At 35.7% G+C, this 57,671-nt stretch carries 52 protein-coding genes, 1 other RNA gene and 1 riboswitch (1 of these 54 running past the window's edge); of the genes, 12 read left to right on the top strand and 41 right to left on the bottom strand.

All coding sequences use genetic code 11. The features are described 5' to 3' along the window. Window positions 1-676 carry the 3' portion of an aminopeptidase gene (locus AZF04_RS20055; protein WP_061950330.1) on the top strand. 578 nt of this gene lie to the left of the window's left edge, so the window shows 676 of its 1,254 coding nt (coding positions 579-1,254); the start codon falls outside the window, past its left edge; its stop codon occupies window positions 674-676. Between the two features lie 103 nt (window positions 677-779). Here the strand turns inward: AZF04_RS20055 and tlp are convergent, their stop codons facing one another. From tlp to AZF04_RS19935, 24 genes are all read right to left on the bottom strand, one after another. After that, window positions 780-1,013, bottom strand: coding sequence for a small acid-soluble spore protein Tlp (tlp, locus tag AZF04_RS20050; protein ID WP_061950329.1), 234 nt, complete (start codon window positions 1,011-1,013; stop codon window positions 780-782). Between the two features lie 364 nt (window positions 1,014-1,377). Continuing rightward, window positions 1,378-2,172 carry an ABC transporter ATP-binding protein gene (locus tag AZF04_RS20045; protein ID WP_061950328.1) on the bottom strand — a complete coding sequence of 265 codons (795 nt, stop codon included), beginning with the start codon at window positions 2,170-2,172 and terminating at the stop codon, window positions 1,378-1,380. Further along, entirely contained in the window at window positions 2,165-3,154 is a 990-nt protein-coding gene (locus AZF04_RS20040) for an ABC transporter permease (RefSeq protein ID WP_045488067.1), read from the bottom strand. The genes AZF04_RS20045 and AZF04_RS20040 overlap by 8 nt, the downstream gene beginning before the upstream one ends. Window positions 3,155-3,229: 75 nt before the next feature. Then, complete coding sequence (locus tag AZF04_RS20035; protein WP_061950327.1) at window positions 3,230-4,207, bottom strand: ABC transporter substrate-binding protein; 978 nt, start codon at window positions 4,205-4,207, stop codon at window positions 3,230-3,232. A gap of 247 nt (window positions 4,208-4,454) precedes the next feature. Then, window positions 4,455-4,844, bottom strand: an RNA gene (gene rnpB, locus AZF04_RS20030) — RNase P RNA component class B. Window positions 4,845-4,950: 106 nt separating this feature from the next. Further along, window positions 4,951-5,340, bottom strand: coding sequence for a reverse transcriptase-like protein (locus AZF04_RS20025; protein ID WP_045488073.1), 390 nt, complete (start codon window positions 5,338-5,340; stop codon window positions 4,951-4,953). A gap of 32 nt (window positions 5,341-5,372) precedes the next feature. After that, entirely contained in the window at window positions 5,373-5,684 is a 312-nt protein-coding gene (gene gpsB / locus AZF04_RS20020; RefSeq protein WP_061950326.1) for a cell division regulator GpsB, read from the bottom strand. A 136-nt stretch (window positions 5,685-5,820) separates the two neighbouring features. Next, the gene (locus AZF04_RS20015) at window positions 5,821-6,375 is read right to left on the bottom strand and encodes an SLOG family protein (RefSeq protein WP_061950325.1); all 555 of its coding nucleotides are present in this window, start codon (window positions 6,373-6,375) and stop codon (window positions 5,821-5,823) included. An 81-nt stretch (window positions 6,376-6,456) separates the two neighbouring features. Continuing rightward, window positions 6,457-6,855, bottom strand: coding sequence for a spore coat protein (locus tag AZF04_RS20010; RefSeq protein WP_235600039.1), 399 nt, complete (start codon window positions 6,853-6,855; stop codon window positions 6,457-6,459). A 244-nt stretch (window positions 6,856-7,099) separates the two neighbouring features. After that, the gene (locus AZF04_RS20005) at window positions 7,100-8,365 is read right to left on the bottom strand and encodes a ribonuclease H-like domain-containing protein (protein ID WP_061950324.1); all 1,266 of its coding nucleotides are present in this window, start codon (window positions 8,363-8,365) and stop codon (window positions 7,100-7,102) included. Beyond that, complete coding sequence (locus AZF04_RS20000; RefSeq protein ID WP_061950323.1) at window positions 8,352-10,649, bottom strand: DEAD/DEAH box helicase; 2,298 nt, start codon at window positions 10,647-10,649, stop codon at window positions 8,352-8,354. The genes AZF04_RS20005 and AZF04_RS20000 overlap by 14 nt, the downstream gene beginning before the upstream one ends. A 521-nt stretch (window positions 10,650-11,170) precedes the next feature. Next, window positions 11,171-11,809, bottom strand: a complete 639-nt coding sequence (locus tag AZF04_RS19995) for a pyridoxamine 5'-phosphate oxidase family protein (RefSeq protein WP_061950322.1) — start codon at window positions 11,807-11,809, stop codon at window positions 11,171-11,173. A 350-nt stretch (window positions 11,810-12,159) separates the two neighbouring features. Continuing rightward, on the bottom strand, window positions 12,160-13,437 hold the full coding sequence (locus AZF04_RS19990; RefSeq protein ID WP_061950321.1) for an aminotransferase class I/II-fold pyridoxal phosphate-dependent enzyme: 1,278 nt from the start codon (window positions 13,435-13,437) through the stop codon (window positions 12,160-12,162). A gap of 118 nt (window positions 13,438-13,555) precedes the next feature. Beyond that, complete coding sequence (locus tag AZF04_RS19985; RefSeq protein WP_061950320.1) at window positions 13,556-13,993, bottom strand: hypothetical protein; 438 nt, start codon at window positions 13,991-13,993, stop codon at window positions 13,556-13,558. A gap of 253 nt (window positions 13,994-14,246) precedes the next feature. After that, on the bottom strand, window positions 14,247-17,123 hold the full coding sequence (locus tag AZF04_RS19980; RefSeq protein WP_061950319.1) for a VWA domain-containing protein: 2,877 nt from the start codon (window positions 17,121-17,123) through the stop codon (window positions 14,247-14,249). Then, a complete protein-coding gene (locus AZF04_RS19975; RefSeq protein WP_235600043.1) occupies window positions 17,113-18,906 on the bottom strand; it encodes a vWA domain-containing protein in 1,794 nt (597 codons plus the stop codon). The genes AZF04_RS19980 and AZF04_RS19975 overlap by 11 nt, the downstream gene beginning before the upstream one ends. A 34-nt stretch (window positions 18,907-18,940) precedes the next feature. Then, window positions 18,941-19,810: a DUF58 domain-containing protein gene (locus AZF04_RS19970; protein WP_061950317.1), complete on the bottom strand. Its 870-nt coding sequence runs from the start codon at window positions 19,808-19,810 to the stop codon at window positions 18,941-18,943. Continuing rightward, the gene (locus AZF04_RS19965) at window positions 19,810-20,802 is read right to left on the bottom strand and encodes an AAA family ATPase (RefSeq protein ID WP_061950316.1); all 993 of its coding nucleotides are present in this window, start codon (window positions 20,800-20,802) and stop codon (window positions 19,810-19,812) included. Before AZF04_RS19965 ends, AZF04_RS19970 begins: the two co-directional genes overlap by 1 nt. 15 nt (window positions 20,803-20,817) lie before the next feature. Further along, on the bottom strand, window positions 20,818-22,398 hold the full coding sequence (locus AZF04_RS19960; protein ID WP_061950315.1) for a hypothetical protein: 1,581 nt from the start codon (window positions 22,396-22,398) through the stop codon (window positions 20,818-20,820). A 37-nt stretch (window positions 22,399-22,435) separates the two neighbouring features. Next, entirely contained in the window at window positions 22,436-23,284 is an 849-nt protein-coding gene (locus AZF04_RS19955) for an ABC transporter permease (RefSeq protein WP_061950314.1), read from the bottom strand. Next, window positions 23,281-24,213 carry an ABC transporter ATP-binding protein gene (locus AZF04_RS19950; RefSeq protein WP_061950313.1) on the bottom strand — a complete coding sequence of 311 codons (933 nt, stop codon included), beginning with the start codon at window positions 24,211-24,213 and terminating at the stop codon, window positions 23,281-23,283. Before AZF04_RS19950 ends, AZF04_RS19955 begins: the two co-directional genes overlap by 4 nt. Next, a complete protein-coding gene (locus AZF04_RS19945) occupies window positions 24,206-26,566 on the bottom strand; it encodes a DUF7408 domain-containing protein (RefSeq protein ID WP_061950312.1) in 2,361 nt (786 codons plus the stop codon). The genes AZF04_RS19950 and AZF04_RS19945 overlap by 8 nt, the downstream gene beginning before the upstream one ends. Window positions 26,567-26,751: 185 nt before the next feature. Next, window positions 26,752-28,764 carry a peptidoglycan D,D-transpeptidase FtsI family protein gene (locus AZF04_RS19940; RefSeq protein WP_061950311.1) on the bottom strand — a complete coding sequence of 671 codons (2,013 nt, stop codon included), beginning with the start codon at window positions 28,762-28,764 and terminating at the stop codon, window positions 26,752-26,754. A 773-nt stretch (window positions 28,765-29,537) separates the two neighbouring features. After that, window positions 29,538-30,134: an alpha/beta hydrolase gene (locus AZF04_RS19935; RefSeq protein ID WP_061950310.1), complete on the bottom strand. Its 597-nt coding sequence runs from the start codon at window positions 30,132-30,134 to the stop codon at window positions 29,538-29,540. A gap of 193 nt (window positions 30,135-30,327) precedes the next feature. On the opposite strand from AZF04_RS19935, the gene AZF04_RS19930 reads away from it, so the two are divergent. Together AZF04_RS19930 and AZF04_RS19925 are read left to right on the top strand one after the other, a co-directional pair. Continuing rightward, complete coding sequence (locus AZF04_RS19930; RefSeq protein ID WP_061950309.1) at window positions 30,328-31,155, top strand: PRC-barrel domain-containing protein; 828 nt, start codon at window positions 30,328-30,330, stop codon at window positions 31,153-31,155. A 193-nt stretch (window positions 31,156-31,348) separates the two neighbouring features. Continuing rightward, window positions 31,349-32,884 carry an AbgT family transporter gene (locus AZF04_RS19925; RefSeq protein WP_061950308.1) on the top strand — a complete coding sequence of 512 codons (1,536 nt, stop codon included), beginning with the start codon at window positions 31,349-31,351 and terminating at the stop codon, window positions 32,882-32,884. A 45-nt stretch (window positions 32,885-32,929) separates the two neighbouring features. Here the strand turns inward: AZF04_RS19925 and AZF04_RS19920 are convergent, their stop codons facing one another. Further along, window positions 32,930-33,130, bottom strand: a complete 201-nt coding sequence (locus AZF04_RS19920) for a cold-shock protein (protein ID WP_045489419.1) — start codon at window positions 33,128-33,130, stop codon at window positions 32,930-32,932. Between the two features lie 207 nt (window positions 33,131-33,337). After that, window positions 33,338-33,481 (bottom strand): hypothetical protein, encoded by a 144-nt coding sequence (locus tag AZF04_RS21345; RefSeq protein ID WP_156479540.1) that lies wholly within the window; start codon window positions 33,479-33,481, stop codon window positions 33,338-33,340. A 115-nt stretch (window positions 33,482-33,596) separates the two neighbouring features. Between AZF04_RS21345 and AZF04_RS19915 the strand changes: the two genes are divergently transcribed. Further along, window positions 33,597-34,154, top strand: coding sequence for a hypothetical protein (locus AZF04_RS19915; protein WP_061950307.1), 558 nt, complete (start codon window positions 33,597-33,599; stop codon window positions 34,152-34,154). 180 nt (window positions 34,155-34,334) lie between these two features. Here AZF04_RS19915 and AZF04_RS19910 read toward each other — a convergent pair whose 3' ends face one another. Further along, window positions 34,335-35,021 carry a YhcN/YlaJ family sporulation lipoprotein gene (locus tag AZF04_RS19910; RefSeq protein ID WP_061950306.1) on the bottom strand — a complete coding sequence of 229 codons (687 nt, stop codon included), beginning with the start codon at window positions 35,019-35,021 and terminating at the stop codon, window positions 34,335-34,337. Window positions 35,022-35,290: 269 nt separating this feature from the next. Here AZF04_RS19910 and AZF04_RS20860 point away from each other — a divergent pair, with 269 nt between their 5' ends. Continuing rightward, window positions 35,291-35,443, top strand: coding sequence for an aspartyl-phosphate phosphatase Spo0E family protein (locus AZF04_RS20860; protein WP_081766784.1), 153 nt, complete (start codon window positions 35,291-35,293; stop codon window positions 35,441-35,443). Between the two features lie 110 nt (window positions 35,444-35,553). After that, a riboswitch (Lysine riboswitch) is annotated at window positions 35,554-35,737 on the top strand. A 134-nt stretch (window positions 35,738-35,871) separates the two neighbouring features. Then, window positions 35,872-36,759 (top strand): 4-hydroxy-tetrahydrodipicolinate synthase, encoded by an 888-nt coding sequence (gene dapA / locus AZF04_RS19905; RefSeq protein WP_061950305.1) that lies wholly within the window; start codon window positions 35,872-35,874, stop codon window positions 36,757-36,759. Window positions 36,760-36,874: 115 nt separating this feature from the next. Here the strand turns inward: dapA and kapB are convergent, their stop codons facing one another. The 6 genes from kapB to gltB all read right to left on the bottom strand — a co-directional run bounded on the left by kapB (window position 36,875) and on the right by gltB (window position 45,094). Beyond that, on the bottom strand, window positions 36,875-37,243 hold the full coding sequence (gene kapB, locus AZF04_RS19900; protein WP_061950304.1) for a sporulation phosphorelay system protein KapB: 369 nt from the start codon (window positions 37,241-37,243) through the stop codon (window positions 36,875-36,877). Window positions 37,244-37,267: 24 nt separating this feature from the next. After that, window positions 37,268-37,519, bottom strand: a complete 252-nt coding sequence (locus AZF04_RS19895; RefSeq protein ID WP_045489403.1) for a hypothetical protein — start codon at window positions 37,517-37,519, stop codon at window positions 37,268-37,270. A 96-nt stretch (window positions 37,520-37,615) separates the two neighbouring features. Next, window positions 37,616-37,966, bottom strand: coding sequence for a hypothetical protein (locus AZF04_RS19890; protein ID WP_061950303.1), 351 nt, complete (start codon window positions 37,964-37,966; stop codon window positions 37,616-37,618). Window positions 37,967-38,176: 210 nt separating this feature from the next. Further along, window positions 38,177-38,821 carry a YpjP family protein gene (locus AZF04_RS19885; protein ID WP_061950302.1) on the bottom strand — a complete coding sequence of 215 codons (645 nt, stop codon included), beginning with the start codon at window positions 38,819-38,821 and terminating at the stop codon, window positions 38,177-38,179. A gap of 106 nt (window positions 38,822-38,927) precedes the next feature. After that, the gene (locus AZF04_RS19880; RefSeq protein ID WP_061950301.1) at window positions 38,928-40,415 is read right to left on the bottom strand and encodes a glutamate synthase subunit beta; all 1,488 of its coding nucleotides are present in this window, start codon (window positions 40,413-40,415) and stop codon (window positions 38,928-38,930) included. A gap of 92 nt (window positions 40,416-40,507) precedes the next feature. Continuing rightward, entirely contained in the window at window positions 40,508-45,094 is a 4,587-nt protein-coding gene (gene gltB / locus AZF04_RS19875; RefSeq protein WP_061950388.1) for a glutamate synthase large subunit, read from the bottom strand. A 581-nt stretch (window positions 45,095-45,675) separates the two neighbouring features. On the opposite strand from gltB, the gene AZF04_RS19870 reads away from it, so the two are divergent. The 3 genes from AZF04_RS19870 (at window position 45,676) to AZF04_RS19860 (ending at window position 48,691) form a co-directional block, all read left to right on the top strand. Further along, window positions 45,676-46,653 carry a toxic anion resistance protein gene (locus tag AZF04_RS19870; RefSeq protein ID WP_412459235.1) on the top strand — a complete coding sequence of 326 codons (978 nt, stop codon included), beginning with the start codon at window positions 45,676-45,678 and terminating at the stop codon, window positions 46,651-46,653. 30 nt (window positions 46,654-46,683) lie between these two features. Further along, window positions 46,684-47,595: a hypothetical protein gene (locus AZF04_RS19865; protein ID WP_061950299.1), complete on the top strand. Its 912-nt coding sequence runs from the start codon at window positions 46,684-46,686 to the stop codon at window positions 47,593-47,595. 118 nt (window positions 47,596-47,713) lie between these two features. Next, complete coding sequence (locus tag AZF04_RS19860; RefSeq protein ID WP_061950298.1) at window positions 47,714-48,691, top strand: DUF2777 family protein; 978 nt, start codon at window positions 47,714-47,716, stop codon at window positions 48,689-48,691. Between the two features lie 282 nt (window positions 48,692-48,973). Here AZF04_RS19860 and AZF04_RS19855 read toward each other — a convergent pair whose 3' ends face one another. Then, complete coding sequence (locus AZF04_RS19855; RefSeq protein WP_061950297.1) at window positions 48,974-49,183, bottom strand: hypothetical protein; 210 nt, start codon at window positions 49,181-49,183, stop codon at window positions 48,974-48,976. 5 nt (window positions 49,184-49,188) lie between these two features. Further along, window positions 49,189-50,337, bottom strand: coding sequence for a conserved virulence factor C family protein (locus AZF04_RS19850; protein WP_061950296.1), 1,149 nt, complete (start codon window positions 50,335-50,337; stop codon window positions 49,189-49,191). A gap of 200 nt (window positions 50,338-50,537) precedes the next feature. Here AZF04_RS19850 and AZF04_RS19845 point away from each other — a divergent pair, with 200 nt between their 5' ends. Beyond that, a complete protein-coding gene (locus AZF04_RS19845; protein ID WP_061950295.1) occupies window positions 50,538-51,260 on the top strand; it encodes a metallophosphoesterase family protein in 723 nt (240 codons plus the stop codon). A gap of 49 nt (window positions 51,261-51,309) precedes the next feature. Here AZF04_RS19845 and AZF04_RS19840 read toward each other — a convergent pair whose 3' ends face one another. From AZF04_RS19840 to rnz, 4 genes are all read right to left on the bottom strand, one after another. Continuing rightward, window positions 51,310-51,744: a BrxA/BrxB family bacilliredoxin gene (locus tag AZF04_RS19840; RefSeq protein ID WP_061950294.1), complete on the bottom strand. Its 435-nt coding sequence runs from the start codon at window positions 51,742-51,744 to the stop codon at window positions 51,310-51,312. A 21-nt stretch (window positions 51,745-51,765) separates the two neighbouring features. After that, window positions 51,766-52,092 (bottom strand): thioredoxin family protein, encoded by a 327-nt coding sequence (locus AZF04_RS19835; protein WP_045483964.1) that lies wholly within the window; start codon window positions 52,090-52,092, stop codon window positions 51,766-51,768. A gap of 957 nt (window positions 52,093-53,049) precedes the next feature. Further along, window positions 53,050-53,325 (bottom strand): DUF2524 family protein, encoded by a 276-nt coding sequence (locus tag AZF04_RS19825; protein WP_061950292.1) that lies wholly within the window; start codon window positions 53,323-53,325, stop codon window positions 53,050-53,052. Between the two features lie 69 nt (window positions 53,326-53,394). Beyond that, entirely contained in the window at window positions 53,395-54,309 is a 915-nt protein-coding gene (gene rnz / locus AZF04_RS19820) for a ribonuclease Z (protein ID WP_061950291.1), read from the bottom strand. Window positions 54,310-54,404: 95 nt separating this feature from the next. Between rnz and AZF04_RS21710 the strand changes: the two genes are divergently transcribed. Next, window positions 54,405-54,545: a hypothetical protein gene (locus AZF04_RS21710; RefSeq protein ID WP_156479557.1), complete on the top strand. Its 141-nt coding sequence runs from the start codon at window positions 54,405-54,407 to the stop codon at window positions 54,543-54,545. 104 nt (window positions 54,546-54,649) lie between these two features. Here the strand turns inward: AZF04_RS21710 and ilvA are convergent, their stop codons facing one another. Beyond that, window positions 54,650-55,897 carry a threonine ammonia-lyase IlvA gene (ilvA, locus tag AZF04_RS19815; RefSeq protein ID WP_174522670.1) on the bottom strand — a complete coding sequence of 416 codons (1,248 nt, stop codon included), beginning with the start codon at window positions 55,895-55,897 and terminating at the stop codon, window positions 54,650-54,652. Window positions 55,898-56,147: 250 nt separating this feature from the next. On the opposite strand from ilvA, the gene AZF04_RS19810 reads away from it, so the two are divergent. Further along, complete coding sequence (locus AZF04_RS19810) at window positions 56,148-56,348, top strand: hypothetical protein (RefSeq protein WP_061950290.1); 201 nt, start codon at window positions 56,148-56,150, stop codon at window positions 56,346-56,348. A 104-nt stretch (window positions 56,349-56,452) separates the two neighbouring features. Here the strand turns inward: AZF04_RS19810 and AZF04_RS19805 are convergent. Next, window positions 56,453-57,606, bottom strand: a protein-coding gene (locus tag AZF04_RS19805) for an IS3 family transposase (protein WP_153017312.1) whose coding sequence is annotated in 2 segments (ribosomal slippage) — window positions 56,453-57,333 and window positions 57,333-57,606 — 1,155 coding nt in all. Because the reading frame shifts where the segments join, the coding sequence is not laid out codon by codon here. Window positions 57,607-57,671: the final 65 nt, after the last annotated feature.

The following is a 57,671-nucleotide window of genomic DNA, read 5'->3' as shown; positions in this document are numbered from 1 at the left end:
CTGGATAAATCATGACAGAGCCTTTGAATCACGGAAAAAATTCCTAAACGATAGCCAATTTAAAGCCTTGCATTTTACGAATAACCAAGGAACTGATTTATTATTCGGTATGCCTAATAATCACCTCTATATCGGCGGCGGAGTTATTGATAAAAAAGGAATCTCGTTCTTTCCGAACATTCCCACTGAAGAAATATTCTCCGCTCCCCTAAAAAATAAGGTAAATGGCAAATTAGTAGCCACCAAACCACTTATCTATGGTGGAAGTGTCATCGATGATTTTTACCTAACCTTTAAAGATGGGCGGATTACTGACTATTACGCCACCACAGGGCAAGAAGCGTTACAAAATATCATCGAAACAGACGAAGGTTCAAATTATTTAGGTGAAATTGCCTTAGTCTCTAACCACTCACCTCTTTCTCAAACAAATACTCTTTTTTATAACACCTTGTTTGATGAAAATACGGCCTGCCATATTGGAATCGGAAACGCCTCCCCTTCTAACCTTCAAAATGGCAGTAACCTTACGGAGGAAGAGTTGAAAGAAGCTGGACTTAATACTTCACTCCTGTTAGTTAATGTGACCTTTGGTAGTGAAGATATGAAAGTAGTAGGTATAAAAGAAGATGAAACTGAAGTCCTGTTAATGAAAGATGGAGATTTCCAATTCTAATTTGGCTTGTACAAGATTAGCTCTGCCCCTAAGGAGCGTCAAAATAAAACGATGAAAACTCCCATAAGGAAGCGTTCATCGTTTTACTATTCATTATTTCACATTACTCATGTTGATCTGCCTGAAAAGATTGTTCATCTTTTAATTCTTCACGTAAAACATTTAAGCTTTCTTCACGCTGTTGTTTTTTCTCATTCAATTTTTTTCTTTCGTCAGAACTTAGCTCACCTTCAAAGCTATTTAGATAATTTTCGGCTTCTTTCATATTTTCCTCTGTGTTTTGAATGATTTTTTCTATTCTTTCGGCGTTATTTGAGCGGTCGTCTTTATTGGCCATATCTCATACCTCCTTTTTGTTTTCATTTTAGTATTTCAAAAAATGTAAAATATATAATAAAATATATATTAAAAACTTAAGTTTACATAATTAATCTTATGTCACCTTATTTAATGCATATAAAATTTTTTTAAATAGCTCATTTAGCCGAAACTTGAAAGGGTGTGTTATGGACGAATAGAACCCTCCTTCTTATCTAAAAGAAGGAGGGTTCTATTTGTAATTAATTGTAGCTTCTTTATAGAAAATGAAATCTGGCGGACATAAGCATGAATACTCCAGTCGATTAGTTCGGAAGCACCTAACATTTGTGCAGTTGCTCTTTCATGCAGATTGTCCTACCCTCTCAAAGCCTAGCTTTTATTTAACCTAAAATCGCTCGATCATTTTCCATTTGTGTTCCGCGAATTCGCTGAAATTCCTGTAATAATTTTTCAATCGTAAGCCCCTTTTTCTCCTCTTCATTAACATCTAATATAATTTGTCCTTTATCCATCATAATGAGGCGGTTTCCTAAATCCAAGGCTTGCTGCATATTATGAGTGACCATTAAGGTTGTTAATTGATGGGCTTCTACAATCTCTTTTGTTAAGTTAGTAATAAGCTCTGCTCTAGAAGGATCTAGTGCAGCTGTGTGTTCATCTAATAAAAGAATTTTAGGCTCAGTAAAGGTTGCCATTAGAAGAGACAATGCTTGTCTTTCCCCACCGGATAGTAATCCTACCTTTGCATATAAACGATTCTCTAATCCTAAATTTAAGGTTTTCAAATGTTCTACAAATAAATCTTTTCTATTCTTTGTAACACCGAATTTTAAGGTTCTTTTTTTATTTCTTGAATAAGCAAGTGCTAAGTTTTCTTCAATCGTCATAGAGGGAGCAGTTCCTGCCATTGGATCCTGAAAAACACGACCAATTAATCTGGCTCTTTTGTATTCTGGCTCAAAGGTAACCTTGTTACCAGCAATTTTCACATCTCCAACATCCGGCATTAGAGATCCTGATATCATATTCATTAAAGTGGATTTGCCTGCTCCATTACTTCCTATTATCGTGACAAACTGTCCTGGTGTTAAAGAAAGGTTGATATTGGCAAGAGCTTTTTTTTCATCTGGTGTACCCTCATTAAAGGTAATCGATAATTGTTCTATATTAAGCATGCCCTTTCACCTCATTTTGTTCTAAACGTTTTTGTCTTTTTCTTTTCTTCTCTCGATGAGTATGAATCATTTTAGGTGTTACTAAAGCTGCAATTACGAGAATAGCTGTTATTAATCGAACATCCCCGGCTTCTAAGAAGTCCACTCTAAGAGCTAATGTTACCACTATACGATAAACAATCGCTCCTCCTATTATCGCAAGGGTTGCTCGGAATATCGTTTTCGTACCAAATAAAGCTTCCCCTATTATAACAGAGGCAAGACCAATAATAATTAAACCTACACCCATTCCTGCATCTGCAAATCCACCGTGCTGAGCAATTAAGGAGCCAGATAGCGCGACTAAACCATTTGATATCCCTAATCCAAAAATAATTAACCAATCTGTATTGGCTGATAAACTGCGAATCATTTTTTGGTTATTTCCAGTCGCTCGTAAAGCTAAGCCAATTTCGGTTTTCAAGAAATAATCCATCGCAAATTTAATTAAGATAATAACAATAATCATAAATATAATAATGGCCCATGTCCTTGGAAGCTGAACCTCACTCAATCCAAATAATCCAAAAAAGGAATATAATGCTTGGTTGATACCTAGTGATTCTACCACTTGACCAAACTGAGCAAAGAGGTTCTCTTGATTACGTAACGGCACATTAGGCTGACCCATTATCCTCAAATTAATCGAGTACAAAGCGATCATCATTAAAATTCCAGATAAAAGAGCATTTATTTTTCCCTTTGTATGAATGATACCTGTGATCATCCCCGCTAAAAAACCGGCTAAAAAACCAAATAAAGAAGCGATTAGAGGGGGAAAACCGGCAATGATTGAGATAGCAGCAATTGCTGCCCCTGTTACAAAACTTCCATCAACCGTTAAGTCTGGAAAATCTAATATTCTAAAAGATAAATATACACCTAAAGCCATAATGGCATAAATAAGTCCTGATTCGATTGCGCTAAAAATTGCATAAGACATAACATAATCCTCCTTAGTGTTTTGGGAACAAATGAAACCGACTTGTCACATAGCTCGGACAGGTCGGTTTCCTTATTATTCTACTAATTCTGCCGATTCATCCCAATCACTATTCCACTCTACTCCTTGAGCTTCTGCGGCTGTTTTATTAATAAATAACTGCATATCCTGAGGATATTCTACGGGGATATCTGAGGTTGTTGATTCACCCTTTAATATTTGTGCAGCCATTTCACCTGAACGATATCCAATTGAAAAATAATCTATTCCAAATGTTGCAAAACCACCTTTTTCTAATGAATCTGGCTCTCCAACAAACAACGGCTTACCTTCATCATCTGCTACTTGAACAACAGAATCTAACGCTGAAACAACCGTATTATCTGTAATGATATAAAAAGCATCGACCTCAGGCGCTAATGAAGTAGCTGCCTGATGAACCTCAGCAGAGGAAGCAACCGACCTTTCTATAATGGATAAGCTAGTACCTTCTACCGCTTCATGAACTAAACCTATTTGTGTGACAGAGTTGGCCTCTCCTGCATTATATATCATTCCAATATTCGAACCCGGAAAATATTCTTCGATAAAATCAACGGTATATTGAATGGTATCTGGATGTAAGTCAACTACACCTGTTATATTTTCACCTGGTTCATCCATTGAGGTCACTAATTCACCTGCTACAGCATCCGTAACCGATGTAAAAACAATTGGAATACTATTTGTCGCTTGAAGAGCACTTTGAGCACTAGGTGTAGAATTGGCAAAGATTAAGTCTACTTGATCAGCAACTAAATTCTCCGCATTGGCCTGTGAATTATTCGGGTCTCCTTGAGCACTATAAAATTTATAGTCGACCTCTAAGTCAGCATCCTTTAATGCTTCTTGAAATCCCTCATAAGCAGCGTCTAAAGATGGATGCTCCACTATTTGTGTTGCTCCTACCGTGAAATCACTATCTCCTTCTGATGAATTTTCAGAATTACCACAGGCAGTTAAAGCTAATCCTAAGATGGCGATTGCAGATATTTTTTTCCAAGTTCTGTTCATTCTTTTACGGGCCCCTTTAGTTTTAATTTTCTAATAGTTATGTATTATCTTAAAACAATAATCTTAGAATGTAAATAAAAAAATTTATTCCTTTAAAGCGTTTTTGTATTGATATTTATTGATAAATAGCCATTTTCATTTTATTAATATTATAGAGGAATATAAATTTTAGTCGCTCACCTAGTTAAAAACAAAAAAAACCCCTTAAAAGGGATTTCCTCAGTCACTTTATTTCATCTCGAAAGCATTTGATAAGCCATGTTCTGTTCCTTTGTACTGCAAACGGTGATGAACCTCGTACTCCGGTGGTAACCATCTATCTACAAGAGAGTCAACTCTTGTTCTTCTGATTCGTTCATTTCCGAAAGAGAAGATGCCCCTACCATGTTTTGGGTTTCTCGCTCGAGGGGTTTACCGCGTTCCACTCTAATTGTTTCCAATCAGACTACGTCACTGTGGCACTTTCAAAGACTTCACACCATATCGGATGACTTAGGTGCTTATCTTGCCGTTAGCACAGGCTATGAACCCAAGCTACCCTAGCTTATGACTTCGCTAGGCACGAACACTACAGACATCGCAGTCTGTGCGAGCATGGACTTTCCTCTACACAAATGTGCAGCGATTACCTAAATACTTTATTGGTTAAAGCGACCTCACTCATTATACAGTGTATACTCACTTATTGCAACCTAGTTTCCAAGCTATCTACATATAAAAGAAAGGATTCCAAGAAGGAAATCCTATCTTTTTATGGCATTCTTGGCTAATTGATCGGCCTTTTTATTTGATTGACTAGGAATCCATTTGATAAAAAACAAATCGAACTGATCAATCATAATGAGTGCTTCATTTAAATATTTTTGAAACTGACGATTTTTTACATATCTTCGCTCAATAGCCTGTTCAATCAATTGAGAATCCGTTCGAAAAGAAGCCATCTTGATTTCTTTTTGTAAACATAGGTTTAGAGCAAAAAGTAAGGCTTCATATTCCGCTTCATGGTTTGACATGATAGAAAGTGATTTTGAAAACTCTTCAACTTTTCCATTTTTAAAATTAATCAGTACGCCTGCACCTGAAGGTCCTGGATTCCCTGCACTTGCTCCGTCAATATAAACCTCTACTACCATCTTATCTCCTTGTTAAAACACTCATAATCGCCCTATTCATAGAGCTTACTTCCAAAAACCTCTTTTTCTAAATTAGATAGTCTTTGTAAAATATCATAGTTTGTACTACCAACAGTCGGAGCTGCTACTTGTTTTTGTGGACGCTCATTTGCTTTTTTTAATTCTCTTTGTAATTGAGCGTTTTCTTTTTCAAGCTTTGCAATGGTTGTCTTAAATGCTTCATAATCTTGAATAATAGCATCTAAAAATTTATCCACCTCATCTTGATTATAGCCTCTCATACTTGACTTAAATTCTTTATTTAAAATTTCATCTGCCGTAAATCGCACTTCATTTTTATTCAAATCAATCACCCCTGTACCGAAAACGTTAGTATTCTTATTTTTTCAAAACTTATCTCGCTTGTCAATTTCAATTGTGCATTTTTCACGATATTCCAATGATTTTCTTTAATCAGCAAAGGAATTCCGTTATTCAACATTATTCTTGATAATATTCATCCTCTACTATCATATTAATATCATCTGGCGTTATTAGCAATAATTCAAAATTTCTTTCTTTTTTCTGTATGTTAGCTTCATTTATATAATAAATGGGCGTTCCTTCTTTTTCCTCATCATATAAGGCAATTAATCCGTCTACTTTCGATAATATAAATTGATTTTTTAACTTTAACTGATTAGGGTTTTCGTAGGGTCTTTTTGTAATACTATCGATAAAATCAGCTTGGTTGACTATTTCTTGATAATATCTCTTCGTTTCTTCCTTCCACTGCTCTTCTTGCTGTAAAAAAGGAGTTAATACAGCTAATTTCAAATGAGGAAAGCGTGTTTTTTTCCATTGTAATATTAATTCTCCAACCCAAAGTTCAACACCAAGCTGACCACTAATAATGACCCATTCTAACCCGTCATCGATTAGCGGGATTAGTTTTCTTTCAAATGCTTTTTGTATATATGTAATCCCTTCATGCTTACGATTAAAAATCCCAAGCTCATGAGGCTTGTACCCAGTAATAGCGACCGTTTTTAACATGAAATACTGTTCTCCTTTAACTTCGTTTTATTTGCTTCCTATTGAAAAGGAAGCGAGTTCTATACTCACTTCCTTCACCTATTATTTTTTACAGTTACAATTTCCTCCACCCATATTCCAAGGCATTTGAGCTTGAGCACCGTAGCCCGGTGCCATCATTTGGCCACCATACATAGGGGGACGTGGCGGCATCATTGCACCAGCAACTGGTCCTGGTCCTGGTCCACTTGCAAATTGCTGATTTGAAATCGTTTGTTGATTAGAAGTCGTGTGTGGGAAACTATGAACATGCTTATAAACATGATTCGTTACATTAGTGGTATGAGTTGGATGTATTTCTGGAACAATGTACTCACACGTTTTCTCTACAATATTTTGTTTAGTTGGATGAACAACTGCAGGCATTACTTTCGTTGTTGTAGGCTTTTGACACATATTGACTGGTTGTTGACAGTGATGCATAGGTTTATGACAATGCATAGGGTATTTCCTCCTTTTTATTTGAGTCACTATTAACCTATGATTAAAGCCTGCCAGTTGTACTAGTTGTTTCGTCCATTTACATCAAAAAACTCAGCTTTTTGTTCAAATTAAAACCATTTATATTTGACATTTTTTTCGAGAAAGAAACATCATACGACAAATTGTTAGAGATTGCTCTGTAGTTTTTTCGCAAACAACCTCATTTTATGCGCTTCCCCAGGAAATAGTTCTGTTTCATCATCTATTTCCCATCTAGCTTCACAAACAATCTTTTTTGACGTTTTAAAAGTTCTTCTTTAACCTTTTCTCCCTTTATAGAATAAGAATTATTTTTTATAAGCTTAAGGGCATTCTGACAATGCAGCAAAGCGATATCATAATCCTTTTTTCGCTCCGATAATTTTGCTAGCTCTTCTAAACTTACGATTTGATGCTCTCCAGATAGAGCTAGGATTTGAAAAAGCTCATAAGCCTGATCTAATTGTTTTTTCTTTTTATAAATGAGTGCCAAATGAAGCAGGCTGTTATGTTTGATTAGGAGATCATTAGAGGTTGTTAAAGCTCGGAATCGAAGCAACGCCTCTTCATCATCCTTTAAGTAATAAAACCAGCGTGCTATTTCATATTTTTCTTTTTCAGTCCATTCATCATTTTCATTTGTTAAAATCATCCTACTTATATGAATATATAAAGGAATAAGACTCATCACATCCATTTCATGATGCTTAATAATTCCTTCTAAATACAAAGGTTCCTGCTCATTTAAGTAATCAAAGTAAAGCATGGGTGCGAGATAACCTGGTGTATCTTCTATTCGATCAATCTGTAAAATTTCTTTTTCTACGATTGATAATCGGCAGGAAGGCAATGTGTCTTTCCAAAACCTTCTTGCAGCATGAAGTAAATCATAGTGTCCGATTTTAGGAAGATTCGGTACCTGGTCTCTAACAAATGTGTGCCTTGTTTTTACCTGTGGCCAATCAAACGCTTTTCCATTATACGTTACAAGCTTATGATGAGCCTCTATATCATTCAAAAAATAATAATAAAACGCCGCTTCTGAGGAAGGTCCAGACAATAGGTATTGTCGAACAAGTACTTCATCTCTTTCTATTTTACTATACCCTAATAAAAAAATAGAATGTCCAGCACCTGAGCTTAATCCTGTTGTTTCAATATCAAAAAATAATAATTGCTCAACCGGAACATTTGCTGCTGAAAGGGGATGATTGAAAGTAACAGCTGACCATTTTTTTACGACCTTTTCTAATTCTAAAAAAGCATAGGGCCCGAGAATGGAATCGACTGGATATCGAGTTTCTTTAATGAATGTTACTTCATTTTCAAAATATTTTGGGCTAAAGCCAAGCTTAGACCATTTTTCGTCAAGCTCGACTAGACCGGGCATCACATTTTTTTGAGCCGTTTCAATGGGCTGTGCTTTTTCTTTTTGATTCGGTTTCATACCAAGGTGATTTTTCATTCGATTCAGCTTATTTTTTATCATCTTGATTGCCCTTTCTAACTTCAGCAAACCTCAATAATGTCCGTACCATTTCTTTTGAACCTTCTTTTTCCAATCCCTGTTCTCCAATACAAGCAGGACACCCTTTTACACACCCACAGGAAGAAATTAAATGCTTAACCTGCTCTAATAATGAGGAAAAATGCTTATAAAGCTCTTTTGCTAAACCAATTCCTCCAGGATAACGATCATACATATATATAGTTGGCTGCTCAGAATGATTAGCCTTTAATTGTGGAACTACATGGATATCAGAAGAGTCACACATGACAAAAACAGGTGCTACATGTGAAAGAACATTCGCTAATCCAACTAATGCCCTCTCAATGGATTCCTCTCCATAAACCTTTTCTAAATCCTTTGAAAAGCTAAGCCAAACAGCATTCGTATGTAGTTCTTCCTCAGGAAGATGAATAGGTCCTGAACCAATGTTTTCGAAGGTAGACAAACGAATCTTCTTGAAAATCGTCGCTTTCGCATGGACCATAACATCTCCAAACGATAAACTTGTTTTTGCCGATTGCTGTAACTCATCTTCTTCTAACACTTTTAATTCAACTGCAAGATTCGCATCAGTAAAATATTCAACAGACACTTCTCTTACAAAAGCTTTCTTTTCTTCCCAATCTAGATATTCAACTTGATATTGAATCCCTTGATGCATATAAATGGCCTCATCATGAAGCAAGGTCATGCTACTAAATCGATCCATCTCTCCAATAACGGTTGCTTTTCCTTGCTCACTCTGATCAATAATAACGACATTTTCCTGAGAGGCCGATCGCAAACTAATACCATGAGCTGGAAAGGCATCATTCATCCAATACCATTTATCGCCACTTTGATGTAAAACCTGTTCGTCTGTTAAAAATTCTAAAATGTCTTCCACATCTACCCCATCAAACATTTCACCTTTACGAAATGGAAGCTCATAGGCAGCACATTTTAAATGATCAACCGTAATGATTAAATTATCCGGATTAATTCTCGCTGTTTCTGGTGAGCGTTCAAAAAAATATTCAGGATGCTGAATCACATATTGATCAATTGGATTCGAGCTTGCTACCATAATGACAAGTGATTCTGATTGTCTTCTACCTGCACGCCCTGCCTGCTGCCAAGCAGATGCAATCGCTCCCGGATAGCCGTTCATTATACAAACCTGCAATTGGCCTATATCGACTCCTAACTCTAAGGCATTTGTACTAACAACTCCTAGAATTTCACCAGCTCTGAGACCATGCTCTATTTCTCTTCTTTGCTTTGGCAAATACCCACCTCGATAACCTCGTATCGACTTTGCAGCTAGCTCTTTTCTTGTTAATTGCTGAAGATGACTTAAAATGACTTCTACTCGTACACGACTTTTAGCAAAAACAATCGTCTGTATTTTATTCTTCAAAAAGTATTTAGCTAATTGATTGACTTCAAAGGTTGAGCTTTTTCTTATATTTAAAGATTGATTAACAATAGGAGGATTATAAAATAAAAAGTGTTTTTTTCCTCTTGGAGCCCCGTTATTATCAACCAATTGCATCTTTTCTCCTGTTAACATTTCTCCTAATTCTTTAGGGTTAGCAATCGTTGCTGAAGTACAAATAAACACCGGAGAACTTCCGTAATAAGCGGCGATTCTCTTTAAGCGCCGAATCACATTGGCTACATGACTACCAAACACACCCCTGTACGTATGAAGCTCGTCAATAATGACATATTTTAAATTCTCGAAAAAAGAAACCCACTTTGTATGATGAGGTAAAATCGCTGAATGCAGCATATCTGGATTGGTCATTACCACATGACCCGCTTTCCTTACGGCCTGTCTGATTGTCGGCGAAGTATCTCCATCATAGGTGAAGCATTTTAATGAAACACCCATTTCATCTATCAATTCATTTAATTCACTCTTTTGATCTTGTGCTAATGCTTTAGTTGGGAACAAATAGAGCGCACGACTATTTTCATTCTTTATTATTTGCTGCAATACAGGCAAATTGTAGCATAATGTCTTTCCAGAAGCCGTTGGTGTTACCGCTACAAAATGCTTTTGATTACTCGCATAATGATAGGCTGAAACTTGATGAGTATATAATTGCGAAATACCTCTAAGAATTAAAGCTTCTTGAATATTTTTATGAATATCAGCAGGAAAAGGAAGAGTTTTAGCCTCCACTTCCTTCATTTTGTGCCAGTAGGAAATATGATCGGCAAATTTTTCATCCATTGAAATTTGTTGTATTAATTCTGATAACGTTGTTTTAAACAAAGTATCACCACTTTCTAGTGATTAACCATAGATTACTAACCCCTATTGTAGCGAATGTTTGTTTGTTTTTCTATAGTTCTACCTAAATTTAAGAAATGACATCGACATATTAAAAAAAGTAAAGAGGTCGGGACAAAACTCACGAATATATGATTATACCATTCTAGTTCCCCCCTGTTCGCTCACCCAAGACACTTCGCGTCCGGTGGGGTGGCGCCCGAACTAACTTTTTTTAAAAAGTGGATTTCGGCCTGGCCACTACTTCCCACTGGAGTCTCCGTGTCTTCTGTCCGCTAGCTTACGTCTTTCATAGGGAATTTATTCCGTTCAAAAAACCCTCCTTTTTTGAAAAGGAGGGTTCCTAAGTCGTTATGGATGTTTGTTAACATTACATATTTTTCCTATATTCTCTAATGTGATGTTTTAAATGACGTTTTGTCCCTGCTCTATTTTTGCTTTTGATTATTTTATATATTTTTTAAAACTGAATACGGTACGTGAAATTATGTACTTTTAGTAGATTAATATAATCTTTTCTGATAGCCTTCTTGTAATGAACTCTCGATTCGCGCTTCTGATACGTTTAATTGTTGAGCATGATCTCTTAATATTTTTGCCGCTTTCGGCAAGGATTCCTTGTTTAACCAGGTCGATTCCTTCCATATGTTCGAACGAATCATGGCCTTTGCACAATGAATAAAGCACTTTTCGACCTCAACTGCAATCGCTAACTTAGGTATATGCTGGTTCTCGATAAGCCGCTCCATCCATTCACGGTCTTTTATAATCGTTGCCGTTCCCTTTATGCGTAAAGTTTCACCTAATCCTGGAATAACAAAAATTAAAGAGATAGAGGCGTTTTCGAGCAAGTTCATCAAGGAATCGATTCTTTTATTTCCAGGTCGTTCAGGAATTAAAAGCTGTTTCTCATTTAACACCTTCACAAATCCTCTTTTGTCTCCACGTGGTGAAACATCTGTTTTTCCATTATTATCACTCGTGGCAAGCATAAGAAAAGGAGACTTACTAATGAAATCCAAACAATGCTCATCTAAATGCTCGATAACCTTTCCCTTTGCTAATGCACTCGGTTCACCAATATATTCCCTTAATTCATCTTTTGTTTTCAATATTTCTGAGAATTCTATCAAATCATCCATCGACTCTTCCTTCCTCCTAAAATAAAGATGAGATAATACTCACAAAACAAATGTTAGGTGCCCAGCTGTTCGCTCCCCCAAGATACTTGCGACTGGTGGGGTGACGCTGAACTAACTTTTTTTAAAAAGTGGATTTCGGCATGGCCACTCTATCCCACTGGAGTCTCCGTGTCTTGTGTTCGCTAACCTACTCCTTCTAGCCTTTCAAAAAACCCTCCTTTTTCACAGTAAGGAGGGTTCATAGTTCGTTCTTGATGTTTGCATCCATTACAGATCATTTTAAATTTCTCTCATGTGGTGATTTTAATACAGGCTTTGTCCCAGCCCCTTATTGATGTTATTTAAAAGTATTAAGCTAATAATTTCTCAATACTTACTATTTCAACACAAATACATAACACATCTATTGCAACATGTAGCTCTTCCAAACTCGGATAAGTAGGAGCAATTCGAATATTTTGGTCGAATGGATCATTCCCATATGGATAGGTCGCTCCAGCTCCAGTCAGGATGACACCTGCTTCTTTTGCTAATGATACGACTTTTTTGGCGCATCCTTCTAAAGTATTAAAGCTAATAAAATAGCCGCCCTCTGGCTTTAACCAAGTGGCTATTTCTTTTCCGTGTAGATGAAGCTCCAGCCGTTCAAAAACTTTTTCAAATTTAGGACGGATAATGTCTGCATGCTTTTTCATATGCTCCTCTAGTGAGCCTTCTTTCTCAAAAAAGCGAACATGACGTAATTGATTAATCTTATCTGGTCCAATCGTTTGAAAGGATATTTGCGACTTAATGCTTTCGATATTTTCAGGACTCGATGCGATCGCGGAAAGACCAGCTCCCGGAAATGTCACCTTAGAAGTAGACGCAAATTGCAAAACACGGTTTCCATGACCAGCCTCATGACAAGCTTGATCGATATTCTTCAATTGGTTTGGATGATCTGAGAAATGATGTATTGCATAAGCATTGTCCCAGAAAATCCTAAAATCAGTTGCTTTTGTTTCCATCTGGGCTAATCGATCCACCACTTCATCACTGTATACTTGTCCAGTCGGATTACTATATTTTGGTACACACCAAATTCCTTTAATGCTCTCATCTGATTGAACAAGCTTCTCTACCTCGTCCATATCCGGTCCACCTTCAATTAAGTTAACCGTAATCATCTCAATACCAAACCATTCACATAGAGAAAAATGACGATCATAGCCAGGAGTAGGGCAAATAAATTTGATTTTTTCTTGCTGGGACCAAGGCTTCTCACCATTCACACCGAAAAGCATAGCTCGAGCAATACTATCATGCATTAAAGTTAGGCTTGAGTTTCCACCAATAATGACTTGCTTAGGCTCAACTTCAAAGATTTTTGAAAACAATACCTTTGCTTCTTGAATTCCATCAATTCCGCCATAATTGCCTACATCCATTCCATTTGGCGTTTTTAACTCATCTTCAGAAGTTACTAAATTTAACATTGGTTTTGACAAATCAACTTGTTCAGAGCAAGGCTTCCCTCGAGACATATCTAAAGATAAATTTTTAGCTTGATAGCTCGTATACGTTTCTTGTAAATGTTCTAATTTCGTTTTTAAGTCTTCTTTACTTAATTGACTGATATCTCCCACTACTATCTTCTCCTTATCACATACTCTTTTATTTATCTGATTATTATTATAAGGTTAATTGAAGAAAAGTTCTACTAATCTTAACCTCAAAAAAAATTCTGATTCGAAAATCAGAATTTCAAGGGTTCTCACTTAACCATGTGGAATATTCTTGAACGATTTGCGCTAGTTTCTTTTTAATTTCTTGAATCACTGGCTCATCCGATTGTTTTTGATACCAAAATAACCTTTCAAGCTGTAAATCAATTTCATTCAGTAGCTCCGTTTTATTTTTAAAGGGATGATTAGCCTTCGTTAGTAGTAGTCCATCAGCGCTCTTTAATAAAGCTTTTTCTACGTGAATGCTATTCAGATCCATATCAATAAGCTCTAAAATTCCATGATTTTTCACAAAAATCAGTTTATTGTTAACATGTTTATTATAAATATTAAGAATCATCTTTCCATCATTGAAGCCCCAAAAAATTCGGTAATTATTACTCATTACATCATAAACCATTTCATTTAATTGTTCTTTTGACATGTGTACCGTGAAATCGTTAAAGTTGGTTTCCATCGCTTACACACCCTTTTCTTTTAAATTCTATTCCCATAATTGTAAAAAATAAACCAGCTTAAATGATTCTGCATTGAATACTACCATTATAATGTAAGCCCTTACATAAATCTATGCCAATCTTTCTATTTCATCACTTTTTATTAAATGATCTTCATAAAGCTTTATAGCTTTTTGATTGTTAAGAGCAGACTTGCCATGAGGCAACAAAAATCCGAACAACGCTATAAGCCAAGTTCGGATTTTCGTTCATTTATCTTTCATATCTTCCTCTATTTCTTTTTTTAGCCTCTAATAGACGCTTCATTCTTTCGTCATTTCCAGATTGACTCGACGGATTCACATCTTCTTGACTTGATGCCCCTTGTTCGTTATTTTTTAAACTCTTATTTGATTTTTCCTTTTTCCCTTTAGACGAAGAGGAGCTTAGTTTACTCAATTTTTCTTTCGCTTCTTTTTTGAGCCCGTCTGTTTCAATCGACCCATTCGCTTGATTCATTTTTTTCGATTCTCGTTTTGATAGCTTCTCATTTTTACGGATTGATTTTTTCACCTTTTCAAATACAACTGAATTTTTCGATACTACCTCTTTTTGTTTTTGTCGTTTAAAGAAAGTCAGTGATATTAACCCAAGCCTTCTAATGGTAATTTCTAAAAATAACAGTAAAAAAGCTGCTAAAATAAGAGGAATTGCAATCGATTTTTTTTCTTGAAGTGGACTCATTAACGGACGAAAAGCCTGTGATAATTCCTCTAGAACCTCTCCACTTCCTGCTTGTGCTATTTCAGTCATCATTGCTTCATTGGCTTCCTCTAATGAGAACTCTGCTGAATAAGGAACGGAAACACTACTTTGATAAACAAGCTCGTCGTTCAACGGATTGGTCAGTTGAATGAAATGAATGCCTGGTTCTCCTTCAAAAGAAACTTCGTATTTACCAGGCTCTACCATCTTATACTGACTTTTTATAGATTCTCCTAAAGAATCGACTACCTCTGCCTGTAAAAACTCTGTGGATGCTTCCTCGCTTATAAATTCCACAACGGTTTCAGAGCCTTTTTGATTTTGAGTGACAAAAAATGGTTCATCGTTGATATTTTGTAAAGTCCAACTAATCATTTCATTCCAAAGTGGTGACCAATTTTGCCAATTTACCCATTCTCCAGACCACTCTCCTTTTAGATCGGAGGTCCAAGCAACCGTTTTACCTAACCCATATTGCCACCTAGTTAAAATCGGGTCTTCATTATCACTTTGGAGGATAAGCTCAGCTGTATTCTTATTAGTCGTTGCAATATAAGCATTTAATGAAGGGTATCCGCTCTCAAAAAAAGAATTCCATTCATTTTGGCGCACGACCGTTGGATAAAAGGGTTCATCTACGATATATGTCTTAGTCATTAAAATCGTTTCCCTTGAAACGATACTTGGAATCGTACTTTCATCATAAACAGAGTAAAAATTACCCGAACCCATTTCGGCAATTTGAGATAAAAGAGCATGATTAGCATCCTGTCCGATAGCAACAGTGGATAACGTAATTCCATCTTCCTCTAAACCTGATTCAACGAGAGCTTGATATTGACTTTGAAATGCAGAATCACCGTCTGATAACAAAATGATATGCTTTCTTTGAAGCTCTTGCTCAGCTAGCTGTGGATAGGCCATATCTAATGCTTGAAAAATATCGGTTCCTCCATCAGCTGTGATAGAGGAAATTTGTTCGACCACTTCATCTGGATTTCCAAGTGGACCAGTCTCAACAATTTGCCACGGCTGTTCATCAAAGGCAATAACCCCGACAACATCTTCATTTCTTAATAATTCTACAGATCGAGCTGCCGCTTCCTTAGCAAGTTGGATTCGATTTCCTAGCATACTACCTGAGCGATCAATGACAAAAATAATCCCTAACGATGGAAGCTCTTCTTCACTTTTTATTTCCATTTCAACAGGTAATATTTCTTCTATAGGTGTTTTAAAATAACCCCCTAAACCAAAGCTGCTCTCTCCTCCTGTCATAATAAATCCAACTCCGAACTGCTTCACAGCCGTTTCAAGTAGGTCCATTTGTGCTTGAGAAATATTTGTAGCTGAAACATCTGCAAAAACGATCGATTGATAATTCAAGAAACGATTTAATCGTGTTGGTAATTGTTCTGCTGACAGTAAATCATAAGAAGTACCACTAGCTTCAAGAGCTTTCGTCAGATTACTCGCTGCCTCGTCTTCTCCCTCTACAACTAAAACCTTCGGCTCACCGACAACCTGTGAAAGAGCTGTAAGATGATTATTTTCAGGAATTTCGTCATAGTCTCCCTCAATTTCTACATCAATTATTAATTGACCTGGCTCTTGAGTGACAAAAGAAAAGGGGTAAGTATTCACACCTCTTTTTAAGTCAATTTGCTGATCCACAATTAATTCTTGATTCGCTCTTATACGAATAGCTGCTTGCATATTCTCTGTACTATTTATCTCTGTAGATATAATAATCTCTTCTCCTGCATAAGCTTGTTTGGTTACATTTAATTCTGAGATCGCCACATCCTGCTTTAGTTGGCGATCGACAAAGAAAGTATCTACAGTCATTCCTTGTTGATTCACCATTTCGGTCTGAACCTTACTGTCACCCTTCGTTTCAAGACCATCACTAATTAAAACGATTCTTCCTGTTGACTGAGAGAACAAACTAGCTGCCAGTTGCAAACCTTCCTCTAAATTCGTTTGATTTGAATTTAATTCGGATTGGAGTGAATATTGAGAATGAGTTCCCATTAGCCGATCAACGATTGCCTGTTCACCTACTGAAACGATTGCGAAGGAATCTTCTTCCTTTTTCTTTTCGATTGCTTTCACTAAATTCTGTTCAACCTCAAGCTGTTCTAAACTCATTGATTCTGACCGATCAAAAACAAACACGGTTTCCACTACTTTCGAAGTTAATACAAGCGATGGATCCGTTAAGGCTAGGATTAATAAAGAAAATACGAGCGAACGTAAAATGAGGATTACTGAACGCTGTTTTGACTTTTTCGAATGAATGTTTGATTTTATAAATAGAATGACAACAAATACAGCCGGAACAAATAAGAGTAAATAAAGAGGTGTATGTAGTTCAAAGCTCACGTCTAAACACCTCCCACTCTACCAAAAGAACTAAAAATGCTAGCAAAACAAATATCTTCCAAAACTCATTTTTATAAGTAAAGTGACCTTCTTGTGGCGCTTCACCATTTCCAACCATAAAAGATTCAAAAGCTTTAACAAATTGTTCACTCTCTGGTAGATAAACGGATAAATAAGAGATTTCATTCGTTTCCATATGTCTGAGACGATATAGCCCTGGTTTAGAGGGAGCTACAAAAATACTCTCATCATCTCCTATTTCATCAATAATTTGATTATCCTCATCAATAACTTGATACAAGCCCTTTTCTGGCAAAGGAAGTGGTCTCTGTTCTAAAGGTGCAAAATAACCTAATGAACGCTCATTCCCAGAAAGTTCTTCAACCGCTTGATAGAAAAAGATTGGAAAATCAGAATGTAAGGGCCAATCGGATTGCTCCAGTTCAAAATGCACGGCCAAAACAGGTTGATTTTCTATGTATCCTTTGCTAATAAGTGGGATATCATTGGCTTGAACTAAAACATCCAAGGAATTTTCTTCAACATTCCATGCCTCTAAAATAAATACTTGACTAAAATCTGTAAACTGAAGTAAGGATTCTCCATCGAACTGTACAGGTCTTTCGGTTAATGGAACCTTTTCATTAAATTGAAGTGGAGTTCCTGCATCCTGAGCCATAAATAATGTTGGTTTTTCTGGTATAAAATTCTCATCTGAAAAACTAATAATAATAGAATGGTCCTCCCATTCCGTTATATCTGAATACGTATTAGCAAATATAATTTCCTCACTTATCTGTTCTAGTAGTAGACTTAAGAAGGGGCTACTCTCTCCTATAACGTAAATTACTGGAGATTCAGATGGTTGGGAAAAAGAGGTCGCGATGTTATCCAATTTGTAATCATCGTTTTCTATAAGCTCGATTTGATACGTATCACCTGCAGGTAAATCTTCTAAATATATAAAAGAATGTGGTTCATTATCCAAAACAAAACTGTCTTCCAAAAACACTTCTCCATCAATAGTTAACTGATAATCTACTTGCTGCTCTTCCATTCCTTCTTGATTTAATTGAATAAATGCATGACTTTGTTCATGATTTATAACAAAGCTAGAAATCCCGACATTCATGAAAGGTTGTTCATTCCCAATATTATAAACGTTTGTGACACTAGAAAGGGACTGCTCCACAATTTCTTGTTGTAGTTGGTCACTATATATATGAACAGTTGTCTCTTCTTCAACTGATAAAGCTTCGACCAATGATAGCGCCCTCTCAAAATTAGCTTCTGAATATAGAATCTCTACATCTAAAATTTCTTTTTCTAAAATCGAATAATCATTCTCTTGTGATACTAGTAATTGGGGATTTTCCCCAACAGTCATAATGGATACTCGTTGTGTATTAGATTTTTCCTCTAATAACTGAAGCATTTGTTTTTGCGCTTCCTCAAATCTCGTTATTCCGTCCTCAACCTCAGCTTCCATAGAGGCAGAGGTATCGAGTACCATAATGAGATGCTGTCCTTGTAAGCTCTGTTCACTGTAAAAAAAAGGACGTATTAAGGCGATGATTAAGCTTAATAAAATCATAAATTGTAAAAAAAAGAGCAAATGCTTTTGTAGCTTATGCCACCATTTGGATGCTTGATATTCTTTTAATGCCTCACGCCAAAATAAATGAGATGCGACATAACGCTCTTCATATTGCTTTCTAAACATGTACAGGGCAACGAGTCCTACTAAAAAGATACTCATTGCCCCAAAATAAGGGGCGAGCACTCCCAATTCTCTCACCTTCTTTCTAGACAGAACATTACATTATAAAAAAGCCCTCTTTTTTTATCCGCTTTAAATTCTCCTCTAGCTCTTCATTAGCATCAAGGGAGATATATCTAATTCCTCTTCGTTTACAAAATTCCTTAATCACTGAAAAATGTTCTTCTCGTAAACTTTTATAATGGTCAATCGTTGATTTTTGCAAAGTTACATCTACAAACTCACTTGTTTCTCTGTCAATTAATTTTCTATCTCCTTTTAATGAAGGACTTATCTCCTCACTCGTCGATAGCTGAATAAATATCGTTGTTGCCGAGGTCTGGAATTGATGTAATTTTTCTAAAATAGTAGAGCGTTTTTCATAACCATCCGTTATCAAAATATGAATATTTGTATGCTTTTGACGATACTGAAGTAATGAAGCAAAATATTCGTTGTGAGAGTTCTCTGTTAGTTGCGTCAAATAATGAAATAAAGTATGACTGTACCCGACCCCCTTTTTATGTAAAAAGGGATTTTCAGATAGACCAATTGGAATGACGCTTAGCCGATCACCATTTACTAAAGCAATGTATCCGAGCATCGCTGCGATCTGTTTTAACCTAAACCATTTTAATTTCTCACTCTTCATGGAAGCGGAGCAATCTAAATATACCGTTACCTGAATATCTTTTTCATCGAGAAATCTTTTGATATAGTGTTTATTTGTTCGAGCATACACATTCCAATCGATTTGTCGTAAATCATCACCTAGATGATAGTTTCGGTAATCCGAAAAATCTAGCGTTCTTCCAAAACCAGTCGCTTGACGATTTCCTTGATAGCCATAACTAACACGTTTTGAAGTGGAGAATGAATACTTCTTTAATTTAGCAATCATTGAATTGGATAATAATGCGGTATCCATTAGCTCAGACTCACCTTATTGACATCATTTAACAGATTATGGAGTATGATATCTGTTGTCATTCCTTCTGCTTCTGCTTCAAACGTTAAAAATAATCGATGTCTAAGGACAGGTAAAGCGACTTCTTTCACATCGCCTATTGAAACATGATAGCGTCCCTCTGTAAAAGCTCTTGCTTTAGCTAAACGAATTAGACTTTGAAGTCCACGTGGTCCCGCACCGTAGCGAACATAACTTTTAATTTGCTCAGAGGCGTCCTCTGATTGTGGCTGCGTGCTACTAATCAAAAGGATAGCAAACTCCATAATTTCATCAGCCACTAATATTTCACGACACAGCTTTTGCATTTGTAACAAATCTTCTTCCTGTAATCTGGAGTTCAAAGCAATATCTTCTCTTTGAACAGTTCGTTTAATAATTTCTTTTAATTGTTCTTTGTTAGGATATTCCATGTCAATTTTACATAAGAAACGATCCATCTGCGCTTCAGGCAAAGGATACGTCCCTTCTAAATCAACCGGATTTTGAGTAGCTAATACAAAGAACGGCTTCGGTAATAATTTGGATTCTCCCATAATCGTCACCGTATTCTCCGCCATAGCCTCTAATAATGCACTTTGCGTTTTCGGAGTTGCACGATTGATTTCATCCGCTAATACAATTTGAGAAAATATCGGTCCTTTATGAAAGGTAAAAAGTGAATCTTGACTCTTTTGATTAAGGATCATCGTTCCTGTAATATCAGAGGGCATTAAATCGGGAGTAAATTGAATTCTTGAGAAGCTCAAAGACATGACATCAGCCATCGCTTTTACAAGCATTGTTTTTCCTACACCAGGAAGACCCTCTAATAAAGCATGCCCTCCTGCTAATAGGGACCATAAAACTTGTTTTTTGGCTTTTTCTTGACCTACTATAAATGTCGATATTTCATCCTGAAATTGTTGAATTAAAGATTGTGACTGGCTAAATAATTCCTCTTGTTTCTCCATATCTCATAACCCCTTTTATTTAAGCTCTGAAAAATAACCTTCTATAATCCCTTCCAAGTGAGAAGGTAACTGTTTTCGATCGATATTTTGTCTTAGTAAATTCTCATATTGCCCTAATACCTCTTCGTATGGTCTAATATTACCTTTTAATGCTGGAGATTCTGATTGCTGTATAGTGCTTTCTCCTTCACCAAGCTCCGCATAATCCTCTTCTATATTTGTTTGACCTTCTAACCGTTCTGGTATCGCTAATTCTCTTGAGCCTAAACCTAAACCAGCCCCATTTCCACTTCCGCTACCTGAGCCACTTCCATTTCCTGAACCTGAACCAGTACCGTTTCCTGAGCCGCTATTGGAACTATTTCCAGAGCCTTCTCCATCATTTGAGGATTGGTTCCCATCAGATTGCTCACTATTACTATCAGCATTATTGCTTTTATTATCTTGTGAGCCCGAAGTTGAATTGGAGCCAGAGCTTTGTCCTTGATTAGACCCATTTGATGTGGAAGCTGAGCTTGAATTTGAATTTTGAGAATCATAGGTTAGTGCTTGCTGGCTACTTATCCCTGCCGCAAGCATCGATAGTTGATGATTACTTGCCAACTGCTGGAGCATTTGTTGCATGCTTTTCATCTTTGCCAATTGATCCATGTTTGCAAGCAGCTCATTCATTTCCTCTTGAAAGGCTTCTAAAAGTTCGGCTAACTCCTGTTCACTTAATTGCTCACTTTCTAATTCATTCCATTCCTTCACTAGCTCATTCAAAGCGTTGGCTTCTAATGAATCTAACCAGCTCTCTAAACCTTCTACATCCTGCTGTGAAACAAACTCAAGGGCTTCAGAAAACATATCAGAATCACTCTTCGTCATTTTTTCTTCATATTCATCAACTATTTCCTCTATGTTTCCTGATTCGAGAGCAAGCTCTTTTTCCATACTCATTAAATCTTTAAGGAATTCTTCACTACTTTGATGATCATCTAACTTCATATTTTCTTTCTCAAGAAGTTCCTCTTTTATTTCTTCTAATTCCTCTTCTTCAACCTTTTCCTCAAGTTCCTCTAATGTTTTTTTGTTTAACTCTTTTTGCACATTCATATTTTGAGCGATTAACATCGATTCACTAGGAAATAAGTGAGAAAGAGCGACAATACTTACAAAAATGAACGAAAGAGCAAGCTTTCCTTTATGAACCTTGATTTTTTTTAATTGCATGACCTCAGTGAAATTCTTCTTCATTTTTTGAACGGTTTCTCTTCTTTGGCTAACAGCTATCCAATGCTCGTCTTCTTGATAATTCAATGCTGTCTTGACTCTATCTTCTCCTACTACGTTATCAAAGTGAGCAGCAGCATCTTTTAGAGTAGGATTGTTTTTCCAACGAATGAAAAAAGTGATTCCTATAGTAACTAGGCTTAAAGAAACCAACCAAACGAGAGGAGTCGATATCGTTAGAAAACGTTGAAGTAAGGTAAAAAACAAAATAACCGTTAAACAGCAGAAAAAAGCAAAACCTACTGTTTGAAGGATAAAGTGCTTGAACAGCTTCGTTTTCACCTTTTTTAATAAATCAATGAACGAATTCTCAGTTGACATTACGTTCCTCTCCTTCTATAAACTTTCTTTATTTTACTTATGATGTCTTTTTCGTTTTCATTTTTGGTCTTAATTTTACTACTGCAATGAAAAGAGACAAAACGGTTAGGATACTATAAAAACTATAAAAGATGATCCAAGGTGAAATATTAAAGCCAGATAACTGTTGAAGATCATCTAAAATAGTACTTTCGAATACAGAAAAGAACATCACCGGAATATTTACTGAAGCAAACAAAAACGGCCAAATAAAATCTTGTCCTTGTGATGAAAATTCATAACTAAAACTTGTCAATATAACGGTAAAAACCGCGATGCCTCCTGTTAAGAAAAACGCGATACTATAAGTAGTCACCATAGCCATGATTGTCTTTCTCATCAGAGTCGATACCATCACACCTATTGCTCCTATAACAAACATCGTAAAAATATAAAGAGCAAAGCTGTAGATTATATTTTGCGGTGATATGCCCCCAAATAAGAAAACAATAATGTAAATAGGGATGCTTGAAAAGACAATTAAAAATAAATAGGATATGGATGAAAAAAGCTTACTTAAAACAATCGTTGTTGATGTTTGAGCGGTTGTTAATAAGATTGGCAGAGTTTGTCTTTCTCTTTCACTACTAATGACACCAGCTGTTAATCCCGGAGTTATAAAAATTACTAAGGCAAGCTGGAACATACTTAAATATAAAAACATCATTTGACTTTCTGCTGGTCTAAATACACCTAAATCATCATAGCTCATTTGTAAGCCAATAAAACCAAACGAAATTAAAGCTAAAAAGGCTAAATAACAAGCAACCCCTACATAATTTTTAACCGAACGAAAGCGTAATTTAATTTCTTTATTGAGTACAGGATTAATGAACCAGGATTTCATTCTTCTTCCACTCCTTTCGTAATCTCCATAAAGACATCTTCAATATTTGTCTCTACTAGGTGGAAGCTTAAAAGCGGGATGTTTGCTGCTATAGCCTGCTGTAACAATTGAATTTGTGAGGCATCATCACCAGTAAATATAAATTCAAAATCGGTTTCATTTAATTGATTTAAATTAATAACATGCGATTGATCTTCGAAAAACATCATCGTTTGATCGATATTTTTTTGAACCTTTACTTGAATAAGCTTTTGTTGCTCTAATTGCTTTTGTATATCTGTAACAGAGCCTTTGGCGACAAGCTTCCCCTGGTCGATTACACCAATTTCATCACACATCTCCGCTAGTTCTGGGAGAATATGAGAGGAGATAATAATCGTTTTTCCCATCGCCTTTAATTCTCTTAAAATACCACGCATTTCAATTCTAGCTCTTGGGTCTAATCCAGACGCAGGCTCATCTAATATAAGAACAGAAGGGTCATGAATAAGAGAGCGAGCTAAACACAAACGTTGCTTCATTCCTCGTGATAAAAGGTCCACATAGGAATCACTTTTATGTGAAAGATTAACAAGATCTAGTAGTTGTGGAATGATTTTTTTTCGTTCATCTACAGTCAAACCATAACTTGCTCCATAAAAGTCTAAGTATTCAACGGCTCTAAATTGGTCGTATACGCCAAAAAAGTCAGGCATGTAACCAATTTTTTCCCTCACTTTTGCTGGCTCCTTACAAACATCAATTCCATCAATATAAGCTGTACCATAGGTCGGAGACATTAAAGTAGCTAATATCTGAAAGGTTGTCGATTTACCTGCTCCATTTTGACCGACAAACCCAAACACCGTTCCTTCTTCAATCGTTAAAGTTAATTCATCGAGTGCTGTAAATGAGCCATATTTCTTCGTTAATTGTTCAGTCCTAATCATTTTCAACCACTCCCTTGAAGGTAATTTGAGGGAGTGTCACTCTGTCTGGTGTTTCAGCCTTTGTAATGGCTATTTTTAACATTCCCATTTCATTAATATAATCTGTTGGATTGTTCAATAAAAGCCCATTATCTACAATTTCATACTGATTTTCTGTAAAGTTGTAAATTTCCGTTTCTACTTGAGGTGGTAGCATCGTAAATTCAAATTCTTGAATAGCATTTACAGGAATCGTATCAACGGGTACATAATAATCGATTGAGTATCTTCCTGCTCCCGCATAAAATTCTGGTTGACTTTCATAAATAGGGAACGTATCTAAATATCCATCCCCTTCAAGCATATATACGTGTGGGAGAAGATCTGTCGATTTGAATTCAAAAGTTTCGCCCATGTCAACTTGTATTTTAATAGGCTGTACCATCATATTATAAGTTTTTGTTAAATTGCTTTGACCATTTAATGTCACATCTTCATAGAGTGAATCTTTCGTAATGGCAACTAACGATGGCGATTGAGGATCAAATAGATTGAAATTGTGAGCTGTTTCTTTTGCCTGGTTAAACTTTTGCTCATCTATATCATTAGAATAATTCCAATTATAGCTGTACATAGGAGATAAAAGCAGGGATGAATTCACGTCAAAAGATACGTCCTTACTTTCGTCGACACTCCATGAACCTAATTCAATTTCTTCTTGACCTGTTAACAACAGTAAGCTTTCAATTTCTTTTCCCGTTTCATTTGTAATCGTTCCAGTTACCTTTTGATCAGTCATTGATAACTCATAGCTCAAGCTCATATCACTTTGATTATATAAAGGTCCTGTTACATTTCGAACCGACCAATATTCTACATCCTTAAACAAAACCTTTTGTAGCCCTGATTGTTTATAAACCCCCACATTAGGTGCAACATCATTGCCGTTGATAAAGAGATCATTAAAAGGAATAGCTGAGAAGTGTTGGTTTGGAACGATTAATTCATAATCTCCACCTTTGTTTGATAAAAATGAATAACTTGCTATTCCATGTTGTTCCCCATTCGGCTCTAGTTTAACGACCGATAACTCATTCATTTGCGGATCTACTAGACGGTCTTTCCCTCCATATAAAAACAATCCAACTGAGACGATAATGGAAATCGATGGAATGATCCACCATGCGTGTTCTCGTTTATCGAATCTTTTTAAAAGGAAAAATAATAAAGGGAAAATAACTAAAATATATAAACTAAAAATGAGTAACATCCATCCAAAAGGAATGATTGCAGAATCAAATAAATCATTCACAGTTCGTAGGTTATCCATTTGATCATACATATAAGAGAACTCTTGATATTGTTGAGTTAAGTTGATTATTTTTTCCCAAAGAATAGGATGTCCTTCCCAATCGTTAAAGATAGAGCTGCTTGGCGAAAAGGAAAGCTGACTGATAGTACCTGTTCCATATTTATTGGATGCAACTAAAACCTCTTCATTCTTTAAATCTAAGACAGTAGATGCTCCATCATTTAATTCACCAATATATAAAGGAAAAGTAGCCGCAGGGAATTCTACATTTTCAAATTCATCAATAGATTCAAAATTTTGAGCCGCTACATTAATCGTTGTTATCATAGATGACATTGGGAGTAAATCTCTAAAAGAACCTGCTTTTTGGGCCACACCTGGTTCGCCACCGAAAATAATGGTTCCTCCAAATTTAACCCAATTAGTTAATGCATTCATTTGTGGTTCAGTTAATTCCGTTAAGGCAAATTGATCGACAAGTAAATAATCTAAAACGGTTAAGCCTAGAAAATCATCTGGTATCATATTTGGATCCACATTGACAAATTCTAGCTCAAGTGATCCCTTCGTATTTTTAACAGAATTTAATGTATCAGGATCATTAGAAAGAAGTCCCACGACGGTTTTTTCATAGCCAATATAAGATCCTCTTATCGTCTTGTCTCCTGAAAAAGAAACGCTTCTACCATTTTCATAACCAGATTCAAAGAAAAATAATTGCTGAGCATTCCCACCACTTGAATAATACTGATTCCCAGGAACACTTACCGTAATAGACTTTTCTTCACCTTCTAATAAATCCATTGGTATTAATAGATAACCATTTGAAGAATAGCTGGGCGAAATATGAATCCCAATTTCACCAGAAATATCCTCTCCAAGATTTTTTACACTCAATTGTAGAGGAAAGCCCTTCAATTCATTTATTTTCCCATCAAACCCCGATTTAACTTCTATATGTAATCTTTCTTCTTGGGCATGCGCAAACGTTATAGGTATAAATAATACAAATAAGAAAAACAACACTAAAATACATACTGCCCATTTTGGTTTATTTTGCAACGACAATCCTCTCCTATCCCTTTGTTGGTGATTAACTAAAAGTTAGCCACTAAAAATGAACTCCTTTTTTCTACTCTCATTTATTAGACGTATGAAAATAAAAAAACTCTTCACTTTTTTAAAAAAAATTCAAAAAAAATGAAAAAGAGTCATAAAAAGTTCAGACTCTTTTCAAAATGGTTGGTTTATTCTATTTCAAGCAATAAGTTTCTTACTTTATTCACGACATATTGACTACCACCTTTGTCTTCAATTCCTTCAATCATCATTAAATTAATAACGGAAGGATTTGAGTCTGACATCGCAATAAACCAGCCCGTTTCTTTACCGGATTCTTCTTGAGAACTTTTATGCTCTGCTGTTCCTGTTTTACCTGCTAATCCGATTCCATCTATGCGAGCATTGTGCCCTGTTCCATTAGAGTTTTCAATCACTTCTTTTAAAGATTGCCAAACGGTTTCGGCTGTTTCAGGTGAGATAATCGTTTCATTATAATAGGTATGATCTTCATCATCTAAAGAAAAAGTAGGATTAACCATCGCACCTTCATGAATAAAAACCGTAAACATCGCAGCTAAATGAATAGGGTTGACGAGTAGTTCTCCCTGTCCATATCCAGTATCAGCTAGAAGCACTTCTGTTAACTCTTCATCTGAACTAATTGTCGATTTTCTTAATGGGTAATCAAATGCGAGCGTGTCATTAAAGCCAAAGTCGTTCAATCCTTCAATAAGAGAGGAACTACCTATCTCTAAAGCCATTTTGGCAAAATATATATTATCTGAATACATCATCGCTTCATTCAAATTAAGTGAGGTTAGTGGAATTCCTGATACTCTTGTAATATAGTGATTTCCCCAAGATTCATTCAATTGCCATCGATTGTTTTCTGGAACATTTATCTTTTCTAAATAATCCCAACCATTTTCTAATGCAATAGCTGCTATAATTGGTTTTGTCGTTGAACCCGGCACAAATGTTTGTGAAAACCGATTTAAGAGAGGACGTCCTTCATTTTCCTCTAATTTTTTATATTCATCACCTGTAAAACCTACAATAAAATCATTTGGATCATAAGCTGGTGCGTTTACTAATGCTAAAATTTGTCCATTTGAAGGGTCCATCATAACATTGGTTCCGCTTTCTCCCTCCAATTGTTGAAAAGCCGCACGCTGTAACTCATGGTCAATAGAAATCACCATGTCTTCACCGTCGAGTGGATTTTCTTCAATAAGAATGCCCTTCTCTGTTCCGTCCTGCCCTATGATGATGATCGATCCGCCCGGTTCACCTTTTAGACGACCCTCATAAAGATATTCTAATCCTGTTTTACCAATGTAGGATGATGCTGTGTATCCATCATTTTCGTTTAATTCTTCTTCTGTAATTGGCCCAATATACCCTGTTAGATGTGCAGCTTTTTCTGCGAGAGGATATTCACGTCCTTCAATTAAACGATAGGTTGGTCCAGAATCTCTTGACCCTTCGAGAGCTTCCATTAAAGCAGGGTCTTTTTTCATCGCTTTAATCGGAACGATTTGTGTTGGATCTCTTTTAACCCATTCCTGATTCAGCTTTTCCTCTATGTATTCTTTGCTTACTGAGATTAAATCTGCTAAAAATTCTATTTGCTCTGTTTCTTTTCCTTCCATCCGTTCAGGAACGATTGCCACCTCAAGCAATTCACCATTTATCGCTAAAGGATGCTGGTTACGATCGAAAATCTCTCCTCTTTTCGGGTGTTCTACCCGCAAAACAGCCGACTCACCGTTTTCAATTTGAGGTAATACAAAGGCCGTATCCCAGCTCATTTTCCAATTATTTTCTTCATTTTGTTCTATCTGTTGAAATGAAACTCGAAAACGATTAGAAAGTGTACCTAAAACCGTTTCGATTTCAACATTTGCCTCGTAGTATACCTGATTTTCTTCTGTTTCCTCTTCTTCTATTTGAGTTAATTCTAAGTTTCTTGATAAAATTTGAACAGATTCATCCACATCGTGAAACCACTGTATAAACGATTCTTCAGAATCTACACCAGAATCTTGTTGTTTTAGATAAGTGTAAAAATGATCATAATTCATTTCTTTGTAGGCATTTTCGATTTCTTTTGCTACGCTTTCAGGATCACTTACTTCATTGCAAGCTGTACATAAAAATAAAAGTAGCAAAATAAAAGAAACATAACGTCCTTTCATTTTGACATTCCACTTCCTTCCTTCTGTTGCATTTCAATCCAGTTTATCTCATGCTTATTTTACCATATTTATACTAGATGTTTCTAAAGATTTTTTTTGCAACTATCTTTAAAAGTACCTTAATGTACATAGAAAAAACGAGCCCTTTTTTTGATTGGACTCGTCTATTTTAAAGGAATGTCATTATTCACATTCATGCTAAAAGTTTCAAAGTATTGTATTTTGAAATCTTCCATCAACTGAATAATGCATATCTTATAATGAAAACCAAGCGATTAGGTTTTTGATTTTCACTTTAGGTAGATGCTTTCCCAAGGGCTTGCTTGTCTTCAGCTAACTCCGACGACTCAGAGCGTCGTCAGAGTGGATCTTCAAACGGCGCTCATCCTTTGGGAGTCACTACCTATCGTTACAATCAACAAGTGAATTCGGAAACATTCAAGACATTTTTTATAATGAAAGGTCGGCTTCGTTCACTTAAACCACTTTCATCATTTCTATCTTTTAATGAGAACCGAGCGATTTGGTTTTTTGATTTTCACTTTAGGTAGATGCTTTCCCAAGGGGCTTGTCTTCAGCTAACTCCGACGACTCAGAGCGTCGTCAGAGTGGATCTTCAAACGGCGCTCATCCTTTGGGAGTCACTACCTATCGTTACAATCAACGAGAGAATTCACAAAAATTCAGTTCATTTTTATCATAGATGTTCAGTTTCGTTCACTTATAGAGCAATTATGAAATTCACTTAACTCTTAAAAAGAATGTACGTCTTTTTAAAATTGCTCATACCATTTTTGGGCCGCGTCAACCTCTTCTCTTATTAATTGATGACCACTTGTAGTCCAGAAGGTTTCTATTGTAGCATTTGCCTGCTTTAAATCAGCTAGAAGGATTTCGGTTTCCTTTTTAGGAATCATTGGATCATTCTCGCCTGCACCCATAAAAACGTGATGGTTTTTCAAATTAGGAAGCTCAACATTTTTTAACGGAACCATTGCATGAAAAAGAATAGCTCTTTGAAAACTATCATTATAATGATAAAGAATACTTGCAGCAATATTAGCTCCATTCGAATAACCGATTACGACTGAATTCTCTAATTTGAATTGATAATCAACAGAAGCTTGTTTAATGAATTGATAAAGTTCTTTTGTTCGTATCACTAAATCCTCTTCATCAAATACCCCTTCACTTAAACGTCTAAAAAAGCGTGGCATTCCATTTTCTAATACATTACCCCTGATACCTAATACATTTGCTGAAGGGTCAATCATTTCTGCTATTGGAATTAAATCATGCTCATTCCCTCCCGTTCCATGAAGTGTTATGAGTGTTTTTTGACTATTTCCTTTCTTATATACATGCTTCAAATCTAATTCCCTCTTCCTTTAGATACGATTTAATATTTCATTTATATACCGTTAGTGTAAACATTTCTTATTCCAAAGTAAAGTAAGTGACTTACTTTTTTAATTTCTGTCTTTATTTTAAAAGGTTTTAGAAAAGAAAAAAAAGGTAATAGAATGATTAAGCTTACAAATTATTAATAAGGAGATGATCTTCATGTTTATAGAAGCAAGTACATTAAAGAAATTCTCACTTAGAGCATTAGATGACGAATTAGGAGCTGTTGATGATTTAATTTTTGAAGGTCCAAATTTTAAAATCAGATATATAGAAGCAGATACAAGAAGATGGTTACCAGGTGGTCATGTATTTTTAAGTCCTGCTGCCTTTACTGAATTGAATAGAGAAAATGAAACGATAGGCGTACAATTAACTAAAGAACAAATAAAGGATAGTCCAAAGCCCTCTGAATTCACCTTAACTCGTGAGTTTGAGAAAAGTTTAAATAGCCATTACGGCTGGGACAATTACTGGCTACACCCGCTCGCATTGCCGAGAACTCATGGTCCTACATTTGTAGGTCAAACTCCACAATCACCGATTATTCCACCTATCAGGGAATACGATGAAAAAACGTTACCTGATGAAAGGGATCAAACAACGAAAACTAATCGCCAACAGGTTCCTCAAGATAATGAGACCTTATTACAAAGCTTTAATGACCTATATAAATATGAATTACATGCTAAAAATGGTGAAGTAGGACAAATTGTTGATTGTATCATTGATTATGAAGATCATTTTATACGTTACTTTATTATTGATGTTGGCGGATTTATGTCTAAGGAATTAGTTGTTTTAAGCACGGAATGGATTACAGAAATTTCCCATATAGACAAGACTGTAACGGTTAGTAATATTGATCAGTCATTGATATCTAACGCTCCTGAATATGAACGAGAGACTTTATTCGACCGAGAACAAGAGCAAATTATTTATCAGCATTATCATATGCAACCCTATTGGGAAACTTCGATAAAATAAATGAGAAAAAGAACTCCTATATTCATATTAGGAGTTCTTTTTATTTTCAAATCATTCTTAATTCACAAACTTTATTTTATTTTAAAATAAACAAGAAATTTTACCTTTTTTATAGTAGAATAGAATTCGTGTTTTTTAAAATTGATATCTTAATATAATATAAGTTCTAGTTTAAAAGGAGTGTCACCTAGATATGAAACAGATTAAAAACCCTTCTATGTTTGGAAGATTTTTAAACATTGTTGAATTTATTGGTAATAAACTACCTCACCCTATCACTTTATTTGCTATATTAGCATTAATCGTAATAGGCCTCTCCTCCGTGTTATCTGCTTTTAACATTACTGTAGAAAACCCTGCAGAGCCTGGAGAAACGATAACCATTGTCAATCTTTTATCCTCAGAAGGAATTCATTATTTATTTACAAGTATGGTGGATAATTTCATTAATTTTGCTCCACTTGGGATTGTCTTAGCTACTATGTTAGGAATTGGGATTGCCGAAAGAAGCGGCTTAATTAGTGCAGCTTTACGTGGACTTGTCACATCGGTCCCACAAAAGCTTATTACTGCTGCATTAGTATTTGCTGGAATATTATCAAGCGTGGCCGCGGATGCAGGGTATATTGTGCTTCCTCCTTTAGGAGCCCTTTTATTTATGGCTTTAGGACGACATCCTATTGCTGGTCTTGCTGCTGCTTTTGCAGGTGTTTCTGGAGGGTTTGCTGCTAATCTAATTTTAACATCTTCTGACCCAATGCTCGGGGAATTAACTAGACAAGCCGCTGCAACATTTGACCCTTCCTATGCGGAAAATATTAATATTGCTATGAACCTTTATTTTATGATTGTATCTGTGTTTGTTATTACGTTAGCTGGTACTTTCGTTACCGAGAAGATTGTCGAGCCTCGCTTAGGAAAGTACAAATCAAACAAAGAGCAAAAAGAAAAGATTGAATACTTAACAACCATAGAAAAAAAAGCCTTAAGGTGGGCTGGTATATCTCTAGTTTGTACAACCATTTTAGCCTCATTATTAATAGTACCTGAATGGGGTCCTATGAGAGGAGACGGACCGAACCCTATTGTAAATTCTCCATTTATGAACTCATTGGGTGTTATATTATTATTCTTTTTCTTTATTCCAGGTCTTGTATACGGGATCATCACAAAGTCCATTCGTAATGATAAAGATGTAGCTAATCAAATGACCGATACGATGGCATCGATGGGGATGTTTATTGTTTTAGCTTTTACAGCTGGTCAATTTGTCGCTTATTTTAATGAATCGAACATGGGGATCGTACTTGGAGTTTACGGTGCTGAATTTTTACAAAGTGTCCAGTTAACAGGGATTCCATTAATTCTATTATTTATGTTTATTACAATGGCCATTAATATCTTTATCGGAAGCGCATCAGCAAAATGGGCAATAATGGCACCTGTCTTTGTTCCGATTATGATGCAATTAGGTTATTCACCCGAATTTACCCAGCTCACCTATCGAGTAGCTGATTCTACAACCAATGTCATCTCACCTTTAATGACATACTTTGCTATCATCATCGCATTTGCCCAAAAATATGATAAGAACATGGGAATTGGTACATTAATTTCCGTCATGCTTCCTTATGCGATTATCTTCACAGTTGTTTGGACTATCATGCTCATTATTTGGATGCTGCTAGGGATTGATGTTGGACCCGCATCTCCTATCTACTACAATTAGTGCAAATAAAAACACGATCTCATGAGATCGTGTTTTTTCTATTATTTATAGTTTTACAACATTAGCTGCTTGAGGTCCACGGTCACCATCAACGATTTCAAACTCAACAGATTGACCTTCGTCTAAGCTTTTGAACCCGTCTCCAGTAATTGCACTAAAGTGTACAAAAACGTCGTTTCCTTCTTCTAATTCAATAAAACCAAAACCTTTTTCTGCATTAAACCATTTTACTTTACCTGTTTGCATGAAAATAACTCCATTCTTTTGTGTACTTAATATGTTACTCTCTTTACTAATGTAAATCATCATTTCACATATTATAAAGACTAACATAAAAAATATTAGACCTTTATAATATGTGTAAAGCCTTTATGCAATAGAGAATATAGTTCATTTTACTATAAATTTTATCAATTTGCAATTGAACGAAACGGATTCGTTTTTGAAATCAGGCTATTTTTTGATTAACTTTAGCTCTTCATTAGCTTCTTTTGACGTATATTCTTCTATCCCTTCAACCATACGATTCCCTACCACCATAAATACAAAAAAACCGAAAAAATAGAAAGCCGTTAAAAAAATGAAAAAGTACATCATATCTTTTTCACCACATTTCTTTTTATCCACTTTATGAGTAAACATGGAGAATCATGCATAAAAAGTGAACGATTTTTACATACTAAATCTATTAGTATATGAAGAGGTGTTACTTTTGAAAAAAATGATGTTTGTTCTTGGAATAGGGATCGTTTTACTAGCAGCGTGTCAAATGGATTCGGAAACGCAGATTATTGAGGATTCTCACCATAATGAAGGAGCACTAGGATTTCAAGGCGTACCTGGTGATAAAGATAAGCATCGACAGCTGAAACTTTCTGATCATGAGTTATCTTTTTATGCAGATAAAACAGCTCAATACTTAAGCAATTCCATAACAAGACTAGAACAACAAGCCGATTTCTTTAATCAAAATGATGTAAACATTAGTCATACTATAGAAGAATTTATTGAAGCATTGGCTGATATTAGAGAAGAAACCGTTGAAATCATCAATTTGGATCGTCCAAAACCTTTTAACAGATTTCATGAAGGTCACCTTAATTTTGTAGTTGAGTTAGATGCTCTCGACCGAGTATTATCAGATATGCGCTATCCTATTGATGATTCTCAATATGATGATGCTAGAATGCATTATGAGAATGCCATTATATCTCATAAAATGTTAGAAAGAGAATGGCTACAAATTGCTGAGGACTACGGCATTTTTTAAAGGTATTCATAATGGTAATCATTTCACTAAACTTTTAGGCTATGTATTAATACCTATTGGTTTTGGATTTATATAATATGTAAACAGAGACATATTTAATCAAAAAAAGTGAAATGGACGGCATTCCATTTCACTTTTTGATTATAATAAATAATCATTTCCATAGATTGCCAGCAACCTTTAATCTTGAGAGCGAATGAATTCATTGAACTCCCCCATCATACCTCCGAAGGATTGAAAAGGTTGTGGGACATTAATATTATTTTCTAATGCTTCCATCCGATTAATAATAGAACGTTTTGTCGTAAATGAAACCTTCTTAGAAATATCTAACTGCTCAATTTCCATTTGGACTGAGCGTTCTAATTTTCTCATTGATGTTTCATTGGATTCTATTCCAATTAATAGTTCATTGTCCGTTTCTATTACATGAACATCTTTAATATTTTCAAGTGAAAGAAGCCGACCCTTAATCATACTTTTATGATCTTCTTGAACATTCGTTGTACTATAATTTTTAGAATGGTGCTCCCTATTTAAATAATAACTTTGGAATGGTGGGTAATCATCCTTGATCAAGCCTGGCTGGTTATTCATCATGCCATGTTGTTGAGAGTTTTCATACATGCCTAGATTTCTTTTATTGGAGCCGTCATATGCTTCGGGATTCTTGCCTTTAGTTAAGCCCATGATCGACTCATCAGGAACAAGCATGTCAGTTAGTGGACCTTGCCATTTCTCTGCCTTTTTTATTCCTAAATTACTAAAGGTTTGTTGTTCAGATTTTGCGCCTAACGGCTGTTGCTGCTCTAAAATGCAGCCAGATAAAATAAAAAGACTTAAAGTCACCATCATAATCTGTTTCATTTTGCACCTCCTTGATCAATAGTTTGTACAAATTTCTATAAAATTGTTGAGGTAAATTTAACTATCGACAAGTTATGCCTGCATTTTGTCGAGATTGATCTTTTTTTAATTGATTATGACTTATTTACGCAAAAGCCTTTTCATTCCCTAAAAATAGCCTATAATATAGTTTGTGAAAAAAATTAATAATGCTCATTGATTCATTTTTACATCAGGATGATTCATTTTTCGTGAAGTATTTACAATAACTGATTTGGAGTGGAAGGATTATGATTAGGTTCAAAATTGAATCAAAAAGAAATCAAATGTTATTATTTGCTGAAAAATATGGAATAAACTCAGAGAAAACGGTCCGATGTAGTCAGGAATTAGATCAATTGTTAAACCTTATTCAACTCCCACAAATAAGACAGAAAATATAAATGAATGAAACAATATTTAATAAAAGTGACATGAAATTATTGCAATGAGTGAAATCTTTTGATAAGGTATAATCACAAGTAGTGATATAAATCTTTACTTCAAAGTTTGAAGTGAGGGTAGAGGCGCAAACTTCAAGAGTAAGTATGTTAAAAAGGATGAGCTTTTATGATGCATACTAAAAGGGGATTTTGCCGAAGCTAAATTAAAACACTCATCTTTTGTTTAGCTGGGACTGTATTGAATAAGTACAGTACTGTCATATAGCATTGGCTATATGGAGGGCTATCTCACGCATTGGAATGATTGTGTGTACACAGTATTGCCATTGCAGCAATGAGTACCTTCATTGTTGCTTTTTGTGTTTCAATCATAAATTTATTGTATAGCCCAGTTTATATTAGATAATCAAACATAGAGGGTGAGTTAAATGAATTTTGGACGGGTCGTTACAGCGATGGTAACTCCATTTAATGAACAAAATCAAATTGATGAAAATGCAACAAAAGCTCTTATTGAACATCTTATTGCAAATGGTACAGATGCACTTGTAGTGGGTGGAACAACTGGTGAATCACCTACTTTATCAACAGATGAAAAAATAAAACTGTATCAGCTCGTAGTCGATACAGTGAAACATCGAATACCTGTCATTGCTGGAACAGGTACAAATTCGACACATATGTCAATTGAATTAACCAAAAAAGCTGAGCAAATAGGTGTAGATGCTATTATGTTAGTAACGCCTTATTATAACAAGCCGTCTCAGCAAGGACTTTATGAGCATTTTAAAGCGATCGCATTAGAAACTAGCCTTCCTGTTATGCTTTATAACATACCAGGGCGAAGTAGCGTAAACCTTTCTATTGAAACGACTATACAATTAGCTCAAATTCCTAATATCGTGGCAACGAAGGAAGCAAGTGGTGACTTAGATGCTATGGCAGCAATTATAAGTCAGACGCCTGAAGATTTTTACTTATATAGTGGTGATGACAGCTTAACCTTACCTATTTTGTCTATTGGAGGAAATGGAATTGTTTCTGTTTGTTCACATATTTTAGGAAAAGAACTACAAGAAATGATTGCTCATTTTGAAAATGGCCAGGTAAAAGAAGCAGCAACTCTTCACCGCCATTTGTTACCAACAATGAAAGCCTTATTTATGGCTCCAAATCCTGCACCAGTAAAATCAGCACTTACGTACTATGGAGTTTCTACAGGCTCTGTCCGACTTCCTCTTCTTCCTTTAACTGAACAAGAAGAAGCTCAATTGAAAAATTACCTTGCTCCTTTTTTAAATTATTTCGTGAGCTAAACATAATGCCAAAAAATCGATGAACTCTTCATCGATTTTTTTGATTTGTTTTACAAATAAAAAAACCACCTGTATAAGAGCCTGTTTATCTCTTTAACCAGATAGCTTCCTTGTCTTATTCAAATGAATAATCCTTTTTTAAATCCATTAAGCATTGAATGGTTTTTTGTGAAAATGGTGAGGGTTGATTTTCATGTTGGTTGTATAAATGTTCCCATGCTTGTTTTAAAGATTCCTTGTAATTTAAAAACGTTTCATCAAAGTCTTTCATAGAAGATAAAGGCATCCATGCTTTTTCAAATTCGGCTAATGCTTTACGCTGATGAAAATAAACTCCTTCAGCCATATTAGGATGATGTAAATCTCCTTGCTTTGGGTGTTTCTTAACCGCTAGAACCTTTACTAACGCTTTATTATCGTCTACATTTTTCTCTAGACATTCTCCAATATATACGCCCGTTTTATAAACCGCTTGGACCATCATCAAAACGTCACCCTTTTTCTTTTTTTATAAACCCGGCACGAGTAAAGTAAATAAATTCCACATATACTCAGAAATAGGCACAAGATTATTTTCCGCATAATCTCTCATGCTATCCGCCCCACTAAAAAAGTCAATCATAATCATGGAAAAAGTAACTAAAATCACAATTATTGTACTTGCTAAAACAAGTGCTAATAAAGATAAATAGCCTAAAAAAATTCTAAATGTCCACTTTAACCATGTCGGAAAGCTTTTAATTCTTTCTCTTAGTTCCACAAAGCATCCCCCATCCACCATAACTTATTTTTTCTATATCTATCGTACCAAAAAGTATCTATGGATGAGTAGTAAAAAATTGACTATATCATGAATTTATTTATCTAATCCCACTTTACTTAAAATACCATCAATTGGAATTCCATCCGGTGTTGAAATATCACTAAAATCATATTTCGTTAAATCAATAAGCTTATTTCCATCTACTACTAATTCTTTGCTTGTTTCTTCTTTTTTCTCTTCATCTGCTTTTTCTTTAATCATTTGGTTCTGATCTTGATGCTCTTCTATAACCACTTCTACTACTTCCTGTGTTTCAACTTCTTCATCAGCTGGCTGCTCGGCTGATTCGAAGCCCGAATTAGTAAATTGAATAATAACAAAAACCCATATTAAAACAAATGCTATAAAAGTCATACTTAAGAACCATGTTTGCTGCTTACTCATCAAGAAGTCCCTCCATCTTTTATTGTAGGTCTATTTTATCATAACAATTCTCCCTAGTCATTAAGTCTTATTAACTAACATCCATTTTTTCCAATTATGTTTATAATCTGAGTGTTGGATGAATAGAGACGAGAGTGAAGAAAGGATTTTATAAATACAAAAAGTGAAATGGAGCAATCCCATTTCACTTTTAAGTGAACTATAACTATATTACGCCATCCATTTAGGTGGACGATCTTTACCCCAATAAATGTTCCCTAATTCATGATGCTTCTCATATTGGTCAAGATTTGTATGATAATGAAAGTTAAACCAATATCCTTGCTTTGGGGGTTGGTCTCTTCTAACATGAAATCTTAAAAAGTCTTCACCGTTTAATTCATGATACAGATGAAATATTTTCTCACCTGACCCGTTTATAGGCGTTTCCGAGAGCTTTACATATTTCCATTCTTCATCCGTTAATCTACTAGTAGTATCAGTAACAGCCTCTGCAAGCTTCGGTAAGATATTTTCTTGAAATGGCTTTTCAATCTGTTGTCCTATAAAAGGACCAAATTTGGTCATACTACTTTCATAAGCATATTGGATCATGTAATCTGTATATATTTTAGCTGACGATATATCACGTTGGATATATTTATTCGTACTAGAAGATGGTAAAACCTCATGAAATAACTCATAATCATTTTCTTTCAGCTTTAATATGGTTGCTTTGTTAGCTATCGCATTTGCACCAGCTAGCTTTAAAGGTTCTTCAGCTTGTACTTCCTTAAACTCTTCATTAGTCGCAATTAATCCAATTGAAAGAAGCGCTGTTGAGACTAATAAACTTCGTTTAACCCATGTGAACATGAAAAACGCCCTTTCTCCCTTTAGATTAAATAAGATATTTATCTTATTTTCTCATGAAAGTAAAGAAAAGGCTATAATAAGTTTATGAAGATTTTATAACAAAGTATTACGGCAGATTAGAACTACCCATTAAGTAACGGTCACATTCTCTAGCTGCTTCTCGTCCCTCATGAATGGCCCATACAACTAGACTTTGACCACGACGATTATCTCCAGCAGCAAAAACACCCTCTGCACTCGTTTGATATTTACCATATGCCGCTTCAACATTTGAGCGAGCATCTGTTTTTAATGACATTTGTTGAATTAATTTTTCTTCAGGACCTGTAAAACCAACTGCTAATAATATTAATTCAGCAGGCCAAATTTTTTCTGTACCCGGAATAGGCCTTCTAATTTTTTGACCTTTTTCATTGATTTCGGTTTCTACACCAATAGTATGAAGCTCTTTAACTTGTCCATGCTCATCTCCTACAAACTTAGTAGTCATTACTTGATAAGCGCGTGGATCCTCACCATAGACCGCATTTGATTCTTTATGTCCATCCTCTGCTTGATGAACAATCGGGTACATGGGCCACGGGTTATTAGACGGTCTACTTTCTGACTTCAATCGGTTAATATCAAATTGAGTAATCGATTTAGCTCCATGTCTTACTGAAGTCGTTATACAATCAGTACCTGTATCTCCTCCACCAATAACAATGACATTTTTACCATTAGCATCAATAAATTGGCCATCCTTTAATTCGGAATTTAAAAGGCTCTTTGTATTCTCTGTTAGGAAATCCATCGCAAAATGAATACCTTTTAATTGGCGACCTTCTACTTCAACATCTCTTGGCTTTGTAGCTCCGGTACATAAGATGACTGCATCAAATTCTTTTTCTAAAACTGATACGGGAATATTTTGGCCAATATTAGCGTTTGTTTGAAAAATAATACCTTCTTCTTCTAAAAGCTTCACTCTTCTTTCAACAATATGGTTTGCAAGCTTTACATCTGGTATCCCATAAGTTAATAGCCCACCTATTCGGTCCTCTCTCTCAAAAACCGTAACTAAGTGCCCTGCTTTATTTAATTGAGCTGCAGCCGCCAACCCTGCAGGTCCAGATCCGACAATTGCTACTTTTTTGCCTGTACGTTTCTTCGGAACTTCAGGTAAAATCCATCCCTCCTGAAATCCTCTTTCGATAATATGATACTCTATACTTTTTATCGTAACACTATCATCATTTATTGCCAGTGTACAGGAGCCTTCGCATGGTGCTGGACAAACACGACCTGTAAATTCAGGGAAATTGTTCGTTTTGTGAAGACGATCTAATGCTTCCCTCCATTTACCTCGATATACAAGGTCATTCCATTCGGGAATTAAATTATAAACCGGACAGCCTATCTCTCCAGAACCCGACATAGTCGTGCCCGTTTGGCAAAAAGGAACACCGCAGTCCATACAGCGTGCACCTTGCTGCTTTAAGGCAGACTCCGGCATTAAAATTTGAAATTCCTTCCAGTTTTTTGTCCGTTCAAACGGATCTTTTTTAGTAGGGTTCTCTCTTTTATATTCTAAAAATCCTGTTGGTTTCCCCATTTACTTCACTCCAAACTGCATTCTTTTGTACTGAATTCATATGGAGAGGGGACGTTTTTAACGCCCCTTCTTGTTCCAGCTTTATGAAAGTTTTATTTACCACTTACTCTAGATTTATCATTTTTGTTTTCATCAAACGCAATCATAACAGCATCTACATCAGGTAGGCCTTCTTGTTTTACTCGATTTATAGCCTCTAACATTCTCTTATAATCTTTAGGAATAACTTTCACGAAGCTTTCAATCAATTCATTCCAATTTTCTAATAGCTGTTTTCCTAAAGAACTCTCCGTATAAGAAACATGTTTACTAATTAACGTATGAAGAAGTTCTCTGTCTTCTGGAGATTCGACTTTTTCGAGCAGAACCATCTCTTGATTACATTTTGCTTCGAAGTTTCGTTTAGGATCGTAAACAAAAGCTATACCACCTGACATACCTGCCGCGAAATTCTTTCCAACCGTACCTAGATTTACAACTACTCCACCTGTCATATACTCTAGACCATGGTCACCAACGCCCTCTACAACAACTGATGCACCTGAATTACGAACAGCAAATCTCTCTCCTGCTATTCCGTTAATATAAGCTTCACCAGCAGTGGCTCCATAAAACGTTGTATTTCCAATTAATATATTTTCTTCTGCTTTAAAGCTTGACTGCTTTGGAGGAAAGACTACTAACTTACCTCCTGACAATCCTTTTCCAGCGTAATCATTAGCATCACCCTCTAATTGAATGCTAATTCCTTTCGGTAGAAAAGCTGCCAAACTTTGACCCGCAGATCCCTTTAATGAAATATTAATCGTATCATCAGGTAAGCCTTTTGCTCCATAACGTTTACTTACTTCACTACCTACAATTGTACCAACAACTCGATCGGTATTCTTAACTTCACTTTCAATAAATACCTTTTCTTTCTTTTCAATAGCTGGTTTACTTTTTTCCATTAGAACTCTTTCGTCTAACGATTGATCTAATAAATGATCTTGTCGAACCGTACAGTAAGGTTGTTTAGGTGAATTTAATGGTTTAAATAATAAATTAGACAAATCCACTGTTTTCGCTTTTTCGTTCTCAACATCCTCATTAAATTCTAATGCATCCGTCTGTCCAATCATTTCATCAAACGTTTTAAAGCCTAATTCAGCCATTAGCTCACGGATTTCTTCAGCCATAAAAGTCATGAAATTTACGACATGTTCTGGTGATCCCATATATTTCTTTCGAAGCTCTGGGTTTTGAGTAGCAATCCCAACAGGACACGTATCCAAATGACAAACTCTCATTATAATACATCCTAATACGACTAACGGCGCCGTTGAAAAGGCAAATTCTTCAGCACCTAATAGTGCAGCCACTACAACGTCCTTTCCAGTCATTAATTTACCGTCCGTCTCTAATGTCACTCTGCTTCTTAAGTTGTTTAAAAGTAATGTTTGGTGAGTTTCAGCTAAGCCTATTTCCCAAGGTAAACCTGTATGTTTAATACTTGTTCTTGCAGCTGCCCCTGTTCCACCGTCATAACCACTAATAATAATTCCATCAGCTCTACCTTTTGCAACACCGGCGGCAATTGTACCAACCCCAGTTCCTGCAACTAGCTTTACACTTACTTTCGCTGTAGGATTAGCATTTTTTAAATCATGAATTAATTCTGCTAAATCCTCGATAGAATAAATATCATGATGCGGTGGTGGAGAAATTAGACCCACTCCTGGTGTAGAGCCTCGAACTTCAGCGACCCACGGATATACCTTATTTCCAGGTAACTGTCCGCCCTCACCAGGCTTTGCACCTTGCGCAACCTTAATTTGAATTTCATCTGCGTTTACTAAATAATGACTAGTTACTCCAAATCGACCAGATGCTACTTGCTTAATCGAACTTCTTCGTAAATCGCCATTTTCATCTGGAGTAAAGCGAGCAGGATCTTCCCCACCTTCTCCCGTATTACTTTTTCCACCTATTCGATTCATAGCGATCGCTAATGTTTCATGAGCTTCCTGAGAAATCGAACCAAACGACATCGCACCTGTTCGGAAACGTTTAAATATCTCACTTGCCGGCTCTACTTCATCAATAGAAATAGAAGAGCGCTTTTTGAATTTCAAAAGACCTCTTAACGTCGTTTGATCTTTTGTTTGCTCGTTAATAGCACTTGAATACTTTTTAAACAGTGAATAATTATTCGAACGACAGGCATTCTGTAACATGTGAATCGTATGAGGATTGTATTGATGAGGCTCCCCATTTCTTCTCCACTGTAAATCATCACCTGGATCTAATGTTTGATCCACACCCTCTTGTAATGAGAATGCTCTTGCATGCCTTGTAAGAACTTCTTTTTCAATGACAGATAAATCTATACCACCAATTCTTGAAGTCGTCCAAGTAAAATATTTTCCAATCACTGACTCAGAGATACCAACGGCCTCAAAAATTTGCGCCCCTCGATAACTTTGAATCGTTGAAATACCCATCTTGGATAAAACTTTCATAATCCCTTTTGTGGAAGCTTTTACATATCGTTCAACAGATTCAATATAAGAATAATCCTCTATTAAACCATCCTGTATTAACTGGTCAATAGAATCAAACACTAAATATGGATTAATGGCTTCTGCACCGTACCCTAAAAGTACTGCATGATGATGTACCTCTCTAGGTTCACCAGATTCTAAAAGAAGACTAACTTTTGTTCTTGTCCCCTCTCGAATAAGATGGTGGTGTAGACCAGAAATGGCTAATAAAGACGGAATTGGAGCATTTACTGAATCAATTCCTCGATCACTTAAAATAAGAAGAGAGTACCCTTCTTTTATCGCATCGTCTGCTTCATTAAACAAACGTTCTAATGCAACGTCTAAATGTTCCTCTTCCTCTGGCTTAAATAAAATAGATAATGTTTTAGCTTTAAATCCAATCATCTTGTTATGACGAAGCTTTGCTAATTCTTCATTATTAATGATCGGATATGGAAGATGAATATGTCTACAACTAGATGGTTTTGGTTCTAAAAGATTTTGCTCTGCCCCTATCGTTGTCCCCATTGCGGTGACAACCTCTTCTCGGATTGCATCAATAGGTGGATTGGTTACTTGAGCAAACAATTGTTTAAAATAGTTGTATAACAGCTGTGGCTTTTTAGAAAGAACAGCTAGTGGAGAATCATACCCCATTGAACCTACTGGGTCTACTCCATCTCTCACCATAGGTGTAATGACCTTTGATAGTTCTTCATAAGTATAACCATACGATAGTTGACGCTCTTTGAGCTGTGAGAAATCGGTATTTTCTACATTAGAGGTTTCTAAAACATCATCTAAATGGATTAAATGTTCTTCTACCCAGTTATCATAAGGATTTTCACGTGAAATTTGTGACTTTATTTCTTCATCAGGAATGATTCTTCCTTCTTCGGTATCTACTAAAAGCATATGACCTGGATGCAATCGTTCCTTATAGAGGATATTCTCTGGAGCAATATCTAGCACTCCCACCTCTGAGGACATCACAATATAGTCATCCTTGGTTACATAATAGCGCGAAGGTCTAAGGCCATTACGATCTAAACAGGCTCCAATTTGCGCCCCATTTGTAAAGACAATGGCGGTTGGACCGTCCCAAGGTTCCATCAAAGTACTGTGAAATTGATAAAAAGCTTTCTTTTCTGGACTCATTTTTTTATCATTTTGCCACGGCTCAGGAATCATCATCATCGCAGTATGCTGCATCGATCTTCCAGATAATGATAAAAACTCTAAAGCATTGTCGAACATCGATGAATCACTACCATTTTGGTCAATAATAGGCTTAATTTTCTCCATATCTTCGCCAAATAGCTTAGATTCAAATTGTTGTTCTCTTGCATGCATCCAATTTACATTTCCTTTTACGGTATTAATTTCACCATTATGAATCATATAACGGTTTGGATGAGCTCTCTCCCAGCTTGGGAAAGTGTTTGTACTAAAACGAGAATGCACAAGAGCAATGGCTGATTCAAAATCAACATCATCAATATCTAAATAAAATTGATTGACCTGCTCAGTTGTAAGCATTCCCTTATAAACAATCGTTCTACTAGAAAGACTAGTAAAATAAAAGGATTCATTATCAGGAATAAATGAATTCATTTCATTTTCTGCTCTTTTTCGAACTACATATAATTTCCGTTCAAAAGCCTGAGTATCTTTCAAGCTTGCTGGTTTTTTAACAAATAATTGTCGAATAAAAGGCATAGCCGATTTAGCCGCATTTCCTAACATTGAATCATCAGTAGGAACATCTCTCCAGCGAATCAAATCTACTTTTTCTTCTACTAATATCTTCTCTAAAGTAGATTCTGATTTCTGTCTCAATTCTTCATTTTGCGGCAAAAATAGCATTCCAACACCGTATTCACCTTCAGAAGGTAATTCAATCCCATCCGCTAAGTTGACTTTATTAAAAAAACGATGTGGAATTTGAAGAAGAATACCCGCACCATCACCAGTATTCACTTCGTCTCCTTGGCCACCTCGGTGTTCCAAATTACGTAAAATATGAAGTGCATCATCTATAACTTGATGCGATTTCTTCCCTTTCATATGCGCCAAGAAACCGATACCGCAATTGTCATGCTCAAATTGCGGGTCATAAAGACCTTGTTTCTTCGGGTATCCAGCGTTCCGCATTGGCATCAACCTTTCTCCAAAAAATAAAATCAATCAACTCTCCCCAAATTTTCTCGAGCTAATATACAGGATTATATCATTTTTCTGACATTTCGGCAAATTAAAATTAAATATGCAGTATATTGAAAACGCTTTCTATCAAGGTCTTATAGGTTTTCTATATTTATACATTTTTACTTCTCAATAGAAACAATTGTATAATACTACATATACTTTGCATAAAAATACAATTCTATCCGGCGGAGATTACTTTACTCTAATAGTATATTCGGAGAGGACATCTGTTTATTACCGAATATAACAAGGTATATGACTATTTTTCGTTCGCCTTTTTCACGTCCCGTTATAAGGATTATTTTGTATACTCTTTTATAAATCGCGATTCACAGCCACGAATATTGTAAAAATACGTTAAATCCTTCATAATAGCAAGTAATCACTTATAATAAAAAAGAGCGTTTTTTGATTTTGAAACTTTCTTTCCCTATTTTTCGTAAATAGATCAATAACCTTATTATTTTAGAGGAGGGATTTACTTGTCAAATCCAACATCCAATCAAGACCAAATAAATCATACAACGATCATAGAACAATTTAAAGAGGAAAAAAATGTCGAGCAACTGCTTGAAAAACTTCAATCTTTAGGTGAAGACGAACAAAAGCAAGCAGGTGAATCACTTGAAGCTTTAAAACGTCCAGTAAAAGACATGATGAATGATCAATCTAACCAGTTACCTAATCAGCTTTTTCAACTAAAAGAAATGGTGAGCCAGCTAGAGCCCGATTATTTGCGAGATGGACAGTTAAAAAAGTTTATTAATAAATTATTGAGACGAAGTCCGATTGAACAGTATACCAAAAAGTATCAAACTGTAGAATCACAGGTAGAACAAATTATTGAAGGATTACTTAGCGGAAAAGATAAACTTCAAGAAGATACATTAATGCTTCAAGAATTAAAAATTGTCGCCAAAGAAAGAATAACGAATTTAAACCAACAAATTGACAAAGGGAATCAACTTCATCAAATGCTTGAAGAAGAGATGAATACGGAAGAATGGAAAGATAACCCGAATGAATTAAAAAAAGGACAAGTCAAAGTAATTTCAAGGGTTAAAAATATGTCTCAAGCAGTTATGGTTCTTCAACAATCATTAGCTTCTGTTGACTTAATTATCGATAATAATGAAAAGCTTGAAGAAGCGATTTTTAATGCCATTACGATGACTAAAAACATTATTACTGTAACAGCCTCTATACAGCTAGCTTTAAATAATCAGCAAAAGGTAATCTCTGCAGTACGTAATGTAAATGAAGCGACAGAGTCAATGCTATTATCAAATGCACAATTACTAAAAGAAAATACGGAGCAAACCTTGAAAACACTTGAAGAACCAGCTATTGCTATCGAAGCTTTTCGCAAAGCTTATACCCAAGTATTCGAAGCCATTGAGCTTACAGAAGCATCAAATGAACGAATTGTATCAAGTGGTAAACAATTTATAGCCGAATTAGACACACTTAATAAAGAAATGAGTACTAAGTTATTAGGTAAATAAAAGAAACAATCGTTAAGGAGGGGGACCCATATGAAAGAGTTCAGTGATTCACCATTGCTGCGTTTTTTTACACCTGCACATCGCCGGGCTGTAGATGAACACCTCCTTCGTGATGAGGCGACAGCCAAGCTTATCCAAGAAGCAGAAAAAGTATTAGATCAACTAATTAAAAAAGCACCTAATCATAATCAAAAACGTAATATAAGAAGAAAACATAAACAATATACGATTCGATTAAAAGTTAATCATAAATATATCAAATTAAATATGAATGATACGAAATATTCGGTCTCACCCATTCATAAACGTGTTACGATTATTTGCTACAGAAAATATGTAAAATCTAAAAATGGAGTTGGTTTTTGTAAAGAAGCATCCATTCATTATATTAAAGACGGTCGCTCTCATTTGCGATCTATAAGAGACTCCTCTTCATTTCACGGTTTATTCTTTCGGATTCATCGTCTAGACGAGGCCTTTGTTCATGGGAGTAGTGATGCAAAAGGAAGTCTAGAGCTACTGTCCGTTCAAGAGGAGCGTTTACAATCTACTAAATCAGAAAATTTAGGACATCTTATTGAAGAATCTAAAAGGTATTTTGATTCGGTTATTCACTTTTCACTTGATCCACTAATTGAAAATCGTCTAAACCGCCTTGTCACTCAAATAGCAAAGATAGTCCCTGACTTTGACTTATTAGATTACGAAGAAAAGCATATTGTTCGAAGGATGTTGAAGGAAGATGTTCCAAAGCTACTAAATACGTATTTATCTCTTTCAACAAAAAATCAACTGAATCAAAAAGATAATATCTTTGTAGCATTGTCTAAAATGGAATTAACGATCATTGACTTTCAAAATATTTTAGAAAAAGCAAGGGTTGAAAGAATGAACCATCTCATTCGCTTACAGGAATTACGGTATAATCGAGAAAAGCCTTAAAAATGAGGAGAATTTGCTTTCTTGATTCATTCATGATTTAATACAAACGTCCAACCTTGTTTTTCAAATTAACTATAATCTCTTTGAACGTAAGTTTGCAGAGTAGGAGTGAATTTTTATGGATCGTAAAAAAGCACAACAATTAATAGGTAAAACAGTTCTATATACAGACCAATATGAGGGTACATATCTAGCCCATTTAAAGGATATAATGACTGAGCCAAGGAAGCCTTTCCGAGCTTTAATTGAAATCTGTTGCGTTGTTGAACTACCGCTCATTCAACAAAATAAAGAAGGAAACGATTATCTTCCGCTATTAAATGATGCGGAAGAAGTGAATAGCCCAGGGCAGTCTCTTCATGAAATAAATGACCCACCTGAGACGATTAGCTTTGACCATTCGTTACTTTTAGCACTAGAGAGTCGATTAGAAAAAGTTAGTCTTGATACGGATATTACAGAACAAGTTGTTATTAAGGAGAAAATAGCTCAAATTCATCAAAAGAATTTTCAGGCATCTACTTTATTCTCTGAAGTCAATTACTACCAATATACCTATTCTAAAAATAAAGAACGATATGTATTAAAGGATGACCTCGGCAGAAAAATCGATTTAGATGATTGTCCTTTTGAGTTAGAATGGGTCGTTAATAATCAAAAATTTAAAGGCTACTATATCGGCGATGGACAATTTGAATCAACTGACCCAATAAAAGCCTATACACCAACAAATGGAGCTCATTTCTATATCCATAAGCAGCAATTTGACCCGTATACTATATTAAAGCAAGAGCTTGAACCGCAAGCTTTAAGTTCTTTTGAAAAAAGTTTAAAAACCTATGAACTCTCTCATTTAGATTTGATTGAATGTCATAATACATTACTTCGACAACTACTAGAGCACGACCATAAAAATGAGTTTTCAGGTGTTAACTTTTTAACGTATAAAAATAAAAATGGCATCACAATGGTGTTACATCATTATGAACGAATTCTCTCTAGAAATAATGAAGACAAAATATATGATCGGTTTGAATTTACAACAGAGAATGGTAAACGTTCTATTTTTACTTATACGAATGAATACTCTCTATAAACAAAAAATAAAGGCCGATACAAATGAGGCTGCAAATGATAGGTGCTCGGCTGCTCTCTCCCCCAAGAGGCACTCCACGTTCAGAACATAGGTGGGATGGCACTCGGAAACCCCCACTGTCCGTGCCTTATGTCCGCTAGCTTTCATAGAGAATACAACAGGAGCTTCCTTCTTTTGATAAGAAGGAAGCTCCTGTTTGTTATTTGCGTATACATTCATACACAGCATTTCAAATGTCGCTAAATGAGCTATTAAAAATCAGCTATTGTCCAAACCTATTTTTTATTCATCATCTTTCAGGTAAATGATTTGAACTCCTAATTCCTTTAATAGTGCTATAAGCTGTTCATTTAATTGTTTATCATAGCAAAGTCCGACTGATTCAGCTAATTCTAATTCTTCAAGTTGTCCAGATTCAGCATCCTCCAAAAGCTCGAGAAGATCGTCCATCTTTTTACTTTCTAAAACCTGTTTGCATTCCGTAATATTCATAAACGTTACTCCTTTTTTTCACGGTTAGAAGAAAAAGCATCCGTCATTTGTTTCCAAACAGAACCTTTCGCCTCTTCCCCACCTTCAATGCGTTCCAAGGCCATTTTAACCTGTAATGCCACTTCAAATTCCGGGTCATTTTCAGCTGCACGCAATGCTTCAATTGCGCGTTCATCTCCAACCTCATTAAGAAACATCGCCGCTCTCCATCTAACTAACTTGTTTTTATCACCTAAAGACTTAATCACTTCAGGAATTGCACTAGGATCACCGATATCAGATAAACAGTCACCCGCAGTTCTTCTTACAGTCACAGATGGATCTTTCAAGGCTTTATAGAGCAAAGGAAGCACACTCGGTTTTTCAATCATTCCTAAATACATAGTTGCTAACCTTCTAATCGAAGCTTTTTCGTCCTCTAATGCTTTTTCTAATACAGGTAAATCTTCTTCAGAAGGATCCATTCTATCTAAAACAGCGTAACGATCTCTCCAGTCCTCTTTATTTAACATTTCCAAGGTAACTTTCATATAATGGTTAATCGTCACCTTTTCTTTATCAAGCTGTCCACCATTTTGAGCTATTTCAATCATTTGATCTAGCCTTTCCTTCGGATAAGCCGCTGAAACCTCTTCTCGAACTTCCTTCGCAATGTCATCTAGTTCTCCATAACGAATACCATGATCTACCCATTTTCTTTCTAAAACTACATTATCAGATTCTGACTGGACCTTCGTTAAGGCTTCTATAAATCTTTCCGGTAATCCTTCTCTTTTTTCCTGCTCTCCATCAACTAGTTTAATTTGCATCGGGATTCCTTTAAACATTTGTAACTGAACCGTTACTTCTCCAAAATGTTCGGACGCCTTTTCAACATCTGATTTCTCCTCATCAGATGCTTCACCAAAAACAGACCGAACTGCTGGTAAAATTTCTTTCCAATCTTTCTTCGGATGTCGGTCAATTGCAATAAAATCAGCTACATGATAAACGGCTTTTACACCCTCTATATCAAATAATAATTGAATTCTTTCTGGTGCTGCTTCTTTGTTCTTCACACTATAACTGTTTCCTTGATTTCCTCCAAGGCTTTCACTTAACGTTAATTTCATTGTATTTGGACTAGGTGTAGGTTCGATTGATTGAATATACAATCTTTCCAGCCTCCTTATGTATTATTCTTATATAGGGATCTTACCATAATCATGAAACACTCGCCAATTTTTCGAATGCATCCGCTAATTCATATACTACAACGCCTTAAATCGCTTTGTTATTACTTAATCTTTCATAAAATTAAAACATCATTTTTATATTTTCTCTGTTATAATATAGGAAAGGGAGGTAATAAAACATGCGTTTTGCGTTTTTATCAGACATTCATGGCAACGCTACCGCACTAGAAGCTGTTATACATGATATCAGACAAAAGGAAGTAGACAAAATTTTTATCCTAGGAGATATTTGTTTCCGTGGACCTGAACCAAAACGTGCACTTGATTTAGTTCGTTCCCTTGATGCAACCGTAATCAAAGGAAATGCAGATGAGTGGCTCGTTAATGGGATCTCTAAAGGAGATGTACCGAAACAGACGCTTTCTATGATGAATGAAGAGCGAGATTGGACTTTACAGCGTCTAACAGAGGAAGATTTAAACTATTTAAGTAGTTTACCTACTGAGCTTGTTATCGAGGATGGTTTAGATATTATTATCCATGCCTTCCATGCTACACCTGATGATTTACTAACTGTTGTAAACTCCGATGAAACCAAAAAACTTGAAAATCAAATTATGCAAAGAGATGAAGCTGATTTATTTGTTTACGGACATACCCATATGCCTTTTATTCGCTCATTACTTGGTAAGAACGTAGCAAATACGGGTAGTGTAGGTATGCCTTTTGATGGACATCCACTTGCCTCTTACTTAATGGTCGAGATTGAAGAAGGAAGACATCGTTTACAAATTAATCGTGTCCCATATAATCGTGAGCATGTTGTCGAGCTTTATAAGCAAGGAAGCTATCCGAACATTCAAGCGATGGGACAAGTTATTTTTTATGCAATCAAACAATAAGATTAATACAAAAAAACACTGGAATCATCCAGTGTTTTTTTGTATTCTTTTATGAGCAATGATCGTTATAAGCCTGCGCTAAATTTTGAATGATAGAAATAGGCTCTTGTCCCTCAATTTGTTCTCTTGGAATAAAATGGACGACTTCTTGACCTTTTAATAGGGCCATAGACGGAGAAGATGGCGGAATTTCGCCAAAAAAACCTCTCATCGCAGCAGTCGCTTCTTTATCTTGTCCAGCAAATACGGTGACTAAATGATCTGGAGTGTTATCATGCTGTAAAGACGTAATAGCTGCAGGTCTAGCCAGTCCTGCTGCACAACCACAAACTGAATTAACCATTACTAAAGTCGTTCCACTGACCGTATCCATAAAATCTTTAACTTCTTCTTCAGATACGAGTTCAGAAAAGCCAGAATCGGTTAATTCCCTTCTCATCGGTATTACAACTTGTTTCATATACTCTTCATACGCTGTTGACATTTTTTAGTCCCCTTTTATCATTCATGATTTTATTTTGTTTAGATAAGGTTTGATCGTTTCAAAAACATGAGCTACTGAATGAAAGGCATATACCCTTTCTACCCCTAACCCATTTTGAAAAACATATAAACAAGGAACACTTTCAATTTTCCATTTTTGTGCAAAACTCGGCGCGTGATTGATATTTAATGAAAGAATCTCTAAAGAAGGTTCCATTGCTTCAATCACTTCAAGCATCTTGGAAGCAAGCTTACACGTACCACATAAAGGTGTATAGAGATAAACAAAAGTGAGCGATTTTTTGTTGGAAAGATTCTCTTCTAATTGTTCAATCGTTACAGTATTCATATTATACCTCTTATTCCTAATTTCGATCTTATTTTAACAGATTGAACAGTAATAAGCACGTACTTGATTTTAAATAGAGGGGTTTTCCTAACAGAAACAAGTATTACGTTAAATGAATCCATTTCATTATTTATTTTTATAATGAAAACCGAACGATTAGGTTTTTGATTGATTTTCACTTTAGGTAGATGCTTTCCCAAGGGCTTGTCTTCAGCTAACTCTGACTACTCAGAGCTTCGTCAGAGTGGATCTTCAGACTGCGCTCATCCTTTGGGAGTCTCTACCTACCGTTACAATCAACAAGTTCATTCACAAAGGTTCGTCTTTTTATGAAAACAAATCAATTTGGTTTTTTGACTTCCACTTTAGGTAGATGCTTTCCAAAGGGCTTGTTCTCAGCTAACTCCGACTACTCAGAGCTTCGTCAGAGTGGATCTTCAAACAGCGCTCATCCTTTGGGTGTCACTACCTAACGTTACAATCACCGAGTTAATTCGCAAACATGTGTCTTTTTTAAAAGAACCTAACGATTTGGTTTTTGACTTCCACTTTAGGTAGATGCTTTCCCAAGGGCTTGTCTTCAGCTAACTCCGACTACGCAGAGCTTCGTCAGAGTGGATCTTCAAACGGCGCTCATCCTTTGGGAGTCACTACCTACCGCTACAATCAACAAAGTTCATTAACAAAGGTTCAAGACATTTTTAGCATAGATGTTCGGTTTCATTTACTTATAGAGCAATGATGAAATTCACTCAAATATGCGCGAAAAAAAATTCTATTTTATTTCCTAAATAATAAGCTCCCCTCCCAAAAAACGATTGGCTTAAATCCCGATTTCCTCATGTTCTATTATGGTATTTATCCACACGTTATCATGCAGAAAGTCATTATTCTATAAAAAAGGAAGAAAAAAACATTACGATAATCAATATCGCAATGTTTTTTCCTTTGCACCATTCAATCGTTTAGAGGATATCTTCTTAAGATAAAACGATTTTGTAGTTGTCTCATTTGCTGCTCTGTTCGTAACAATTGATATTGTTGTTGTTTAGAGGCTGCTTTTTTTATACCTATTAATTCATCACTTACTTCCATTAGAGCCTCTTGAGCTTTCTGTAAATCATCTTTATAAATCGGCTGTACTCTTCTAGCATTGGCTAGAGCCATCTCAGCGTATTTCATTGAATTTTCTGCTTTGTTTAAAACAGATTCAACTTGTTTCCGATCTGTCAACGCAAACCACACCTTCCCATAATTCATCTTATAATGAATAGGTTTTGTAAAGGAAGGTTTCTTTATTCATCAGACTATATAATGCATGAGGTCGTGAGCTACAATCGTATTTTCAAAGGCAGAATGGGTCTCTTTAATAATCTTATCATCAACTCCTACATACCGTGAGCTAATGTGAGTCAAAATTAACATTTTTACAGATGCCTGTGCTGCTAAGTGAGCTGCTTCCAAAGCAGTTGAATGACCATAGCTCTTAGCATGTTTACTTTTATCTTGTAAAAAAGTCGCCTCATGGACAAGTAAATCGACACCTTTTGAAAATTCTACCATATTGTCAACTGGCTTTGTATCTCCAGCTATAACAAGCGAACGTCCCTTTTGGGGCATACCAACAAAGTCTTGACCATTAATGATACGACCATCATCAAGTGTTATCGATTCCCCACGCTTAATTTTTTGATAGGAAGGACCTGGTGCGATGTTTAAGGCTTTTAATTTCTCGACTAATAATTCTCCAGGCTTATCATCTTCCACAACTTTATAAGCATAACAAGGCATTACATGCTCTAGCTCTAGAACTTCAACGGTTATTCCTTTCTCATTAAAAAGAGGTCCTGATTGAGTAACCTCTACAAATTCAATAGGATACTTCAAGTAGGTGCTAGACGTTTTTAAAGCAGTTTCAACAAAGGATTGAAGGCCTTTTGGACCATAAATCGTTAGTTTACTTTCAGCTCCTTGAAAGGATCTTGAACCAATAATACCAGGTAAACCAAATATATGATCACCATGTAAATGGGAAATAAAAATCTTATCAATTTTACTTAAACTAATCGGAGTTTGTAAAATCTGATGCTGAGTAGCCTCTCCGCAATCAAATAACCATTGTTTACTTCCTCTTTGCATAAATCGTATCGCTAGACTACTTACATTTCGTTGTAAAGAAGGAATCCCTGCCCCTGTTCCTAAAAAATAAAGTTCCATTTATATCATCTCCATTTTGCTAGATCTATTATAGCATGTTTCCAAATAAAGAAAAAAGTAGAAAAGCTCCAATACATGAATGAGGAAGAGCATCAATGGAAAGTGCCTTGTCCGTTCATTTCTTTAGACAGTACGCTTCCGATGGAGTGATGACAGTTAAATTTGGTAAGGTCACTTCATTTCAATGGGGTTTCCTTGCCTTGAAGTTGCTTGAAAATTTAATAGAGGCTTTTTAAAATGAATAGGACCCTCCTTCTTATCAAAAGAAGAAAGGTCCCGTTTAGCGTTATTTGTTTATACTTACTTTCAGACAATCTTTGGACTTAACTCTATTTCAGCACTATATAAGTAAATTAAATAAGCTTTCATTTTTATTAATTTCATGATAGCCGAAACCTTTTCTCTGCAAATTGTCAATAAGCTTCGCATAATCGGCTTGTCGGTTCAATTCGATCCCTATTAATACAGGGCCGTTTGATTTATTATTTTTCTTTGTATATTCAAATCTTGTTATATCATCATCTGGCCCAAGAACCTCTTGAATAAATTCTCTAAGAGCTCCTGCTCGTTGCGGAAATTGGATAATAAAATAATGCTGTAACCCTTCATAAATTAACGATCGTTCACTCATTTCCTGCATTCGTCCAATGTCATTATTTCCTCCACTAACAATACAGACTACTGTCTTACCTTTTATTTCCTCTCGGTAAAAGTCTAAGGCAGAAATAGGCATAGCGCCTGCCGGTTCAGCTACGATTGCGTTTTTATTATAAAGCTCTAAAATCGTTGTACAAATTTTCCCTTCAGGGACTAAGATGATATCATCCAACAGTTCCTTACAAATTTCATAAGAAATATTCCCTACTCTTTTAACTGCTGCACCATCTACAAATTTATCTATTTGGTCTAATGTGACAACTTTTCCTTGATTGAGTGATTCCTTCATTGAAGGCGCACCACTTGGCTCACAGCCGATTAATTTTGTTTGAGGACTTATACTTTTAATATATGTCCCAACACCACTAATTAAGCCTCCTCCACCAATTGAGGAAAATATAAAATCAATATCTTCATCGATATCATTCATAATTTCTAGGCCTACAGTTCCTTGACCTGCAATTATATTTTCTTGGTCAAACGGATGAATAAAGGAACGGCTTTCTTCCTCTTTCACTTGCATAGCCTCTCTAAACGAGTCATCAAAAGTATCTCCAGACAGGATGACTTCGACATATTCTTTACCAAAAAATTTCACTTGGTCCACTTTCTGTCTTGGCGTTGTTGAAGGCATAAATATCTTCCCATGTATTTTCAGCTTGTAGCATGAGTATGCTACTCCCTGTGCATGGTTACCTGCACTTGCACAAATAATCCCATTTTTTAATTCTTCTTCAGACAATGATGAGATTTGATAGTAAGCCCCTCTGATTTTAAATGAGCGTACAACCTGTAAATCTTCTCTTTTTAAATAAACCTTGCAATCATAACGCTCAGACAGGACTGGGTCGTATTGCAATGGAGTATGATAGACAACATCTTTTAATTTTTGATTGGCAATGATAATATCTTCTAATTGTACAAATTCCATGACGTATCCTTCCATTTCGATAAGTTACTATCAATTTTAATTATTTTCAGAATTTATGAATAAAAACATCTTATCATACGATTGATTATTTGATAAGAGATGAAGATAAGAAATCCTCTTGTTTTTTTGGGAATATGACAATTCTTTTACATTAAAGTCACTTGTAAGTGTTTACGTATTGATTATTTACAATGGCAACACTATAATAGAAACGATAGTTGACGGTTGTTCGTAAAAAGGAGGGTTGAAGATGATCAAAAAAATAATCGCTGCCATGACAGCTTTCCTTGCGTTATTTATGTTTTCTTTCCAATCAGTTTTAGCTGCTGGAGGTGGAGAGGAAGAAGTAACCCAAGCAGCGACTCTTGGAATGACTAATATTTTATTAATCATACTTTCTGTAGCCACTATTATCACTATGATTTACTTATTAATTCGAGATAACGGCTAAATGAGCTGCTATATCAAATCGTTATATGAACATACATATAACATTGTAAAAGCCACTGAGGTATGGGAGTGACCCCCGTTTTTGAGACAGGGTAAAACACCTTTTTAAATAATCAGTTGTCGATAATCTATTGGCGACTGGTTATTTAGTTTCGTTTGGATACGATTATTGTTATAATCATAAATATAGTTGTGGACGGTTTGTTCTACGATGGCGGTCGTAGTCCATTTTATCCCGTCTAAATAGAATGTTTCAGACTTCAGGGTCGAATGAAACGATTCGATGGAGGCATTATCAGCAGGCGTACCCTTACGGGACATACTCATGGTAATGCCTTTCTCTTTTATTTTTTGTTGGTATTCATAAGAAGTATAAACAGAACCTTGATCACTATGCAATGTACATCCTTTGGGCAGTTCGGGAAGCTGAACCAATGTGTCTAAAACAAAGGATGTATCCTGGCGGTCACTGATGGAATAAGCGATAATCTCCCCATTGAACAAATCTTGAATGCTCGAAAGATACAACGTCTTCTGACTAAAAGGCAAATARGTAATGTCGGTCACTAGCTTTTCTAAAGGCCTATCGGAYCGAAAAGTGCGATTTAACAAATTGGTAGCGACATGATAAGGTTGTCCTGTTGGCTTCCTCTTTTTCATTCGTACCCTGCACTGCCATCCATGTTTTTGCATAATCCTTTGYACCTTTTTGTGATTRATCGACCATCTTGATTTTAATAAGGCTGTAATTTTACGGTAGCCATAACGATAGTTATGCTTGCGACAAAGTTCTCCTACCTCAAATTCAAYCGATTGTGTCTGTTCATCTCGACATTTTACATTCTTTCTCCAGCGATAATAGGTGGTTCTAGCAATCCCTAAATAATTACATACTTCTCGCACCGTCATTTCTCCTTTACATTCTTCCACTAAATTTACGGCTACTTCTGGTACCACATCCTCTCCAACTCTTTGTACTTTTTTAAAACATCTAATTGTTGTTTTAAATATCGATTCTCCACTTTTAGTTTTTCTGTTTCATTGGCGAAAYCAGCTGTTTTTCCATAGKAATATTGTTTACCTACAGGTTGATAAAACCGATGAGTTTCACCGTTTTTGTACCACCTCATCCATGTTTTCAATTGCGTGTAATTTATAATATTAAGCTCCTYCATGACTTCTTTTACCGATACTCCGTTTAACCTCATTTCGATGGCTTTTAACTTGATCTCTGCAGGRTAGCTCACTCTAGTTCCCATAGAAAAAACACCTCCAAGTATTCTTTAGGTTAACAATAACCGATTTCTACTTAAAGGTGTTTTAT

It is taken from the genome of Alkalihalobacillus trypoxylicola, assembly GCF_001590785.1.
GTDB lineage: Bacteria > Bacillota > Bacilli > Bacillales > Bacillaceae_D > Alkalihalobacillus > Alkalihalobacillus trypoxylicola.
The sequence above is the reverse complement of the archived record's forward strand: the minus strand, read 5'-3'. Positions and strand labels throughout refer to the sequence as shown.

Excerpts from the sequence above, each read along its gene's own strand:
- tlp (WP_061950329.1), bottom strand. The coding sequence starts at position 1,013 with ATGGCCAATAAAGACGACCGCTCAAATAACGCCGAAAGAATAGAAAAA.
- AZF04_RS20045 (WP_061950328.1), bottom strand. The coding sequence starts at position 2,172 with ATGCTTAATATAGAACAATTATCGATTACCTTTAATGAGGGTACACCA.
- AZF04_RS20040 (WP_045488067.1), bottom strand. The coding sequence starts at position 3,154 with ATGTCTTATGCAATTTTTAGCGCAATCGAATCAGGACTTATTTATGCC.
- AZF04_RS20035 (WP_061950327.1), bottom strand. The coding sequence starts at position 4,207 with ATGAACAGAACTTGGAAAAAAATATCTGCAATCGCCATCTTAGGATTA.
- AZF04_RS20025 (WP_045488073.1), bottom strand. The coding sequence starts at position 5,340 with ATGGTAGTAGAGGTTTATATTGACGGAGCAAGTGCAGGGAATCCAGGA.
- AZF04_RS20015 (WP_061950325.1), bottom strand. The coding sequence starts at position 6,375 with ATGTTAAAAACGGTCGCTATTACTGGGTACAAGCCTCATGAGCTTGGG.
- AZF04_RS20010 (WP_235600039.1), bottom strand. The coding sequence starts at position 6,855 with ATGCATTGTCATAAACCTATGCATCACTGTCAACAACCAGTCAATATG.
- AZF04_RS20005 (WP_061950324.1), bottom strand. The coding sequence starts at position 8,365 with ATGATAAAAAATAAGCTGAATCGAATGAAAAATCACCTTGGTATGAAA.
- AZF04_RS19995 (WP_061950322.1), bottom strand. The coding sequence starts at position 11,809 with ATGGATGATTTGATAGAATTCTCAGAAATATTGAAAACAAAAGATGAA.
- AZF04_RS19985 (WP_061950320.1), bottom strand. The coding sequence starts at position 13,993 with ATGGAAACCAACTTTAACGATTTCACGGTACACATGTCAAAAGAACAA.
- AZF04_RS19970 (WP_061950317.1), bottom strand. The coding sequence starts at position 19,810 with ATGGATACCGCATTATTATCCAATTCAATGATTGCTAAATTAAAGAAG.
- AZF04_RS19965 (WP_061950316.1), bottom strand. The coding sequence starts at position 20,802 with ATGGAGAAACAAGAGGAATTATTTAGCCAGTCACAATCTTTAATTCAA.
- AZF04_RS19960 (WP_061950315.1), bottom strand. The coding sequence starts at position 22,398 with ATGTCAACTGAGAATTCGTTCATTGATTTATTAAAAAAGGTGAAAACG.
- AZF04_RS19955 (WP_061950314.1), bottom strand. The coding sequence starts at position 23,284 with ATGAAATCCTGGTTCATTAATCCTGTACTCAATAAAGAAATTAAATTA.
- AZF04_RS19950 (WP_061950313.1), bottom strand. The coding sequence starts at position 24,213 with ATGATTAGGACTGAACAATTAACGAAGAAATATGGCTCATTTACAGCA.
- AZF04_RS19940 (WP_061950311.1), bottom strand. The coding sequence starts at position 28,764 with ATGAAAGGACGTTATGTTTCTTTTATTTTGCTACTTTTATTTTTATGT.
- AZF04_RS19930 (WP_061950309.1), top strand. The coding sequence starts at position 30,328 with ATGTTTATAGAAGCAAGTACATTAAAGAAATTCTCACTTAGAGCATTA.
- AZF04_RS19925 (WP_061950308.1), top strand. The coding sequence starts at position 31,349 with ATGAAACAGATTAAAAACCCTTCTATGTTTGGAAGATTTTTAAACATT.
- AZF04_RS19920 (WP_045489419.1), bottom strand. The coding sequence starts at position 33,130 with ATGCAAACAGGTAAAGTAAAATGGTTTAATGCAGAAAAAGGTTTTGGT.
- AZF04_RS21345 (WP_156479540.1), bottom strand. The coding sequence starts at position 33,481 with ATGATGTACTTTTTCATTTTTTTAACGGCTTTCTATTTTTTCGGTTTT.
- AZF04_RS19910 (WP_061950306.1), bottom strand. The coding sequence starts at position 35,021 with ATGAAACAGATTATGATGGTGACTTTAAGTCTTTTTATTTTATCTGGC.
- AZF04_RS20860 (WP_081766784.1), top strand. The coding sequence starts at position 35,291 with ATGATTAGGTTCAAAATTGAATCAAAAAGAAATCAAATGTTATTATTT.
- dapA (WP_061950305.1), top strand. The coding sequence starts at position 35,872 with ATGAATTTTGGACGGGTCGTTACAGCGATGGTAACTCCATTTAATGAA.
- kapB (WP_061950304.1), bottom strand. The coding sequence starts at position 37,243 with ATGATGGTCCAAGCGGTTTATAAAACGGGCGTATATATTGGAGAATGT.
- AZF04_RS19890 (WP_061950303.1), bottom strand. The coding sequence starts at position 37,966 with ATGAGTAAGCAGCAAACATGGTTCTTAAGTATGACTTTTATAGCATTT.
- AZF04_RS19885 (WP_061950302.1), bottom strand. The coding sequence starts at position 38,821 with ATGTTCACATGGGTTAAACGAAGTTTATTAGTCTCAACAGCGCTTCTT.
- AZF04_RS19880 (WP_061950301.1), bottom strand. The coding sequence starts at position 40,415 with ATGGGGAAACCAACAGGATTTTTAGAATATAAAAGAGAGAACCCTACT.
- gltB (WP_061950388.1), bottom strand. The coding sequence starts at position 45,094 with ATGCGGAACGCTGGATACCCGAAGAAACAAGGTCTTTATGACCCGCAA.
- AZF04_RS19865 (WP_061950299.1), top strand. The coding sequence starts at position 46,684 with ATGAAAGAGTTCAGTGATTCACCATTGCTGCGTTTTTTTACACCTGCA.
- AZF04_RS19860 (WP_061950298.1), top strand. The coding sequence starts at position 47,714 with ATGGATCGTAAAAAAGCACAACAATTAATAGGTAAAACAGTTCTATAT.
- AZF04_RS19855 (WP_061950297.1), bottom strand. The coding sequence starts at position 49,183 with ATGAATATTACGGAATGCAAACAGGTTTTAGAAAGTAAAAAGATGGAC.
- AZF04_RS19845 (WP_061950295.1), top strand. The coding sequence starts at position 50,538 with ATGCGTTTTGCGTTTTTATCAGACATTCATGGCAACGCTACCGCACTA.
- AZF04_RS19840 (WP_061950294.1), bottom strand. The coding sequence starts at position 51,744 with ATGTCAACAGCGTATGAAGAGTATATGAAACAAGTTGTAATACCGATG.
- AZF04_RS19835 (WP_045483964.1), bottom strand. The coding sequence starts at position 52,092 with ATGAATACTGTAACGATTGAACAATTAGAAGAGAATCTTTCCAACAAA.
- rnz (WP_061950291.1), bottom strand. The coding sequence starts at position 54,309 with ATGGAACTTTATTTTTTAGGAACAGGGGCAGGGATTCCTTCTTTACAA.
- AZF04_RS21710 (WP_156479557.1), top strand. The coding sequence starts at position 54,405 with ATGGAAAGTGCCTTGTCCGTTCATTTCTTTAGACAGTACGCTTCCGAT.
- ilvA (WP_174522670.1), bottom strand. The coding sequence starts at position 55,897 with ATGGAATTTGTACAATTAGAAGATATTATCATTGCCAATCAAAAATTA.
- AZF04_RS19810 (WP_061950290.1), top strand. The coding sequence starts at position 56,148 with ATGATCAAAAAAATAATCGCTGCCATGACAGCTTTCCTTGCGTTATTT.